This is a genomic window from Streptomyces sp. NPDC059224, assembly GCF_042754285.1.
In the GTDB taxonomy this organism is placed as follows: domain Bacteria; phylum Actinomycetota; class Actinomycetes; order Streptomycetales; family Streptomycetaceae; genus Streptomyces.
Genome location: NZ_JBHZAN010000020.1, coordinates 133,332 through 189,534, shown reverse-complemented (window position 1 = coordinate 189,534; position 56,203 = coordinate 133,332). Strand labels below are relative to the sequence as shown.

Genomic DNA, 56,203 nt, shown 5'->3' with positions numbered 1-56,203 from the left:
TCCTCCAGGCGGCGCGTGTCGGCGAGCACGACGGCGCCCAGCGCGCCCTCGGACAGCTCGTCCCACATGAACCAGAACCGCTCCTGCCCGGGCGTGCCGAACAGGTACAGCACCAGGTCCTCGCGGAGGGTGATACGGCCGAAGTCCATGGCGACGGTGGTGGTGTGTTTGCCCTCGACGCCGTTGGTGTCGTCGACCGGTCGCCCGGCCTCGGTGAGCACCTCCTCGGTGCGCAGCGGTCTGATCTCGCTCACCGCGCCGACCAGCGTCGTCTTGCCCACGCCGAAGCCGCCGGCCACGAGGATCTTGAGCGTGACGGGCTCGACCGGGGGCTTGCCGCGCTCAGATCGCCCGAAGATCATCGATCTCTTCTCCTGCTTGATGGGTGTCGGGTGACGGGCTTCCGTATCCGCCGCCACCTGGGGTTTCGATGACCAGTACGTCGTCGGCGCCGACGTCCGCACTGTCACTGCCGCCGAGTTCGGTGACCGTCCCGTCGGCCCGCTCCACCCGGTTGGCACCGAGCGCGCCGGGTGCGCCGCCGGCCATGCCGTACGGCGGGACACGGCGGTGCTGCGACAGGGTGGAGACGGTCATGGGTTCGAGGAAGCGGATGCGGCGCACCGCGCCGTCCCCGCCGTGCCAGCGGCCGGTGCCGCCGCTGCCCCGCCGAACGGCGAACTCGTCGAGGCGGACCGGCAGCCGCCACTCCAGGACTTCCGGGTCGGTGAGCCGGGAGTTGGTCATGTGGGTCTGTACGACGCTCGCGCCGGGAAAGCCGTCGCCCGCTCCGGATCCGGCGGCGACCGTCTCGTAGTACTGGTGACGGTCGTTGCCGAAGGTGACGTTGTTCATGGTGCCGGAGCCCTCGGCCTGGGCCCCGAGCGCCGCGTAGAGGGCGCCGGTGATGGCCTGGGAGGTCTCGACGTTGCCCGCGACGACCGCGGCCGGCGGCTCGGGGGCGAGCATCGACCCGGGTGGTACGACGATGTCCAGGGGTCGCAGGCAGCCGTCGTTGAGCGGGATGTCGTCGGCGACCAGGGTGCGGAAGACGTACAGCACGGCCGCGTTGACGACGGCGAACGGGGCGTTGAAGTTGGTGTCCAGCTGCGCCGAGGTGCCCGTGAAGTCGACGGTCGCGCTCCGGTTGCCGCGGTCCACGCGCACGCGTACCCGGATGACGGCCCCGGAGTCGGTCTCGTAGGCGTACTCGCCGTCGTCCAGGGCGTCGATGACGCGGCGGACCGCCTCCTCGGCGTTGTCCTGGACGTGCCGCATGTAGGCCTGGACGACGTCGAGGCCGAACTCCTCGATCATGCGGCCGACTTCGTCGACGCCCTTGCGGTTGGCGGCGATCTGGGCGCGCAGGTCGGCGAGGTTGGTGCGGATGTTGCGGGAGGGGTAGCGGGCCCCGGCGAGCAGCCGGCGGGTCTCGCTCTCGCGGAACCGGCCCTTCTCGGAGAGCAGCCAGTTGTCGAAGAGGACGCCCTCCTCCTCGATGGTGCGGCTGTCGGCGGGCATCGAACCGGGGGCGATACCGCCGATCTCGGCGTGGTGGCCGCGGGAGGCGACGTAGAAGAGGATCCGGTCACCCTGCGTGGCGAAGACGGGGGTGATCACGGTGACGTCGGGCAGGTGGGTACCGCCGTGGTACGGGTCGTTGACGGCGTAGGTGTCGCCCGGGCGCATCGAGGTGCCGCGGCGGCGGATGACCTCTTTCACGCTGGTCCCCATGGAGCCCAGGTGGACGGGGATGTGCGGGGCGTTGGCCACCAGGTTCCCGTCCGGGTCGAACAGGGCGCAGGAGAAGTCAAGGCGCTCCTTGATGTTGACGGACTGGGCCGTCGACTCCAGCCGGGCTCCCATCTGTTCGGCGATCGACATGAAGAGGTTGTTGAAGACCTCCAGCAGAACCGGATCGGCTTGCGTGTCGAGATCGGAACTCTGCGTGACCGCCGCGCGTTCCATGACCAGATGCCCGTCGTCGGTCGCCGCGGCCCGCCAGCCGTCGTCGACGACGGTCGTGGCCCCGGCCTCGGTGATGATCGCCGGGCCGGTGACGGACTCGCCGGGAGGAAGGCCCTCACGGCGGTGGAGGGGTACGTCGCGCCAGGCGCCCCCGGTGTGCAGGCGGACGCTTTCCGGGGCGACGCGGTGGCCTTCGTACGGGGCGAGGGCGGAGAGATCGGGGGGTCGGGTGATGCCGGTGGCTTCCACGGAGAGGGCTTCGACGACGACCGGGCGGTCGAGCGTGAAGGAGTACGTGGCGCGATGACGTTCCTCGAAGGCGTGTTTCATCGCGTCGGGTTCGGTGAGTTCGACGGTGAGGGTGGTGTCGGTGCCGTCGTAGCGGAGCTGGGCGCGGCGGGTGACGTCGATGCGGTCCTCGGGGACGTCCTCGGCGAGGAGTTCGGCGCGGGCCGCGGCCTCCAGGTCGTCGGCGGTCTTGCGGACGCCGGGCATGGCGGCGGGCTCCAGGGAGACCTCGACGGACTGTTCGCGCATGGCGGTGGTGTCGGCGAGGCCGATGCCGAGCGCGGACAGGAGACCCGCCATGGGCGGCACCAGGACGGTGCGGATGCCGAGCGAGTCGGCGACCATGCACGCGTGCTGGCCGCCGGCCCCGCCGAAGGTGGTGAGGGCGTAGCGGGTGACGTCGTGGCCCTTCTGGACGGAGATCCGCTTCACGGCGTTGGCGATGTTGGCCACGGCGATGCTCAGGTAGCCCTCGGCGACCTGTTCCGGGGTCCGGTCGTCGCCGGTACGCGCGCGGATCTCCCGTGCGAGGCCGCTGAAGTGGCCGCGCACGAGGCCGGCGTCGAGGGGCTGGTCGCCGTCGGGTCCGAACACATGGGGGAAGTGGGCGGGCTGGATCCGGCCGAGCATGACGTTGGCGTCGGTCACCGTGAGCGGGCCGCCGCCCCGGTAGGCGGCCGGGCCGGGGTCGGCACCCGCCGAGTCGGGGCCGACCCGGTAGCGGGAGCCGTCGAAGTGCAGCACCGAGCCGCCGCCCGCCGCGACGGTGTGGATGTCCAGCATGGGGGCGCGCAGCCGGACGCCCGCGATCCGGGTGGTGAAGACCCGTTCGTACTCGCCCGCGAAGTGGGAGACGTCGGTGGAGGTGCCGCCCATGTCGAAGCCGATGACCCGGTGGAAGCCGGCGAGCTGCGACATCCGGGCCATGCCGACGATCCCGCCGGCCGGCCCGGACAGGACGGCGTCCTTGCCGCGGAACTGACCGGCCTCGGCGAGCCCGCCGTTGGACTGCATGAACATCAGCCGCACGCCTTCGAGCTCGTCGGCGACATGGCGGACGTAGCGGCGCAGGACGGGCGACAGGTAGGCGTCGACGACGGCGGTGTCGCCGCGCGGGACCAGCTTCATCAGCGGGCTGACCTCGCTGGACAGCGAGATCTGCGGGAAGCCGGTGCGGGCGGCCAGCTCGCCGATCACCTGCTCGTGGGCGGGGTGCAGATGACTGTGCAGACAGACGACGGCGACGGCGCGGATCCCCTGGTCGTACGCCTCCTGGAGCGGGCCCGCCAGGGCGTCCAGGTCGGGTGCGCGCAGGACGGTGCCGTCGGCGGCGATGCGCTCGTCGGCCTCGACGACCCGTTCGTAGAGCAGGTCGGGCAGGACGATGCGGCGGGCGAAGATGTGGGGCCGGTTCTGGTAGGCGATGCGCAGGGCGTCGCGGAAGCCGCGGGTGATGACGAGCAGGGTGCGCTCGCCCTTGCGTTCCAGCAGTGCGTTGGTGGCGACCGTGGTGCCCATGCGGACGGCGTCGACCTGTTCGTCGGCGCCCTCGAGCAGCTCGCGTACGCCTGCCACCGCGGCGTCGGCGTACCGCGCGGGGTTGTCGGAGAGCAGTTTGTGGGTGAGCAGCCGGCCGTCCGGGCGCCGCGCGACGACGTCGGTGAACGTACCGCCGCGGTCGACCCAGAACTGCCAGCCTGTCACGTCACTTCTCCGCATCCGCGCCGGTCACAGCGCCCGGAGGCCGTTGATCACGTCGCGCAGGATACTCTCGTCCACCAGCTCGGCCGGGGGAACCGGGCGGTTGACGTGGACGAGTTCCCCGGCGACCAGGTCGCCGACGAGGACCCGGACCACTCCGATGGGCAGATCGAGTCCGGAGGCCAGCTCGGCCACCGACTGCGGGGTGTCACGGCAGAGCTCGACGATGTCCACGTGCTCCGGGGACAGCATCCGGTCGTCCTCCGGGTCGTCCGCGTGCGGCTCCGTGACGACCACCGCGATCAGGTCGAGGCGGTGCTGGGCCGCGCTGGTGGTGCGCCCCCGCGTCATGGCGTACGGACGGACGACCGGTCCGGCCTCGTCGTCGAACCAGTGACTTCTTCCCTGACCGTCTCCGCTCATGTCATCCCACTACCCGCCCGAGGGCAGATCGGTGCGTGGGGCGGACACCAGATGTGCGCCGACCCGCTTGACCAGGAGTGTCATCTCGTACGCGACCTGGCCCACGTCGGAGTCGGCGTCGGACAGGACGGCCAGGCAGCTGCCGTCGCCGGCCGCGGTGACGAACAGGAAGGCGTCGTCGAGCTCGACGACGGTCTGCCGGACGCTGCCCGCCTCGAAGTGGCGGCCCACGCCCTTGGCGAGGCTGTGGAAGCCGGAGGCGACGGCCGCCAGGTGCTCGCCGTCCTCTCTGGTGAGGTCCTTGGAGACACCGGTGGCCAGGCCGTCGCCGGAGAGCACCACGGCCTTGCGGATGCTGGCGACCCGGTCGACCAGGTCGTCCAGGAGCCAGTTCAGCTCGCCCTTGGTCGTCGCCGTGCGGCCGGTCGCCTTCGGATCGGTCATCGACCGTCCCCCTTAGTCGTTCCTTGTGCTGTGCCGTCCCCGGACCTGTCGCCCGCGGTGTTCTCCGCCCGGCCCCGCTGCCAGCCGCGCTGGAGCGAGGCCATGCGGCTGCGGACCTCGTCGGCGTCACGCTCGACGGGTTCCGGCTCGTGCCCGGCGGGTCGGGCCGGGTCCTGTCGCAGCTGTGGGGCCAGGTTGGCCTGTCGTACCCGCCTCGGCAGCGGCCGGGTGCCGGGTGCGGCCTCCGGGGGTGTAGTGCCCAGAGGCGGGACGGAGTCGTCGGTACCGCTGCCGGAGGCGGTCTCGGGGCGGCGGGTGCGCCGCGGCAGGGCGGGGGGCCCGGCAGGTTCGGCCGGGACGGCCGCCTCGGGTGCCGTGCGCCGCTCGTCGTGGCCGGCCGGCCCGCCGGTGCGCTGCGGGGACGGGTCGGTGCGGCGGCGGGAGGGCAGCGGGGCGAGTCCGCGCGGTTCGGGCCGGCCCGTGTCCGCCGGGTCCCGCTCGTCCGGCCCTGCGCGGCGGGAGCGCTGCTCGCTGACGGGCCTGCCGTGCGAGCTGACCAGCTTGGGGGTACCCCGCCGGGACACCGGTACCGGGCCGCCGGGCCGTTCGTCGCGGAAGCCGTCCGCGGGGTCCGGGGTGGACTGCTGCAGCTCGCTCACGACGGGCGCGGTGTCGTCGTCGGCGCGGGCGAGGGAGCGGCCGGGGCGGAACAGGCCGCCGCGCTCGCTGTCCTCCTCGGTGAGGGCGCCCGGGAAGTCGTCGAACGCGTCCAGGTCGACCGGTGCCTCCAGCTCGACCGGTCCGCCCAGGAGAGCGGCCGGCAGCCCGGGGCGCTGCGCCGGCACCTGGGTGAGGGTGGTGGCGCGGCTCTCCTCGGCTTCGGTCTCCGTGGCGGGCCGGGGGCGGTCGAGGCGGAACCCGATCCCGTTGGTGTCGGGGATGTCGTCGGTCAGCAGCAGGTCGGGGATGAAGACGACGGCGGTGGTGCCTCCGTAGGGGGACGGCTGGAGCGAGACGCGGACGTTCTGGCGCTGCGCGAGGCGGCTGACCACGAACAGCCCGAGCCGGTCGGTGTCGGAGAGTTCGAACTCGGGGGTCTCGGCGAGCCGCAGGTTGGCGTCGAGGAGCGCCTCGGCCGCCATGCCGAGACCACGGTCGTGGATCTCCAGGGTGAAGCCGTTGGCGACCCGTTCGCCGAGGACCTGGACGGCGGTGTGCGGCGGCGAGAACACCGTGGAGTTCTCCAGGAGTTCGGCCACGAGGTGGGTGAGGTCGGCGACCGCGGGGCCGGTGACGGCGACGCGGGGCAGCCGGCGGACCTCGATGCGCTCGTAGTCCTCGACCTCGGCCACGGCGGCACGCACCACGTCCATCAGCTGGACGGGGCGGCGCCACTGCCGCGAGGGGGCGGCGCCGGAGAGGATCACCAGGCCTTCGGCGTGCCGGCGCATGCGCGTGGTCAGGTGGTCGAGGCGGAAGAGGTCGGCGAGTTCGTCGGTGTCCTCGGTCCTGCGCTCCATGGTGTCGAGCAGGGTGAGCTGCTTGTGCAGCAGTACCTGGCTGCGGCGGGCGAGATTGACGAAGACCTCGGAGACGCCGGAGCGCAGTTCGGCCTGTTTGACGGCGGCCTCCACGGCGGCGCGCTGCAGGGTGTTGAGCGCCTGGCCGACCTCGCCGATCTCGTTCCTGTCGTACTCCAGGCGCGGGGCCTCGGTCTCCACGTCAACCTGTTCGCCCGCGGACAGCCGGCGCATCACACTCGGCAGCCGGATCCCGGAGGCCTCGTGTGCCTCCTGGCGCAGCAGCCGCAGGTCGCGGATGAGGCTTCGGCCGACCCGGACCGAGACGACCAGCGAGAAGAGCACGGCGACCAGGCCGAGGACACCGACGACGGCCGCCTGGACGATCACGCCGACGGCGACGGGCCGGATGCGGTCCTGGTAGCGGTCGCCGACCTGGTCGTCGAGGGTGCGCAGTTCGTCGAGCACAGTGCCGGCGGTGGTGTCCCAGCTCTTGGCGCTGACGTCGTTCGGCACACCGGATCCGGCGTCGGTCACGGACTGCTCCGCGGTCCGCAGCGGGGCGGTGGTGGCGTTCTTCCAGAAGCGGTCGAACCGGTCGCGTTCCGAGGACGGCAGCAGCGGCAGGCTGATGTCGTACAGGAGGGTGCGCTGGGCGACGAGGTCGGAGATCTCCCGGGTCTCGCCGCGGGTGAGCTTCCCGACCACGAGGGCAGAGCCGAGCAGGGCGTCCTCGCGGGAGAGGAGTTCGCGGGCGCGGGTGATGTTGACGAGGGCGCGGGCCTGCTTGTCCATCTCGACGTCGTCGGTCCCGCCGAGGGAGGCGAGCAGCGTGTAGCAGGGGTCGACCACGCGGTTGTAGAGGTCGAGGGCCTGGGCGCGGCTGACGGTGCCCTGTTCGACGCTGTGGCGCAGGGCCTCGATGCCCTCGAACGCGTCGAGCACGGCGGTGAGCCGTTCGGCGTCGTCGGCGCCCATGTCGTCACGGGTGCTCTGCTTCCCGGCGTTCTTCCGCAGTTCGGCGACGGCGCCGTCGGTGGCGGTGCGGGTGCGGTGCAGGGCGGCGAGTGCGTCGGCGGCGCGCGGGTCGGCGAGATAGACGAGGGTCTGCCGGCGTTCCTGCTGGAGGACCCGGGTGGTGTCCTCCGTGGGGTAGGCGACGTCCTCGACGAGGTTCGACTCGTGGAACATCTGGGTGACCTCGCGCCCCGTGAGCACGGCCGCGAAGCCCCAGACGGCCGTCAGGGACACGAGCGGCACGAGAAGCAGCGCCACGATCTTCCGGCGGATCGACTTCCCGCGAAAGCGCATGGCCTCCCCCAGCTCGACCCCCGCCGGCCGGGGGTACACGTGTACGTCAACAAACGGCGCGAGCCTACTACCGCCGCATGGATAACTCGAAGACGCGTCCCAACAGTGAACCTCCGCCCCGCTGCCGGGACATGCGGCACCGGCAGGGCGAGATGTCCGGGCATTGCGGGAGATTGCCACCGCCATCACGCCGACTTCGCGTGTGTGAGGGCGGGAACGACACGAAGGATCAGTTGGCCGGAAATTTTCACTGCCGGGGAATCTTCGGGCGAGTTCGTTCGTCCTTGTTCATGGGCGATGGGTGCGAAATCGGCCACAGGAGACGTATCTCGCGCCCGTGCGGCGTAAAACAGCGCAAGCCGGGCAGCCACTGGGGAGCCGGGGTCATCGGACACCGGCGCGAGGGGGACTGTCGGCGGTGGGGAGTGACACCTTGATGGGGACGGCTCAACGGCAGTTGGCGTCCGAGGACGGCACGGCGGCACGTACGGCGGTGCGCCCGGGACCCGGGGCTCCGGACGGTGGCCCTTCGCCACGGGGTGGCGACGAGGAACCCTCCGGTGCGCGGGCGCGTACACAACAGCAGGCACAGTACCGGCCGTTGTGGGTCGAAGAGCCGGCCAAGCGGTACCGGATGCCGGATCCGGTGCGTACGTCGGCGGTGCGGGCGCTGATCATCATCGCCGTCACCCTGATCCAGGCCATGGTGGCGTTCTTGTGCACGATGGCGGAGTCCTGGCTGGCGTTCCCGATGGTGATCAGCAGCGTGGCGAGCACGGTGGTGGCCACCTGGGGCGCGGTGGACGTCCTGGTGACCCGCCAGGTGTGGAACCAGCGCAACGGCGTGGTCTCGGAGCCGAGCAGCACGGCGCGCTCGCTCCGCCGCGAGCGGCGCGCGGCCCGGCGGCGGCAGCGGGCCGCCGAGCGCGAGCAGGAGCGGATACGGCGACGGGGCGGCAGCGCCGGGCAGCTGTCCCACCTCTGAGACCGGGGCGCGGCGTCAGGCCGACGGCCTCTTGAACATGCGGGTCGCCGTGATCTCGCTGTGCCCGGCCTCCCCCGCCTGCGGCTGCTGCGGCAGCCCAGGGCGCAGGTGCTCCTCCACGCTGATGTACTTCAGTCCTGCCCTGAGGTCGGCGTCGTTCCGCAAGCGGATGACCAGCGGGAACTCGGCCAGCGCGGTGGTGTCGAACAGCCCGGTCGTGTAGAGCAGCTGTACGCCCAGGGCGTCCGACACGGCCCGCTGGAGCTCCAGCAGATAGGTGGCGTTGGCCCGTCCGATGGGGTTGTCGAGGAACAGCGTCCCCGCGTGCCGGTGCTTGTCGCGCCCGCGGTCGTTGGACCTGAGCGCGGCCATCGTGCAGTACAGGGCGATGGCCGCGGTGAGCAGCTGCCCCCCGGAGAACACGTCCCCCATCTGCCCCACCGGCACCCGCTCCGCGCGCAGCACGGCGTCCGGCTTGAGGATCTCGACGGCGACCCCCTTCGGCTGCAGGGCCGCCGCAACCCCCCTCAGCAGCAGGGACATTCCGTCCCGCCGCAGGTCGGAGTTCTTCTTCACGGCGGCCCGGGTCGCCTCGTCGACGACCTCGCCGAGCCGCTCCGCAAGCGTGGCCTGGTCGGGTTCCTCGAACCGGATCCGCAGGAACTCCTGGCCGGACCACTCGCCGAGCCCCTCGGGCAGCCGGGACAGCCGCTGGGCGGACCGCAGGGTCGCGAGGGCCGATTCGACGAGCCCGCGCAGCCGGTCCACGATCGAATCGCGGTTGCGTTCCAGCTGGGCCAGCTCGTCGGTCAGCACCCGCAGTCGGGGCGCGAAGGCGTCCGCCCACTTCTGGGCGTGCTCGGGCAGGGCGGAGGCGGGCAGTTCACGGATCTGCTGCCGTGCGGGCGTCCGGACGGCCTCGTACCGTGTGGAGTTGGCGTGCCGCACGAGTACGTCGCTCGCCTCGCGCACGGCGGATTCGGCGGCGGAGAGATCACCGGCGCAGCCGCGCAGCGACCGGCGGGCCTCGGCGGCGGACTGCCGGGCCTCCTCCAGGGTGCCGGAGTAGGGCTCGGGCTCCTCCTGCTCCTCCTCGGTGACGTGTTCGCGCAGCAGGTCGCGGAGCATGGCGGCGATCTCGTCGAAGCCGCCGGCCGCGTCCTCGGCCGCGCGATGGGCGGCCAGCAGTTCGGCGTGTGCCTCGCGGGCCTGGGCCAGGGCCTCGGTGCGGGTGGCGAGTTCGGCGGTCGCGGTGCGCAGCAGGGCCTGCGCGTGCTCGGCGTCGCGCGGCTGGAGCTCCTCGGACAGCTCGGTGTGCGCCGCGCCGTCCTCGGGGGCGTGCCGTTCGGCCTCGCCGCGCAGCCGGCCGAGCTGCTCGCTCGCGGTGGACATCCGGGTCTCCAGGAGCTGCACCAGCTCCTCCGCGCGGGCGGCGGCGGCCTGCCGGGACGGCCCGTCGGAGCCGTCGGGCGACTGCAACAGCTGCTCCGCGCGGGTGCGGACCTTGTTGGTCAGCCGTTCCAGCTCCGTGAGCGCGGTGCTCTCGTCGCTCTCCGAACGGGCCTGCTCGGCGCGGAGGTCGGCGCCGACGCCGACCTTCTCGTACACCTGTGAGGCGGCCCGGTAGGCCTCACGGAGTGCGGGCAGCGAGGACTTGGGGCCGTCCTCGTCGGCTTCCGGTACGTCGTCGGGGGCGCCGGCGATCTCCGCTCGCTCGGCGCGCAGCGCGCGGGCGGTGCGGCGGGCGTCGTCGGCGGCGCGCTGGGCGCCGCGCCGGTCCTCGTCGGCGACCCGGGCGCGCTCCAGGCAGGACTGGGCGCGGGCCTCCGACTCGGCGGCCTCGTCGGCGAGTTCACGCAGTCTGACCTGCCAGCCGGCCCGCTCGCGCAGCCGGAACGCGAGGCCGGCGAGGGCGTCGGCGGCGCGGCGGGCCCTCTGCGCGGCCTCCTGCCGTTCGTCGCGCACCTGGGCGGTCTCGGCGGCCGTCTCCTCGGCCTCGGCCCGCGCGGTCCGTGCCTCGGCCAGTTCGGCCTCGGACTCCTCGGCGAAGGCGCGGGCCTCCCGCGCGGCCAGGGCCAGCTCCCCGAGCCGCCCGGCCGGGCAGCCGGTGCGCCAGGAGGCGAGCCGGGCGGCCAGCTCACGGTCCTTGCCGAGCCGGGCGGCGAGGCCGCGGATCTCGTCGTCCCGCTCGGTGGCCCGGGCGCGCAGCGCCTGTCGCTCCTCGTCGGCGGCGTGCTCGTCGTGCATGGCCGGGTTCGGCGGTACGAGGAACACGTCGCCCGGGGTGGCGTCGGCGGCCGGGGCCGGTGCGAGCAGGGCGGCGGCCGTACCGACGGCGACTGCGGAGCGCGGCAGCAGGGCGGCCTCGCCGAGCGCCTCGCGGGCCCGTGCGTGGGTGTCCGGGTCGGTGATGATGACGCCGTCGACCAGTTCGGGACGGGCGGCGAGCACGCGCGCGTGGTCCGTCGGATCGACGGCCTGGGCGAGATAGCGCCAGCCGGGCAGCGCGGGGATGCCGTGCTCGCCGAGGTACTCGACGGTGGCCAGCACGTCGGGGCCGGGCGGCAGCAGCCCGCCGTCGCCGAGGGCGCCGAGGATCCGGGAGTCGTCGGCGGCCGCGGTGCGCAGTTCGAACAGATGCCGTTCGGCGGAGCCGACGGCGTCGTCAAGCAGCTCGCGCAGTTCGTCGGCGAACCGGTCGAGTTCCTCGGCGCCGAGGCCCTCGTCGGTGCCCTCGCCCCGGGGCCGCGGGATGGTCGTGCGGGAACCGGTGAGGCCCAGCAGCTCGGTGAGGCGTTCCTCCGCGGCCAGGGTCTCCGCCAGGCGCTTCTCGGCGTCGTAGGTCCGCTCGGCGGCCGTCGCGGCGTCTGCCGCGCGGGCGGCCGTGAGCTCGGCGCGGGACTCGGCGGAGGCCGCCTCGCGCGCGTGCTCGGATGCCTTGCGGGAGGCCTCACGTGCGGTGTCCCAGGCGGCCACGGCCGTCTTCTCGGCGTCGCTGGCCGCGAGCGCGGCTCGGGCCGGGTCGGCGTCCGGGGCGCTGTCGTCGAGCCAGCCGGCGCGGACCGCCTCGGCGGTCTCCTGCTCGACCTCGCCGAGGCGTTGGCGCAGATGCCCGACCTCGCTGCGGGCGCGCTGCGCCTCGGTGGCCGCGGAGGTCGAGTCCCGGTGCGCGCCGTCGCTGACCTCCTGGAGGGCGGCGGACCGCTCCTCCTCCTCGTTGGCGAGGTGCTCCGCGCTCTGGGCGGCCGCGTGCAGGGCCCGTACGAGGTCGACGGCGGCCCTGGCGCGGGCGGCGAGCGCGGGCGCCGCGTCCCGTTCGGCCTCCTGGATGGCGGCGGCCACGCGTGCGACGCGGTCGGCGGCGGCGCGGTGGCGCAGCACGGCTTCGGCGGCCTGCCAGGCGGAGTGCAGGGTGCGGGCGTCGGCCAGCTCGCGCTTCTGCGCGGCGGCGGACTTCTCACCGGCGGCCAGGGCCAGCGAGGCGTGCCGGTAGGCGAGTTCGGCGGCGATCAGCGCACTGCGCTCGCGGGCGCCCTCGGAGTGCGTGACGGCGTACGCGGCGGCCGTGACGCGCTGGGCGAGGTCGGCGGCGCGTACCCGCTCCTGCACGCCCCGGGCGGACAACCGACGCGCGATCGTGCGGGTACGGCGCTCGGCGCCCGTGTGGATGTCACGCGCGCGGCCCCGCGCCTCGGCCGCCTCGACGATCCGCCCCAGCAGGTCCACCGACCCGGCGGTGAAGTCCCGCTCGGCGATCAGCTCGGCGCGGCGCCCCAGCTTGTTGCCGAAGCCGCCGACCAGGTCGGCGAGTCCGTCGGTGTCCCGGGTGTCGGTCACGGCCCGCAGCAGCAGGTCGGTGAAGTCGGAGTCCTTCTTGACCGCGAAGAGTCCGGCGGCCTCGCCCTCGTCCGCGTTCATCTCCCGCTGGTAGCGGAAGAGTTCGGGGTCGAGACCGAGGTCGCCGAGATGCTCGATCCAGCGGTCGTGGATCTCCTCCCAGTGCACCTCCAGATGCGGGTACGCCTTGCCCGCCTCGGTGAGGGCGTCCCGGAAGCCCTTCATGGTGCGCCGCCGGCCCTGCGCTCCGGAGGAACCCTCCACGGGCGGGCGTACGGCGGTGGACTCGGCGACCGGCAGATTGTCCAGGGCGAGCCCGGGTCCGGGCCGGAACGAGTACCAGGCCTCGGCGAACTTCCGCGGGTCGTTGGAGACCTGCCGTCCCCGCCACTCGCTCACCTTGCCCACCACCACGCACTCACCGGTCAGCGTGTGCTGCCACTCCAGGGCGACGTGCCCGCAGTCGTCGGCGAGCAGGAACTTGCGCAGCACGCCGGAGCTGGCGCCGCCGAGGGTGTTGCGGTGCCCCGGCAGCATCACCGAGAAGATCAGCTTGAGCAGGACGGACTTGCCGCCGCCGTTCTCCAGGAAGAGCACGCCGGCCGGCGCGGGCCTGCGCGGCGGGCCGGCCGGCTCCTCCTCGAAGAACTCCGCCTGGGTGGGGGCCGGGTCGGGTACGGGCCGGCCGACGCCCCGCAGGTCCAGAACGGTGTCGGCGTAGCGCGCACCGGCGGGCCCGATGGAGTAGAGGCGGACCCGGGACAGCTCGTACATGGCGGACTCTCGTAAGTCTGGGGAAAGGTGCGGTGGTTCTGGACGGTCAGGGGCTTCAGGAGTGGAACGGCAGCCCGGCGTCGGCGACCAGGTCGTCGCCGTCGTCGGCGGGCAGCAGGCTGGCAGTGCCGTCGGTGACCGGGACGACGCCGAGCTCCAGCAGTTCGGCCATGGCGGCGCTGCCGGCCATGTCCCGCACCTGGAGCTGGTAGCGGGCCGTGGTGCGGTAGGTGCCGCCCTGGTCGTCGCCGGTGCGCTGGAGGAACCCCGAGTCGGTGAGGAAGACGACGGCCTTGCCGATGATGCCGGTGGTGGATCCGGCCAGCCTGCGGGCGTCCTTGGTGGCGCCGGTCGCGCTGCGTCTGGCCCAGATCCGCCAGGCGGCCTCCAGGCCGGGCGCGTCGGTGGCCGGGTCGGTGTTCTCCCCCAGTTCGTCGGCCCGCTCCTCCAGGCGGCGGCAGGCCTGCCGGACGAAGGTGTCGACGCCGTTGACCGTGATCCGTCCGATGTAGCCGTCGTCGGCCAGGTCCTCGGGGCGCGGGAACGCCAGCGCGGCGACGGCGAGGTGCGCGAGCCCGTGCAGGAACCGGTCGCCGCCGTCGGCGGAGGTCCGGCGCGCGTAGTCGCCCATGCGTACGGCGAACACCGAGTCCTCGGCGGCGGTCACGGCCATCCCGGCGCGGGGCGACACCTCCAGCACCACGAGTCCGAGCCCGGCGGCCACGGCGTCCGCGAGCCGCGCGAACGCCGGGTCCTCCCGGTAGCGCCGCAGCAGCTCGGTGTACTCCTGATCACGCGCGGGCTGCAGCTTGGGCTGCAGCCCGAAGGCGACGAGTCGCGCGGCATCGGCGGCATCGGCCGGGGTGACGGCGGCATGCGCCGACCCGGCGGGCGCCTCGGCCTCGACGTACTCGCTCACGACGACCACTCCTCATTCTCTGCGACACGGTGGCGGGCGAGCGCCCCGAAAGGGGCGCGGGGAACTGCGCGACCAGCCACCACGGCGCCGCATCCGGCACACGACATCAAGCCGCCTCGGTCCGGTCCGCGGCCATCCCCACCGCGTCCAGCAGCGCGGTCCCCACGATCAGATCCGCCCCGCCGAACTCGGGATCGTCCAGCTCCGTCCCGTCGTCCACGGCGAACAGCAGCTTCTCCTCACCCTGCCGATACGCCGTACCGACCGCGGGACTGGCCGCGTGCACGGCCAGCAGGGCGACCAGGTAGGGCAGCTCGGGGTCCCGCGTGCGCGCCTCGGCGAGCAACCCCGACAACCGCCGCGGCGCGTCCGCCGGAAGGTCCAGCAGCTCCATGGCGGCGGCGAGCTGCTCCTCGCTGAACCGGCTGTCGTCCGGCGTGGCGATCAGGTCCGGCTCCGGCATCTCCGCACCCAGGTGCTCCCGCTCCACGGGCGGCGTCAGCAGTATGTCGACGAGGTCGCCCACCCGCACCGACACCGGTGTCCGCAGCCCGGTCCCGCGGGCGAAGAACGCCCCGGTGACCCGCCCGGCCTGTTCCAGCGGCAACGGCAGCAGCGGCGCGAGCAGGTGTCCGTACAGGTCGGTTCCGGACGTCGTCATCGGCGTCGCGAACGCCTGCCTGTCCTGCTCCGCGCGGAACAGCGGCCCGGCCTCCAGGAGACGGGACTGCAACTGCGTGTGGCGTCGGATGCAGTCCTTGACGATGTCGACCAGTTCGGCGGCGCGCCGCTTGTTCTCCGGTTCCTCGGTCTCGTCACGGGCCTTGCGGATGTTGGTGAGGATCGCGTTCTCGTGCCGGTAGCGGTCGGCGACGTGGTCCAGCGCCTCGGCGATCATGTCGGGGACGGCGTCGAGCCAGTCGACCGCGCGGACATTGCGGCGGGTGGCGTCAAGGGCGCGGCGCAGGGTCTCCGAGTACTGCACGGTCCGGTAGCGGGCCTGTTCGGCGGCGAGCTGGGCGTCGGCGAGGCGACCTCGGCTGATCAGCACCTCCAGCTTGACCTCGGCGGCGATCTGGGCACTGGTGACGTCCGTGTCCAGGGCCCCGACCAGGACGTTGACCGCCTCGTCGGTCGTCCGCAGGTACACCGTGCCGCCGGGGCCCGGCACCTCCTCGATCAGCTTGAAGTCGTAGTCCCGGCGGACGTACGACCCGTCGGGCGCGAAGGTGCCGTACACCGCGCGGAAGCCGCGGTCGACGCTGCCGACGTTGATCAGGTTCTCCAGGACCCAGCGGGCCACGCGCTCGTGCTCGGCGACGGGGCGGTGCGGGGTCTGGGCGGAGATACGGGGGATCAGCCGGGCGACGATCTGCTCGTGGTCGGCGCCGGTGTCGAAGTCCATGTTCAGCGTGACCAGGTCGATGGCGGAGAGGGCCACCTCGGCCATGCCGTACACCGAGTACTCGCCCGCGAGGTTCGCCTTGCGCGTGTCCAGGTCGTGCAGCGGCGCGGTGCAGGCGAGCGCGCGCAGCCGCCGCGCCAGCCCCTCGTCGGCGGCCGGCCCCGGTGCGGGGCGCGGCCCCGCGCTGAGCTGGGGCGGAACGCTGTCCGTCGTCGCAGGCGAAGTCACGGTGCACAGACTAGGTCCTGGGTCTGACATCGGCCCAAACGACGCGGGACGCTCCCCGGTGGCACCGGGGTGACGTCAGGCCGGTTCTTCGGGCGGGGCCGGTGGGGGCCGACCGCGCAGTTCCCCGCACCCCTGGCGGGACGCCGCTGCCTAAGGAGTCAGATCCTCGCCGACCCGGCGGCGGTAGACCTCGACCACTCGTTCCAGGGAGTCCGTGAGGTAGGTCTCAAGGAGTTGTTCCGCGCCGCGCCTGTCGCCGCCCTCCAGACACTGGAGGATGTCCCGGTTGCGGGCCAGGTACGGCTCGTGCAGGGCGTGCGGGTCGTCGACCACGTGGAACGCGAGGCGGAGTTCGGCGAAGACGCTGCGCATGAGTTCGTCGGTGCGTTCGCTGCCGGCCAGGGCGACCAGTTCCCGGTGGAAGTGGATATTGGCCGTACCCACTGCTTTCCAGTCATCTCCGGCCGCCGCCTGCCGGCCTTCGCTCACCGCCGCCGAGAGTCCGTCAAGGGCGTAGGGGGGCTCACCGAGACCGCGTACGACGGCGCACTCGACCAGGGAGCGGGTGCGGTAGATGTCCTCGACGTCCTCGACGGTCAGGACCCGGACGAAGACGCCCCGGTTGAGTTCGTGGACCAGCAGGCGCTCGTGGGTGAGCAGCCGGAACGCCTCGCGCAGCGTGTTTCGCGAGACGCCCAGCGCGCCGCCGATGCCGTCCTCCGACAGGCGGGTGCCTGGCGGGAAGTAACCGTCGGCGATGCGGCTCCTGAGGATGTCGGAGACCCGCTCCGCGGTGCTGGTGCGCCCGAGGAGGGCACGGTCGTCGGTCAGTCCCGACAGCTGCTCTGCCATGCCCGGAATTCAACCGCAGACACCGGGACGAAACAACGTGGGTATTGAAGGATCGTTGAACGATCCCCTACGGTGCTCAACACGCTCATCTCCGCACGGCACCGCATCGCTCAGCCCCGCACCCTTCGTCCCCCCTTTCTTCTGCGAGGTGCTCATGAGCACGACCCCTCCACCGCAGTCCCTGGCCTCCGACACACAGCCCGGCGCGGGCGAACGCGCTCCCGATGACGGCGCGTTCGGCTGGCTGCGCGCCCTCGGCCCGCGCGGCCGGCACGCGTTCGCCGGAGCTTTCGGCGGCTATGCCCTGGACTCGTACGACTACTTCACCCTGCCACTGAGCATGGTCGCGCTCGCGGCGTACTTCGGCCTGGACAGCGGCCAGACCGGCCTGTTCACCACCGTCACCCTGGTGGTCTCCGCGGTCGGCGGCGCCGCGGCGGGCGTGGTCGCGGACCGGGTCGGCCGGGTCCGCGCCCTGATGATCACGGTCATCACCTACGCCGTCTTCACGGTGGCCTGCGGCTTCGCCCCCAACTACGAGACCCTGCTGGTGTTCCGGGCCCTCCAGGGCCTCGGCTTCGGCGGCGAGTGGGCGGTCGGCGCGATCCTGGTCGCCGAGTACGCGAGCGCCCGGCACCGCGGCCGCACCCTGGGCGCGATCCAGAGTTCGTGGGCCGTCGGCTGGGCCCTCGCCGTGTTCGTCTACACCCTGGTCTTCTCGTTCGCCGGCGACGACTTCGCCTGGCGGGTCATGTTCTGGACCGGCGCGCTGCCCGCGCTGCTGGTGGTGTGGCTGCGCCGCCGTGTGCACGACGCCCCGCAGGCGGTCGCGGTACGTGAACAAAGCCCACGGCGCGGCTCGTTCGCCGCGATCTTCCGTCCGGGCACGGCCGAGGCGCCGGGCCTGCTGCGCACCACGGTCTTCGCGGGCCTGCTGTCCACGGGTGTCCAGGGCGGCTACTACACGCTGGCGACCTGGGTCCCCACGTACCTGAAATCCGAGCGCGGTCTGTCGGTCGTCGGCACCGGCGGCTATCTGACCTTCCTGATCTCGGGGGCCTTCCTCGGCTATCTGACCGGCGGGTACCTCACCGACCGGCTGGGCCGGCGCCGCAACATCTGGCTGTTCGCGCTGCTGTCGGCGGTCTGTGTGCTCGCGTACGCGAACATCCCGGACGGCGCCAACACCACGCTCCTGGTGCTCGGTTTCCCGCTCGGCTTCTGCATGTCGGCGATCTTCAGCGGGTTCGGTTCCTACCTCAGCGAGCTGTACCCGACGGCGGTGCGTGGCACCGGGCAGGGCTTCACGTACAACGCGGGCCGCGCGGTGGGCGCGGTCTTCCCGACCCTGGTGGGCTTCCTGGCCGACAGCTGGGGCGTGGGAGGTGCGCTGGTCTTCGGCGCGGCCGGGTACGGGCTCGCCGCCCTGGCCCTGTTCGGACTGCCGGAGACGCGCGGGAAGGAACTGGCGTGAACCGTACGGAAGACCGCCCCGTCACCCTCGTCGACGGGCACGCGCACGCGTGGAGTCCGAAATCCGCCCGGGCCCGGTTCCGGCAGGGCCTCACGGGCGCCACGGCCGGGGTCGCGGCCGGTCACACTCAGGCCAACCTGATCTCGGTGCCCGCCGACTGGGCCTACGAGATGCTGCTGTTCTGCCAGCGCAACCCCAAGCCCTGCCCGGTGCTCGACGTCACCGACGCCGGCGGCACGGCCACCGTGCTGGCGGACGGCGCGGACCTGCGCACCGACCTGCCGCGCTATCGGGTGTGGCGGCACGGGGAGTTGGTGGACGAGCCGACGGACGCGACCCCCTACTGGCGGGACGACCTGGTGACGTTCCTGCTCGGGTGCAGCTTCACCTTCGAGTGGGCGCTGGCCGAGTCGGGGGTCCCGATCCGCCATGTCGAGCAGGGCCGGAACGTGCCCATGTACGTGACCAGCCGCCCGTGCCGCCCGGCCGGCCGGCTGAGCGGCCCGGTGGTGGTGTCGATGCGCCCGGTCCCGCCGCAGCATCTGTCGGCCGCGATCCGCGAGAGCAGCCGGCTCCCGGCGGTGCACGGCGGCCCCGTGCACTGCGGCGATCCCTCGGCACTCGGCATCCACGATCTCGGCCGGCCCGACTTCGGCGACCCGGTGGACGCCGGCCCCGACGACATCCCGGTGTTCTGGGCGTGCGGGGTGACCCCGCAGGCCGCGGTGATGGCCTCCCGGCCGCCGTTCGCCCTCACCCACGCGCCGGGCCAGATGTTCATCAGCGACGCCCGCGACGAGCAGTACCGCGTCGCCTGACACGAGAGACAGCTGATCCATGATCTCGATCGACCTGAACGCCGACCTGGGCGAGGGCTTCGGCCGCTGGCGGCTCACCGACGACGAGCAGTTGCTGTCCGTCGTCACCAGCGCCAACGTGGCCTGCGGCTTCCACGCGGGGGACGCGGCCACCATGCGGCGGGTCTGCGAGCTGGCGGCCGCGCGCGGGGTGACGATCGGCGCCCAGGTGTCCTACCGGGACCTGGCGGGGTTCGGGCGGCGCGCGATGGACGTGCCGCCCGCCGAGCTGGCGGCCGAGGTGGCCTATCAGATCGGTGCGCTCGAGGTCTTCGCGCGCGCCGCCGGCGCCCGGGTGGCGTATGTGAAGCCGCACGGCGCGCTGTACAACCGGGTGGTGCACGACGAGGAGCAGGCCGCGGCGGTGGTCGACGGCGTGCTCCTCGCGAGCGCTTCGCTGCCCGTTCTCGGGCTGCCCGGTTCACGGCTGCTGGCGCTGGCCCGGACGGCGGGACTGCCCACCGTCGCCGAGGCGTTCGCGGACCGCGCCTACACCGACGAAGGCAGGCTCGTCCCGCGCGGGCGCGAGGGTGCGGTGGTGAGTGACCCGGAGACGGTCATGCAGCGCTCGGTGGAGCTGGCGCGCTCCGGCGCGGTCACCGCGCACTCCGGCACGCGCATCGCCGTACGCGCCCGCTCCCTCTGCCTGCACGGTGACACCCCGGGCGCCGTGGAGCTGGCACGCAGGGTCCGCACGCGGCTCACCGAGGCGGGCGTGACCGTGACGGCCTTCGCATGAGCACGGACACGAATTCTCAGACCTCCTCGCCCATGACCACACACCTCGTCGGAGACGACGCCCTCCTGATCGAGGTCGGCTCCGGCGCGGCGGCCCAGGCCCTGCACGCGGAGCTCTCGCGCCGCCGCGCGGAGGGCTCGCTGCGGGTCGCCGAGATCGTGCCGGCCGCCCGCACGGTCCTGCTCGACGGGCTCGACGACCCGGCCCGCCGGGCCGCCGAACTGGCCGCCGCAGAGATCCCCTTCACTCCCCCACGCACGCGTGCGGCCGTCGAGCTGCCGGTGCGCTACGACGGCCCGGACCTGGCCGACGTCGCCGCGCACTGGCGGGTGCCCGAGCGGGAGGTGGCCCGCATCCACGCGGCGACCGAGTTCACCGTCGCCTTCTGCGGTTTCGCGCCCGGCTTCGGCTACCTCACCGGACTCCCCGGCCGGTACGCCGTGCCGCGCCGTGCCACGCCGCGCACGGCGGTGCCCGCGGGCGCCGTGGCGCTGGCCGGGCCGTACACGGGCGTGTACCCGCGTTCCTCGCCGGGTGGCTGGCAGTTGATCGGGACGACGGAGGCGGTGCTGTGGGACCACGCGCGCGTGCCGGCCGCGCTGCTGACCCCGGGTACGCGGGTGCGGTTCGTGCCGGTGGGGGACGCATGACCGACCGAGCGCTCGTCGTCGTACGGGCCGGGGCGCTGACCACCGTGCAGGACCGCGGACGTCCGGGGTACGCGCATCTCGGCGTACCCCGCTCGGGGGCGCTGGACGCGCCCGCCGCGGCGCTCGTCAACCGGCTGGTGGGCAACTCCCCCGACGCGGCCGTCCTGGAGACGACCCTCACCGGGTGTGCCGTCCGGCCACGCTCACCGGTGGTGGTCGCGGTCGGGGGTGCGCCGGGTCCGGTCACGGTGGGCGGCCGCCCGGCCGCGTGGGGCGCGCCCGTGGTGGTCGCGGCCGGGGAGCTGCTGGAGGTGGGAGCGGCCCGGTCCGGCGTACGCAGTTATGTGGCCGTCTCGGGCGGGATCGCCGTGGAGCCGGTGCTGGGCAGCCGGGCCACTGATCTGCTGTCCGGGCTGGGACCGGCCCCGCTGGCGGACGGCGCGGTGCTGCCGCTGGGCGCTCCGGCGGGCCCGCACGCGCGCGTGGACGTCGTACCGCAGCCGTCCCCGCCCAGCGAGCTCGTGCTGCGGGTGACGCTCGGACCGCGCGCCGGCTGGTTCACGCCCGCGGCCGTCCGGGCCTTCACCTCGCGCGCGTACCGCGTGTCGTCGGCGAGCAACCGCATCGGGCTGCGCACGGAGGGGCCCGCCCTGGAGCGAGCCCGTACCGGTGAACTCCCCAGCGAGGGCATGGTCCTGGGCGCCGTCCAGGTGCCGCCGGACGGCCGTCCGGTGGTGTTCCTGGCCGACCATCCGACCACCGGCGGCTATCCGGTGATCGCGGTGGTCCGCGCCGCCGACCTGCCGGCGGCCGCCCAGGCGGTCCCGGGCGTCCCGGTCCGCTTCACGGCCGTGAGCCGTCGCTGAGCCGCCGGGCGGCCGCGTCCGGCACCGTCGCCCGCGCGTGCCGTCATCGCCCTCACGCGGCGTCGGCGGGCCGCTCCGGCGCCTGGAGGGCAGCCAGCGCGGCGGACACGGCGGCGGACGCGCTCAGGTCCAGTCGGGCGCTGGTGCCCCTGCGACGGTGCCGCATCTCGTCGACGGCCAGCCGCAGCAGCTGGGGCAGCAGGTCCCGGCAGCGCCTGATCACCCAGGCGGTGCCGGCCGTGGCCAGCCAGAGGAGACTCGCCCTCTTCGTCGGCGCCGGGAACTCGGGCTCGGCGGACGGTGCCGTCCCCGTCGCCATGCCCAGCGGGGCGAGCAGGGCGTGGAAGCGGACGGCGAGCTGCCGGTGCCCCCGCTCGCACGGGTGCAGCCGGTCCGCGCTCCACATCGCCCGGTCGGTGAGCCAGGCGCCCTCCGCCGCGTGCAGATGGACCGCTCCGTACCGCTCGGACAGGGCGTGCACCACCGCGTTGACCGCACGCCCCCGGCGGGCCAGCGGCCGGGCCAGTGCGCCCGGCAGTCCCCACATCGAACCGGGGTCGGGCAGGCACGCCGTGAGCAGGGTCGCACCCTGCGCCGTCAGGGCCGCGTAGACCTTGTCGAGCCGTTCGGCCACCGCGTGGATGTCGAAGGTGCAGCGCAGGGTGTCGTTGACGCCGATGACGACGGCGACGATGTCGGGGCGCAGGTCCAGTGCGGCCTGGGTCTGACGTTCCAGGACGTCCCGGGTCTGCGCCCCGCTGACCGCGAGATTGGTGAAATCCACGTCCCTCGCGGCGAGTCCGCCGGCGAGCAGCGCGGCCCAGCCGCGCCACCCGTCGCCGGCGGGGTCGCCCACGCCCGCGGTCAGCGAGTCGCCCAGTGCCACGAACCGAACCGCTCTCATGCCACGCCCTCCGGCACGACACGACGGACCGGCTCCGGCGTCGCGTTCTCGTCGTGACGGCACGGCACCGGCGCGTCGTGCGCGGCGAGGAAGGCCTCCACCGCCGTCCCCCAGCCGAAGCACTCCGCACGCGCGCGTGCCACCTCCCGGCGCTCGGGACCGGGCCGCTCCAGGAGCAGCTCCACCGCGTCGGCGAAGGCGTCGCCGCGGTCGGCGGCGGTGGCCCCCGCGGACCCGATCACCTCGGGCAGCGCGGAGGAGGCGCTGGCGACCACGGGCGTCCCGCAGGCCATGGCCTCCAGGGCGGCAAGCCCGAAGGTCTCGGCGGGTCCGGGCGCCATGGCCACGTCGGCGGACGCCTGCAGCGCGCCCAGGGTGTCCCGGTCGGAGACGTGCCCGAGGAAGGTCACCGGCAGCCTGCGCTCCCGCGCGCGCTGTTCCAGCCGCGCCCGCAGCGGCCCGTCGCCGGCCACCACCAGGACCACCCGGCGACCGCGTCTGACCAGCGCCTCCACGGCGTCGAGGGCGGTGCCGGGCCGCTTCTCCACGGACAGCCGCGAGCACATCACGAGCAGTGCCTCGTCCTCGGTCGCGTACCGGGCCCGCAGGTCGAGGTCGCGCATCGAGGGGTGGCGGCCCGTGAGGTCGACGCCCAGGGGGGCGCGTACGACGTTGCGCGCGCCGATGCGGATGAACTCGCGCTCGGCGAACTCGGTGGTGCACACCACGCGCGCGTAGGTGTGCGCCGTACGGATGTTGAGCGCGTCGGCGGTGCGCCGGGACATGTTCTCCGACATGCCCCAGGTGCGCAGGACACCGTCGGCGGTCTCGTGGGAGACCATCACGGCGGGGATCCGGGCGCGCCGGGCCCAGCGGCCGGTCCAGCGCAGGGTGGTGCGGTCGGACACCTCCAGGCGGTCCGGGGCGAGGTGCTCCAGGAGGGTCTGCACGCGGGTCTTGTCGACCAGGACGCGGTAGCCGCCGGTGCCGGGCAGCACCGGGCCGGGCAGGGTGATGACCCGGCCCTGCTCCTCGACCCGGTCCGAGTAACGCTCGCCGGGCACGATCAGGACCGAGTCGTGACCGGCGGCCACGAAGCCCTTCCCGAGTTCGCGCAGGGCGGTGCGCAGGCCGCCGGAGGAGGGCGCGACGAAGTTGGCGAGCCGGACGATGCGCAGGGGCGCGGACGAGGAGACGCTCATGCCGCCACCACCGGCCGGCGTGCCGCGAGCACGTCCTCGTAGTGCTGGATCAGCTGGTCGCCGACGGCGGCCCAGGTGCGGCCCTCGACGGTCGCGCGGGCGGCGGCGCCGAAGGCGGCCCGCATCGCGGGGTCGGCCACCAGGGAGGCCACGGCCTCACGGACGGCACCCGCGTCGCGCGGCGGGACCAGGAAGCCGGTGCGGCCGTGGTCGACCAGGTCGATCGGGCCGCCGGCCGCGGGCGCGACGACCGGGACGCCGCTGGCCATGGCCTCCTGGACGGTCTGGCAGAACGTCTCGAAGGGGCCGGTGTGCGCGAAGACGTCGAACGAGGCGAAGATCCGGGCCAGGTCGTGGCCGGTGCGGCGGCCGAGGAAGACGGCGCCGGGCAGCGCCTCGGTGAGATGGGGCTGGCTGGGACCGTCGCCCACGATCACGACCTTGACGCCTTCCAGGCCGCAGACCCCGCCGAGGAGTTCGATCTGCTTCTCGGGGGCGAGGCGGCCGACGTAGCCGACGACGACCTCGCCGTTCGGGGCGATCTCGCGGCGCAGCCCCTCGTCGCGGAAGTCGGGGCGGAAGCGGACGGTGTCCACACCGCGCTGCCACAGCTGGATCCGGGGCACCCCGTGCGACTCCAGGTCGCTGATCGAGGCGGTGGACGGAGCCAGGGTGCGGTCGGCGGCGCCGTGGACGGACCGTATCCGCCGCCAGGCGGCCGCCTCGCCGGCGCCCACGTAGGTACGGGCGTATCCGGCCAGGTCCGTCTGGTAGACGGCGACGGCGGGGACGCCGAGCCGGGCGGCGGCGGCCATGCCGCGGACACCGAGGATGAAGGGGCTGGCCAGGTGGACGACGTCCGCGCGGTGCTCGATCAGTGCGGCGGCGAGTTTGCGGCTGGGGAGAGCCACGCGGACCTGGGGATAGCCCGGGAGCGGGAGGGAGGGGACGTGGACGACAGGGCACGGCGCGGCGGCCGCCGCGAGCCTGTTTCCGGGGGCGGGAGCCGGAGCGACGACGAGGGGCGCGTGACCGCGATCGACGAGGTGTCGGGCGGTCTGGAGCGCGCAGTGGGCCACGCCGTTCACATCGGGGGGAAAGGATTCGGTCACGATGACGACACGCATACCGGTGTTGTCGCCGCGCTGGACGTGGCCGCGTCAAAGTGGATCTTTCCGAATGTTAAACGTCCCATGAGCGTTGCCCTGCACACCGGAGCGGGCCAGCCGGTGTCCATGCCCGGCTGGTCTGTCGGTCACCGCTGGTTCACTTGGCGGGCGGACTTCCGCGAAGGGAACGTGTGCGGGACCCTCCGTGGTTCCCGGGACGAAGCCGTAGTTCCGGGATGAAGCCGTGGTCCCGGGATGAAGCCGTGATCCCCCGTGGCGATGCCTCACACGGCGGGTGTGTCCGGTCCGATACGGCTGCGGACGGCCGTCTGGACCTCGTCCTCCTCGGCGGGGTCCGCGGCGAGCCGGCGGAGTTGTTCGACGACCCGGGCGTCAGCGGTCTCGGCGTGCCGGGCGGCGATCTCGCGGGTGGTCTCCTCACAGTCCCAGAGGCATTCGACGGCGAATCCGGTGGCGAAGGAGGGGTCGGTGGCGGCCAGGGCGCGGGCGGCGCGGCCGCGCAGATGTGACGAGGCGGTCTCGCGGTAGACGTGCCGCAGGACGGGCGCGGCGCAGGCGATGCCGAGGCGTCCGGTGCCGTCGACGAGGGTCCACAGGGTCGGTGCGTCCGGGCCTTCGCCGCGTACGGCCTCCCGGAGCGCCGCGAGGACCAGTTCGCCGTCCTGGGCGCCGCCCCGGCAGGCGAGCATCCGTCCGGCGGCGGCGCCGAGGGCGTCGGGCCGGCGGGCCCAGCCCCGGGCGCGGTCGACGGCGGCGATGCTGCGCATGCGTTCGAAGGCGTCGACGGCCGCCTCCACGACGGCGGCGGTGCCGTCGGCCACGGCGGCCTCGATCAGGCTCAGGGCGTCGGGGTCGTTGCTGTCGGCGAGGTAGCGCAACGCGGTGCAGCGGGCCCCGTCGGTGCCGTCCTTGGCCGCCTGCAGGATCTCCGGCCGGTCCTCGGGACCGGCCACGGCGACCAGGCAGCGGGCGGCCGGCACGTGCAGGGCCGCGCCCCGCTCTACACCCTGCTGGGCCCACTCGAAGACCGCGCGCACGCTCCACCCCGGACGGGGCCCGGTAGGTCGCATCTGGCGCTGCCAGCGGTCGAAACAGCCGGTCTCCTGGGCGGCACGCACGCGCGTGGCGATCGATTCCCGGGGATCCTCGGCCCACAGCCGCCAGGGCCGTGGTTCGAAGGCGTCCCGTACGGCGGTGGCCAGCTCGGCCTCGCCCTCGGCGTCCGTGGTGAACCGCGCGAGCACCGGGGCGGCCAGCGCGCACAGGCCCGCGTCGTCGTCGCGCAGCGCCAGCTCGTCCAGGGCCCAGGCCCAGTTGGTGCCGGTGGCGGCGTACCTGCGCAGCAGCACGAGGGCGTCCCGCCTGCCGTAGGAGGCCAGGTGCCCGAGCACGGCCAGCGCCAGGCCGGTACGGGACTCCTCGGTGTCGAGGACGTCGTCGGGGTCGAAGAGATGCGCCTCGATGGCGTCCAGCTCGCCGTTCAGGTCGAGGTACAGGCGGGCGTAGTAAAGGGAGCGGTTCTCCACCTGCCAGTCGTGGCGGGGATCGCGGAGCACGCAGTGGTTCAGTGCCGCGAGCGCTTCGGCGCGCGGGGCGGTGAGCGCGTGCAGCGTGCCGTCGCCGCGGCCCCGCTGGAGCAGGCCGAGCAGCGTACCGCTGGGCGCTATGACCGGATCGAACATGGGAAACAGCCTCACATCAAGCGTCGACGCAACCGGAGAACACGTACTACCTGGCCGCGTGACACAACGTCGGAGCGCCCGCCGTCTCTTGCTTGCTGTAGACCATTTCTCTCTGCCTCTCGTCAGTGGCCCATGCGGGCCGCGTCACGGCCCGCGCGGTGCGGCATCACCTGCCCAGCCATCGCGTCCATGAATCACGACGTCATGATGACTCGGCACTTCGACCTGCCGCGACCGAAATTTCGGCGGCCCTGTACCGCCTCCCCCGTTTTGTGTGTTTTCGCTGGTCGGAAGGGATGGTTCAGCTGATACCGAACAACTCGAGAAGTTCTGCCTTGCCGAACATCCGAGCGGTGTCGACGGCCGACGGAGTACCCGCGGCGGGGTCCGCGCCGAACGCCATGAGCGCCTCGACGACCTCGGTCTCACCCTTGAAGGCCGCACCCGCGAGCGGGGTCTGGCCTCTGTCGTTGATCCGGTCCGCGTCGGCACCACGGGCGAGCAGCTCGCGCACCGCGTCGGCATGCCCGTGGTAGGCGGCGAGCATCACGAGGGAGTCACCGCGGTCGTTGGTGAGGTTGGCCGGAACGCCCGCGTCGAGATACGCCACGAGCGCCTCGGTCCGTCCCTGCCGGGCCAGATCGAAGATCTTGGTCGCCAGCTCCACGACCTCGGGGTCGGGGGCTTCGCTCATCGAACGGACCGCCTCTCCTGTGTGCTGCGGGGACTTCCGCGGACAGGGGGAGCGTACGGCAACGGGCGGGCCGCGCGGCCGTACGAGTGAATCGCCAGCGTACTGGCTTCAGGGTGCGCACGACCGGAACCGCCCGAGGGAAGATCACCGCGGCCGCGCCGTCCGGTCCGGTCGGCAGAGGCCGGAACGATCCACCGGTCGAGTGAAATCGACTTGATTTCACCCATTCGCACCTTTAATCGTATAGATACCTTCTGTGATGCTGGAAGAACTCATGGTGACTGTCCCCCCTCGACACCAGGAGATCGCAAATGATCCTCTCCATCTCAGGCGTCATCGTGCTCGGCATCATCGTCTTCCTCTTCTTCCGCAAGGACGGACTGAAGCCGTCGCACGCCACGGTCTCGGCGCTCTTCGGCTTCTATCTCGCCAGCACGGCGATCGCACCGAGCATCAAGGCCGGCGGCGAGAGCCTGGCGAGCCTGCTCGGCGGCATCAAGTTCTGACCTCCCTCCCGTCCCTACGCACCTTCAGGAGGCAGCAGTGGTCCGGCGCCCTCTCCCCCGCATTCTGAGCAACGGCACCGCGCAGCTCGCCCGGAGCAGGGAGCTGGCCCGGACGGCTGCCGACAACGCCACCGACGTCCTCCATCCGCTCATCACCGTCACGCGCGGGCTGCGCCGGCTGGCCTCGGCCGGCCGGCGCAAGTGGGCGGAGACCCCCAAGGACAAGCGTGGCCCGCTGCTGTTCCTGGTGGCCTCGGTCGTCCTGGTCGTGGCCCTGGTGCCGTACGGACCGCTGCTCGCCGTCATCACCCTGATGGCGGCGAGTGCCTGGCACGGCCGCGACCGCACCCCGCCCACGCCGGAGGGCCCCGACGAGTCGCAGACCCAGCGGCTCCAGTCCCTGTACGAGGCCCTGGTGCCGTACTTCTCGGCCGCCGAGGACCCGGCGCCGCTGTACGCACACGGCGGGGAGTGGGAGAAGGCCTTCCTCTCCCACGAGTTCGACGAGGCCGGCCGCGTCCGGCAGCTGCTGATCCGCTACCCCGCGTACTTCCCGGACGGCGAGCCCGGGGCCCGCGCACGGATCGAGTACCTGCTCACCGCGAAGTCCGGGCGCGGCCGCGAGTACCACTTCGCGTGGGACGAGGAGGGCAACCGGCTCACGGTGACCGCCCTCGCCCCGCTGCCCACCGACATCGCCGCCCAGCGGTTCGTCACGTCGCCGGGCGAGACGGTCCTGGGCTTCACCGACCCCAGCGAGGTCCAGCGCACGCTCCCGCTCACCTACGGCGAGGAGCAACGCGACGTCCCGCCGGTCGTCTGGCGTACCGGCGCCCGCTCCACCGAACCTCATCTGCTGGTCATGGGCCGCCCCGGCAGCGGCACCTCGACCCTGCTGCGCTCGGTCGCCCTCCAGGCCCTCCAGTACGGCGACGTGCTGATCATCGAGGGCGGCGGCACCGGCGAGTACGCGTGCCTCTCCGGCCGGGACGGTGTCCTCGCCGTGGAGTGCGGCCTCGCGGGGGCTCTCGCCAGCCTCGAATGGGCCGCGCACGAGACGGAACGGCGGCTCATCGCCGTCAACCGCGCGCGGCAGGCCGGCCATCCGCCGCCGGACGACTGCCGGCGTCCGCTGTGGATCCTGCTGGACCGTCCCGGTCCCTTCGTCCACCTGGCCTCGGCGAACGGCCACAAGGACCCGCAGACCCTGCTCCAGACCCCGCTGCGGCACGGCCGCGCGGCGAACGTCACCGTGGTGGTCGCCGAGCACCTCGACAGCACGGACGCGGTGAGCGAGGCGTTGCGGCAGCACACCCGCGCGCGTGTCGTGCTCGGGCCGGCGCTGCCGGACGAACTGGAGGCGGCGCTGGGAGCGCCGCCGCACACGACACCGCTGGCCCACATGCCGCCGGGCCGGGGCTACGCCCGGCTGGGCCACGGCCCGGTGCTGCGGCTCCAGGTGCCCTCCACACCGGACCCGTACGACGACGCGACCAGCGACACGGACCGGCAGGCGGTACTGGACCTGCTGCCGCCGCGGAGCGGCCCCTCCGAGCCGGCGGAGCAGCCGGACCCGGTGGAGGCGGCGCCGATGGAAGTGGCCGTCTCCGAAGCCTGAGGCAGGAGGCGGTCGTCCGGCTGCGGGCCGCGGAGGGGGGGCTGATCGCGCGGTTCCCGCGCCCCTGAAGGCGCGACGCGGTCGCCGAGAGCCCCGCAAGGCGCGCGGGGAACCAGCGGCGCCCGGCCCTCACCGGCCCGTCCGACCACCGCCCGACCGCTCCTACGCCACGAACGTCCTCGGCGCCTCGCCGCCGCCGGAGGCGCCCGCCTCCACCAGCCGAGCCGCCGCGGCCAGTCGGCTCGCCGCCTCCTCCGCCACCGCTCCCCCCACGGTGAACGGAAGCCGCACATAACCCTCGAACGCGCCGTCCACCCCGAACCGTGGCCCGGACGGGACGCGCACCCCCACCCGCTCCCCCGCCTCCGCCAGCCGCGACCCGGACAGCCCGCCCGCCCGGACCCACAACGTCAGCCCGCCCCGCGGCACCTCGAACTCCCAGCTCGGCAGCGCCCGCCGTACCGCGGCCAGCAGGTCGTCCCGGTTCTGGCGGGCCTGTGCGCGGCGCACCTCGACCGCCTGCTCCCAGCCCCCCGTGCCGAACAGCCAGTTCACCGCCAGCTGCTCCAGCACCGGCGTCCCCAGGTCCGCGTAGGCGCGCGCGGCGACCAGGCTCCGGATGACGTCCGGGGCCGCGCGCACCCACCCGATGCGCATGCCCGCCCAGAACGCCTTGCTGGCGGAGCCGACGGTGACCACGGTCGAGCCCGCCGGGTCGAAGCCGCAGACCGGGCGCGGCATCTCCACGCCCTCGTCCAGCCACAGCTCGCTCATCGTCTCGTCGACGACCAGCACCGTGCCCGCCGAGCGGGCCGCGTCGACCAGCCGGCGGCGCTGGTCCTCGTCGGCCAGGGCTCCGGTGGGGTTGTGGAAGTCGGCGACGACGTAGGCGATCCGGGGCGCCGCCTCCCGCAGTACCTGACGCCAGCGGTCCAGGTCCCAGCCCGTGAGGCCCTCCGCCATCGCCACGGGAACCAGCCGGGCGCCCGCCTCCCGCATCAGCTGGAGGATGTTGGCGTACGAGGGTGACTCGACGGCGATCCGCTCACCGCGCCCGCCGAAGAGATGACAGATCGCGTCGATCGCGCCCATCGCACCGGTGGTGACCATGATCTGCTCGGGCATCGTGGGGATCCCGCGCGCGGTGTAGCGCTCCGCGATCATCGCGCGCAGCACCGGGAGTCCGGCCGGGTAGTCGCCGTGCGTGCGGGCGTACGGCGGGAGTTCTTCCAGGGCGCCCTGGACCGCGCGGGTCAGCCACGGCTCGGGGGCGGGCAGGGCGGCGGTGCCCAGATCGATCAGCGAACCGAGCGCCTCGGGCGGCAGCGGTTCGAGGCCGCGGGCGGGCAGCGGGTTGCCCGCCGGGACGGCGGTCCAGCTGCCCGCGCCCCGCCGGGACTCCAGGAATCCCTCCGCGCGCAACGCCTCGTACGCCGCCGCGACGGTCGTACGGCTGACGGACAGCGCGAGGGCCAGTTCGCGTTCGGCGGGCAGCCGGGCGGCGACCGGGACGCGTCCTTCGAGGACCAGCAGGCGGACACCGTCGGCGAGCGCGCGGTAGGCGGGCGGGCGCCGGGTGCCGGGGCCGGCCGGACGGTCCTGCTGCGAGTGGAGCAGCCGGGCGAGCTGTGCGGCACCCACTGCCGAGGTCCACTGCGCCATGAGAATCAGTCCACCTTCCCCGAATTGGCCATGGATGCCTTTTCTTCCCAAGCCACAGAGTGACACGGGCCAGTCCACCATCACCAGCAGGGGGTACCTCTTGTCCATACGAGGCCGGTTCGGGCGGCGGCTGTTCCAGCTCTACGCGGGGCTCACCTTGTACGGCGTGAGTTCCGGGCTTCTCGTCGAGGCGGGCCTGGGTCTGGAGCCCTGGGGCGTGCTCCACCAGGGGCTCGCCGAGCACGTCGGGCTGAGCATCGGCACGGTGTCGATCATCGTGGGCGCGGCCGTGCTGCTCCTGTGGATACCGCTGCGCCAGCGCCCGGGCCTCGGCACGGTCTCCAACGTGTTCGTCATCGGCCTCGCCATGAACGCCACGCTCGCCGTCGTCCCCGGCGCACACACGTTCGCCGTGCGGATACCGCTGATGGCGGCGGGGATCGTACTCAACGGCGCGGCGACCGGGCTGTACATCGCGGCGGACTTCGGGCCCGGCCCCCGGGACGGTCTGATGACGGGTCTGCACCGGCGCACCGGACGGTCGATCCGGCTGATCCGGACCGCGATCGAGGTCGCGGTGGTCGTCACGGGTTTCGCGCTGGGCGGGACCATCGGTGCCGGGACCCTGCTGTACGCCCTGTCCATCGGGCCGCTGGCCCAGCTGTTCCTGAAGGTGTTCGCCGTTCCGCCGGCATCCTCAGGCAGCACGGTCGTTGCCAGGGGGTCATCGGAGCAGGCCATACTTCGCCCGTGAGCACGCTGATACGCCACCCGTACCTGGACCACCCGGGCCCCATCGCCTTCGCCCACCGCGGCGGGGCCGCCGACGGCCTGGAGAACACCGTGGCGCAGTTCCGGCGCGCCGTCGAGCTGGGCTACCGGTACATCGAGACCGATGTGCACGCCACGGCCGACGGCAGGCTCGTCGCCCTCCACGACGACACCCTGGACCGGGTCACCGACGGGGCGGGCCGGATCGGCGACCTGCCGTGGCAGGACGTACGGCACGCGCGCGTGGGGGGCCGCGAGCCGCTCCCCCTCTTCGAGGAACTCCTGGAGGAGTTCCCGGACGTCCGCTGGAACGTGGACGCCAAGGCGGAGCCCGCGCTGCGGCCGCTGCTGGACCTGATCGACCGCACGGACTCCTACGACCGGGTCTGCGTCGGCTCGTTCTCCGAGGCGCGGGTGCTGCGGGCGCAGCGCATCGCCGGGCCGCGGCTGGCCACCTCGTTCGGCACCCGCGGTGTGGTCGGACTGCGGCTGCGCTCCTGGGGGCTGCCCGCCTCGGTGCGCCGGTCGGCGGTCGCCGCGCAGGTACCCGAGTCGCAGTCGGGCGTCCCGGTCGTCGACCGGCGCTTCGTCCGCGCCGCCCACGCGCGCGGGCTGCACGTCCACGTGTGGACCGTCAACGAACCCGAGCGGATGCACCGGCTCCTGGACCTGGGAGTCGATGGCATCATGACCGATCACATCGACACGTTGCGTGAGGTCATGCAGGACCGCGGCGTCTGGGTCTGAGACGCGCGACGAGACTGCTGCGGGAAAGGCGAGGGCACGGGTGGGCACCGAAACCGTGCGGACGGAGGCCTCGGACGAGGTCACCGAGCTGCGGCGCGAACAGCGTGGCTGGTACGTCTACGACTGGGCGTGCTCGGTCTACTCGACGAGCGTGCTCACCGTGTTCCTCGGCCCGTACCTCACGTCGGTCGCCGACCACGCGGCCGACGCGGACGGCTATGTGCACCCGCTCGGCATCCCGGTCCGCTCGGGCTCCTTCTTCGCCTACTCGGTCTCCCTGTCGGTGATCGTGGCGGTCGTGCTGATGCCCCTGGTGGGCAGCCTGGCCGACCGTACGGGCCGCAAGAAGCAGCTGCTCGGCGCGGCCGCGTACACCGGGGCCGTCGCGACCACGGGCATGTTCTTCCTCGACGGCGACCGCTACCTGCTCGGCGGGCTGCTGCTGGTCGTGGCGAACGCGGCCCAGTCGGTCGCCCTGATGCTCTACAACTCCTACCTCCCCCAGATCGCCCCGCCCGAGGAACGCGACACGATCTCCTCCCGGGGCTGGGCCTTCGGCTACGCGGCCGGTTCCCTGGTGCTGATAGCCGACCTGGTCCTGTACTCCGCCCACGACTCCTTCGGTCTCTCCGAGACGGAGGCGGTCCGCGTCTGCCTGGCCGCGGCGGGTCTGTGGTGGGGCGCCTTCACCCTCGTACCGCTGCGGCGGCTGCGCGACCGGGGCGGCAGGGGGCGCGGCGCGGCCGGGGCGACGGCGCCCGGGCTGCGTCAACTCGCGGCGACCGCCCGGGACATGCGCCGCCATCCGCTGACGCTGTCCTTCCTGCTGGCGTACCTCGTCTACAACGACGGCATCCAGACCGTGATCTCCCAGGCGTCCGTCTACGGCTCCGAGGAGCTCGGGCTCGGCCAGTCGACGCTCATCGGGGCCGTTCTGCTGGTCCAGGTGCTGGCGGTGGCCGGCGCCCTGACGATGGGGCGGCTGGCCAGGACGTACGGCGCGAAGCGCACGATCCTCGGGTCGCTGGTGGCGTGGACGGTGACGCTGGCGGCCGGCTACTTCCTGCCGGCCGGGGCCCCGGTGTGGTTCTTCGTCCTCGCGGCCGGCATCGGTCTCGTCCTCGGCGGCAGCCAGGCGCTGTCCCGCTCGCTGTTCTCGCATCTGGTACCGCCCGGCAAGGAAGCCGAGTACTTCGCGGCTTACGAGATGAGCGATCGGGGGATGAGCTGGCTGGGGCCCCTGTTGTTCGGGATCACCTTCCAGCTGACCGGAAGCTACCGCTCGGCGATCATCTCGCTGGTGGTCTTCTTCGTCATCGGGTTCGCGCTGCTCGCGCGGGTGCCGGTGCGGCAGGCGATCGGCGAGGCCGGCAATCCGGTTCCGCAGAAGGTCTAGCAGAAGGTCTAGCGGAGGATCCGGCACGAGGGTCCCGCGGGAAGATTTAGCGTTCAACGCCGAAGAGCGGTAGTGTACGCGTTTGGCCTGCCAGGCGGACCGTTACTGCGCGTCAAAGATGCAGAAACGCTGGGTGACATCTGCTAGCAGATGTGACAAACCGGGCGCTGGTGGGTACAACAAGGGGCGGCTACGACGGCGACGCATGGCCCGGAACGGGAATCTTTACCGCCGACCGGACGTTGACCGGATGACGACGACAGCGACACCTGTCCTGTGGGCGACAAGCCCGGGAGGCACGATTCATGAGTGAGCGAGCTCTTCGCGGTACACGCCTCGTAGTGACCAGCTACGAGACGGACCGCGGTATCGACCTGGCTCCGCGCCAGGCCGTGGAGTACGCATGCGAGAAGGGGCACCGGTTCGAGATGCCCTTCTCGGTCGAGGCGGAGATCCCGCCGGAGTGGGAGTGCAAGGTCTGCGGGGCCCAGGCACTCCTCGTGGACGGCGACGGCCCTGAAGAGAAGAAGGCCAAGCCCGCGCGTACCCACTGGGACATGCTGATGGAGCGGCGCACCCGTGAGGAGCTCGAAGAGGTCCTCGAGGAGCGTCTGGCGGTTCTGCGCTCCGGCGCGATGAACATCGCGATTCATCCGCGGGACAGCCGTAAGTCCGCATAGTCCCGTGTAACGGGAATCCGACATAACAAAAACCGAGGGCGCCCTACGTTCGGTGAACGTAGGGCGCCCTCGGTTTTCCGGTGCTGTGTCCGCGGGCTCAGCGCGTCAGCGGCGGCCGCTCCCCCGTCGGCTCGTCGCCCCGCTGCTGACCGTCGTTCCGGATGATCACCTCGCCCTGGACCACCTTGCCGTCGGGGCGGTGCATACGGGCCTGCTGGAAGGCGTCGCCCAGGGTGCCGGGGGCGGACGCGCGGAGTCTGCGGTCGAGGGTGCGTTCGGTCAGGCGGGAGACCGCCTTCTGCACCGGCGGCAGCAGGAGCAGCAGGCCGAGTGCGTCGGAGACCAGGCCGGGGATCATGAGGAGCAGGCCGCCCAGCATCATCAGGCCGTTGCCGCCGCCCCGCTCCGGTGAGCCGCCGCGCTGGATCGCCTCGTTCAGACTCCGGAAGGCGCGGCGTCCGGCCCGCTTGATGACCACGGCCCCGGCGACGAAGCCCGCCACCAGCAGCAGGAGCACGGCCATGCCGCCCGCCGCGCCCGCGACGACCGTCAGCAGCCAGATCTCCAGCACCAGCCACGCGGCGAGCCCCAGCGGCAGATATCTGCCGAGCCGGGAACGCCGGGGCCGGGTGGTGGTCTGCGGAGGGGGCTGCGCGCCAGTCGTCATGCTCCCAGTGTGCCTGGGCCCGGCTCAGTGCGGGATAAGGGGGATGATCAGCGGGAATCGTCCGTCCGGGAAGCCGGCCCGCCCCTGCCGGTGATCTTGCCCATCCGCTCGGTGAGACCCCACGACGTGACCCGCCACAGGGCCTCCACCATGATGTCGCGGCTCATCTTGGAGTCGCCCAGCTCCCGCTCGACGAAGGTGATGGGCACCTCGACCACGTGGAAGCCGGCCTTGATCGCCCGGCGCGCCAGGTCGACCTGGAAGCAGTAGCCCTGTGACGCCACCTCGTCGAGTCCCAGGCCCTCGAGGGTCTCGCGCCGGAAGGCGCGGTAGCCGCCGGTGATGTCACGCAGCGGGAGGTCGAGCGCGAGACGGGAGTAGAGGGAACCGCCCCGGGAGATGAACTCGCGGGACTTGGGCCAGTTCACCACCCGGCCGCCGGGCACCCAGCGGGAGCCGAGCACCAGGTCGGCGCCCTTCAGGGCGGTCAGCAGCCGGGGCAGCTCCTCCGGCTGGTGGGAGCCGTCGGCGTCCATCTCGACGAGTACGCCGTAGCCGTTGTCCATGCCCCAGCGGAAGCCCGCGAGATAGGCGGCCCCGAGGCCCTCCTTGCCCTTGCGGTGCAGTACCTGGACGTGGTCGTCCTCGGCGGCCAGTTCGTCGGCGAGCTTTCCGGTGCCGTCGGGGCTGTTGTCGTCCGCCACCAGCACGTGCGCCTCGGGGACGGCCCGGCGTACCCGGCCGACGATGGACTTGATGTTCTCCGCCTCGTTGTACGTGGGGATGATCACCAAGGCCGTGCCGAGCGGGCCGAACCGCCTCTCCTGGGCCTGTGCCGCGAGGGTCCCGTCGCCGTCGTTCACTGCTGCCCCTTCATGTCGTACGCAGGGGACCACCATAGTGGCCACCGCCTGCACTGACGTGACAGCTCGAGCGTGTGGTGGTGTCGATTCCGCAAGAACGGGGTAAGGATGCCCGTTTCGGGTGCCGTTCATCCATGATTCCGCCGGCCCGTTCGGCTGCGGATGGGGGCCCGGCGCCCTTCGGGCCGACCTGGGACCCGCTGGCTGCGGGTCGACCGAAAGCCGTTGTCTACTGAGCGTCCGGGCCCCACCCGGGTCACACCTCCCGACCGGCCGGAACGTTCCCTCGTCGGCGCGGGCGCTGAGCCTGGCTCCCAGTGGCGGCACCCCGGTGCGGGGCCCCGTCCCTGACCCAGCGGCGCTGCGACGAGTGCGCGAACTGCTCCCCGGTCGGGCGTCCGGTGGTGGACTCGGCCGAACCTACCGGCCCGCTGCCGCTGGCTGTCAACAGCCGTCTGACCTGCGTAAACGGCATCAAACCCCTGGTCAGAGCGGAGGATGCGCAGGTCGCGCGACGCAGCGGCGACCGTCGATGACGACCACGCCACCCCGGGAGATCACTCGCCCGGCCGTACGAACACGGTCCGGCCGCCCACCACGGTGCGCAGACAGACCGGAAGCTCCTGGCCGGGGGTCAGATCGGGCAGGCCGGGGGTGCCGGAGCGCGGGTCGGTGGACCAGCGGGCGACCCGGTCGTCCGGGGCCTGCACCACCAGTTCCTCGGTGCGCCAGACCGCGTAGTCGGCGGGCGCGCCCGGCACCAGGACGCCCGCGTCGTCCCGGCCGGTCGCCCGCCAGCCGCCCCTCGTGTGCGCGGTGAACGCGGCGCGCACCGAGACCCGGTGCCCGGGCGTGCGGTGGAAGGCGGCGGCGCGCACGGTCCCCCAGGGGTCGAGCGGGGTGACCGGGCTGTCGGAACCGAAGGCGAGGGGGACCCCGGCCTTGAGGAGGGCCGCGTAGGGGTTGAGGGTGCGGGCCCGCTCGGCCCCGAGCCGCTGGGCGTACATGCCGTCGGCGCCGCCCCACAGCGCGTCGAAGGCGGGCTGCACGGAGGCGATCAGCCCGAACTCGGCGAAGGCGGCGATGTGCTCGGGGGTGAGCATCTCGGCGTGCTCGACACGGTGCCGGGCGGCACGGACGCGGGCCGGGCCGACCTTCTCGGCGGCGGCTCGCACGCCCTCCACCACCGCGCTCACGGCAGCGTCCCCGATGGCGTGGAAGCCCGCCTGGAGTCCGGCTTCGGTGCACGCGGTGACGTGGGCGGCGACCGCGGCCGCGTCCAGGTAGGCGGAGCCGGTGGTGTGGCCGGCGTCGGCGTAGGGCTCGTGCAGGCAGGCGGTGTGCGAGCCGAGCGCCCCGTCGACGAAGAGGTCTCCGGCGGCGCCGAGGGCGCCCAGCTCGCGCGCCTTGTCGGCGTCCTCCTCCGCCCAGTAGCCGACCACCCGCGGGCCGGGAGTCCGCGCGGCCAGCCGCAGGAGGCCGGTGAAGTCGTCCTCGGAGGAGATCTTCGGTCCGCCGCACTCGTGGACGGTGCCGATCCCGAGGGAGACGGCGTGCGCGAGGGCGGCGCGCTGGGCCTCGGCGCGCTGGGCGGGCGTCACGGCCGCGAACGCGGCGGCGCGCACGGCGTGGTGGGCGTCGCCGGCGAGCGGAGCGTCCTCCCGGGGGACCGCACCGGGGACCAGGTCCAGCAGGGCCGTGCTCACGGCGGCCGAGTGGACGTCGATGCGGGAGAGATAGAGCGGGCGCCCCCCGGTGGCCGCGTCCAGCTCGGCGCGGGCCGGCGGACGGCCGTCCGGCCAGCGGGAGGCGTCCCAGCCGTGCCCGAGCAGCACCCGGTCGTCCGGGCGTGCGGCGGCGAAGTCCCGTACCAGCGCGAGCGCCGCGTCCAGCGAGCCGGCCCCGGACAGGTCGAGCCCGGTCAGCGCCAGTCCGGTGGACGTGGTGTGGACGTGGGCGTCCGTGAAGGCGGGGGTGACCAGGGCCCCGTCCAGGTCCACGACCTCGTCGACCCCGTCCGCGAAGGCGTCGGCGGCCCCCTCGGACCCGACCCAGGCGACCTGTCCGCGCTCCACGACCATCGCGGTCGCGAACGGATCGGCGGGACTGTGCACCTCGCCGCGGCGCAGCAGGACGGTCTGGGGCTTGGAGGCTCGATCACTCATGAGGAACAGTCTCACCCCTGCCACCGGCACCCCTGGACAGAGGGTGCCCCGGAGGCCCGTCAGGGGCGCGCCGGGGTGCACAGTCCCACCCACCGCGACGGCACCACCGACCGCGCGACGGTGCTCAGATCCGGGGCGGCCGTGCCTCGTACGGCGTCGACAGCACCACCGTCGTCCGGGTGGACACCCCCGCGAGCCCGCGCAGCCGGGCCAGCAGCTCCTCCAGCTCGTGCGGGGTCGCCACCCGCACCTTGAGGATGTAGTTCTCGTCGCCGGCCACGCTGTGGCAGGCCTCGATCTCGGGGACGCCGGCCAGCCGGTCCGCGATGTCGTCGGGGGCGCTGGGGTCGAAGGGTTTCACGGAGATGAACGCCGTCATGGGCAGCCCGACGGCCTCCGGGTCGACGACCGCGGCGTAGCCGCGGATGACGCCGCGCTGCTCCAGCCGGCGCACCCGCTGGTGCACGGCCGACGTGGAAAGGCCCGTGGCCTTGCCCAGGTCGGTGTAGCTCATCCGCCCGTCCTTGACGAGCAGCTGCACGATTTGACGGTCCAGCTCCTCCATGGCGCAAAAGCTACCGTGCACCTGATCTCCTGGGATACCTCGGCCACCCGGCTCACGGCCGGTTCGTGATGTCCCGGAGGGCAGGTTGCGGGCCCGCCGAGGGACAAAACCACCGCACCGGGCACCTGCGGGCGGCATGTGACGAACGCCACAGCTCTTCGGCGGCCTCCGTGATGGTCTCGTGATTACCGCCAGGACCGGACGGGAAGTGCTTGCTGTGGTCGAGGCCGCAGCGCCGATACGGCCCAGCCCGAGGGGGAGTTACCCATGCAGAGTCTTAAGCGCCCTGGTCGTCCCACGTCCAAGCGCCCGCAGCTGGTCGTCGAGCCCGAGCCGGAGGGCGTCGAACCCGACCTCTACGAGGCCGATGAACTGGACGCGTACGACACCTTCGAGATGTACCGGGTGATCTGCCCGGACTGCGCGCAGCCGATCGCGCTGCTGGCGGACGAGGAGTTCCTGCCGGAGCACGCGCTGTGCGCCTCCCCGTGGAACCCGTTCGGCCTGACCGTCTGTGCCGGGACGGGCCGTGCCTCGGCCGAGGCCTCGTCCGCCGACGAGTCGGTCGAGCCGCAGGAGCAGGACACCGCCCTCCTGCTCACCCTTCCGCAGGGTCTGGACTGGCGGACGCAGCCCTTCTCGCACGTCGGCGGCCCGGGCTCGCGCCCGATGCGCGTACCGACGATGCGCCGCCTCGGCGGCAGTGACCTCGGTCGTCAGGCCGCCTGAGTCACCGCACCGCGTCCCAGTAGCTGCCCTGCACCATGGCGCGCAGACTGCCGTGGTGCAGGATCAGTGTGTCCGGATCCGCCGGGACGGCGACCTCACCGAAGTACACCTGGCGGTAGGCGATGCGCAGCATGACGATCGCGTGCCGCAGGGCGGCGTACAGGGTGTAGAAGTCCATGTCCCGCGGGACATGGCCGGTCAGCCGGGCGTAGCGGGCCTCGACCCGCTCACGGCGCAGGAACCCCGGCAGTCCCCGCTGTCCGGAGCCGGCCGTGAGGTCCTGGAAGAAGCGGTGCAGGTAGACGGTCCAGCCGAGGTCCACCTCGCGCGGGGCCGGCGCGGCCATCTCCCAGTCGAGTACGGCGACGGGGTCGAAGCCGTCGTAGACCACGTTCCCGATGCGGGCGTCGCCCCAGTTGAGGACCGGGGTGCCGGGCTCGGCCGGCCACAGCTCGGCCAGCCGGTCGAACGCGGCCTCGATCAGGGGTGAGCGGGCGAGTCCGTCCACCACCCAGTCGTAGTAGGCGCGTTGGGACTCGACGTGCCGGCTCAGGGTGTCGCCGTCCCCGGGCAGCGCCAGGAACTCCGCCTCTTCGAGGGGGACTTGGTCGTGCAGCCGGGCCAGCAGGCCGACGGACGCCGCTTCGAGGCGCTCGCGCTCGGCATCGCTCGCCGCGTGCAGCCAATTCCCCTCGTACGTATAGGGCATGACGTCGGGTGGGACACGGCCCTCGGCCCGTTCCATGACGAGGAAGGGCGCGCCGAGCGGCCCTGGATCCTCCTCCAGCCACCGGACCCTGGGCACCGGCACGTCCGTGTGTTCGGCGACCAGCCGCATGGTGCGGTACTGGCGGGTGAGGTCGTACGTGGGAAAGACCGTGTACGCCGAGGGGTCGGCCGCCAGCCTCAACGCGCAGGCCCGCAGCGGCGGGTGGGGGTGCTCGATGTCGAACAGCAGGGTCTCGCTGGACATGCCGTTGGAGGCGGGGACCGTGATGCCGACGGCCCGGGCGCCGGGGAGCCGGGCGTCCAGCCAGGCGGTCAGCCGACGGCCGAGCTCCTCCGGGTCGCGCGTGGTGGTGCGTGGGCGTGGTGCCGTCGTCATCCCGGCCTCTTCCCTCAGGGCGCCACCGAGTCGAAGCCGGTGAAGCCGCTCGGATCGTGCCTGCCGAACGAGCCGTGCTCGAAGATGCCGTGGCCGGTCCGGCCGTCCAGCCGGAAGCGTGCGGAGTGGTCGGTGACTCCGTAGGCCGCGCGCGGGTGCGGTGCGGTCATGTCGTAGGTACGGCGGTCCGTCCAGGCGCGGCCCTGCCAGGTGCCGTGCTGCCAGTCGTCCGCCGGCGGGTAGCCGGCACCGATCGCCAGCGGCGAGGAGGCGAGGAACTCCACCTGGAGTTCCAGGGGCTTGCGCGGGTCGCCGAGGTGGACGACGGCGCGCTCCGGGTGCCGGGTGCCGGAGCGGTAGCTGATCTCCGACCGCGGCCAGCCGAGTTGGCGGTCGCGATGGCCGGGCCGGACCAGGGTGGCGTCGTTCAGGGTGCGGTAGCCGTCGGCGTCCTCCTGGGTGATGACCATCAGGAAGCGGTCCTCGAAGCGGACCGGGCACCAGATCCAGTGGAACCCCTCGGCCGGGTTCTCCTGGGCGAGCCGTCCGCCGTCCTCCCCCGGTATCGGGCGGACGCCCCAGCTGCGGTCCCGGGTGCCGCTCCAGCCGGCGGGGTCGACGCGGAACTCCTCGCCGCCGGCCCGGATCACCCCGGACACTCCCCCGGCCTGCACGAACCTGCGCCCCTCCAACGTCAGCCGGTCACCCCGGCGTTGCAGGTGGTGCGGCTCCCACAGGGCCGGGAAGCCGGCGGTCCAGGTCAGGTCGCAGGAGATCGAGTCGTCGCAGGTCAGACGGAAGCGCCGGAGCGGCTCCTCGACCTCGATGCGCAGGGGTCCGACCACGAGCCGCATCCGGTCGTCGCCGAGCGCGTCCGAGGCGCGTACCGCGTGCAGGATGTCCCCGGTGCGCAGGGTGGCGTAGGCGTCGATCACTCCGACGTTCGGGTAGACGCCGAGGCCGAGGATGAGCAGGGCGCGGCCGTCGTGGTCGAAGACGTGGAAGATGCAACGGTCGTAGGCGTTCCGGTCCCCGCTGGCGACGTGCTTCATGGAGAGCGGGACCTGGTGCACCGGGTACTCGTCGAGCGGTACGGGACGGTCGTCGGCCATGGCGGGCCTCCCCGGAGGGCTGGAGACGGTCCGGCTGACGGTATGTCAGAAATTCGGGAGTGGCCAGATGCGGGACCGGACGTCCACGAACTCACGCACGATTCGGGCGATCGGTGACCAGGGCGGCCACCCCCGCGTTGGCCGGGCATGACGACCACCTACACCGCCCTCGGCCGTCAGCGCCGTATCTTCGTACCCCCGCCCGCGGCACCGGCCCCGGCTCCGCCGCCCGCACCGCAGGATCCGCCGATCTACCGTGATCTGATGCGGACCTGGGCCGACCGGGGCCGCACCCTGCCGGGCCGCCACGACCCCGAGTGGGTCAGGCTGGCGGCTCCGACGGTCTCACGCGGGCAGTTCAGCGGCTTTCCGGCCCCGCCACATGACGGGCGATGACCATCCGCTGGATCTGGTTGGTGCCCTCGACGATCTGCAGGACCTTGGCCTCGCGCATGTAGCGCTCGGCCGGGAAGTCGGCGGTGTAGCCGTAGCCGCCCAGGATCTGGACCGCGTCGGTGGTCACCTTCATCGCGGTGTCGGTGCAGTGCAGCTTGGCCATGGCGGCCTGTTTGGCGAACGGCCGGCCGGCGTCGCGCAGCCGGGCCGCCGCGAGGTAGAGGGCCCGGCCGGCCTCGATCTGGGTGGCCATGTCGGCGATCATGAAACGCAGGCCCTGGAAGTCGGAGATCGGGTGGCCGAACTGCCGCCGTCCGGTGGCATAGGCGACCGCCTCGTCCAGGGCCGCCTGGGCGAGGCCGATGGCGCAGGCGGCGATGCCGAGCCGGCCGGAGTCCAGTGCGGACAGGGCGATGGCGAAGCCCTGGCCCTCCTCGCCGAGCCGCCGCTCGTCCGGGACCCGGACGTCGCCGAAGTGCACCTGGGCGGTGGGCGAGCCCTTCATGCCCATCTTCTTCTCGGGCGCCGCGGCGCTCAGGCCCTCGGCGTCGCCGGGGACCAGGAAGGCGGTGATCCCGTGCGAGCCCTCTCCGCCCGTGCGGGCCATGACCGTGTAGAAGTCGGCGATGCCACCGTGCGTGATCCACGACTTGGTGCCGTTGATCACCCAGTCGTCACCGTCCCTGACCGCCTTCGTGCGCAGCGAGGCCGCGTCGGAGCCGGAGGCCGGCTCCGACAGACAGTAGGCGCCGAGCAGGCCGCCACCGAGTATCGCGGACAGGCGTTCGACCTGCTGCTGCTTGGTGCCGTAGGCGGCGAGCGCATAGCTCGCGAGCGTGTGCACGCTGACGCCGAGGCCGACGGTGAGGCGGGCCGCGGCCAGTTCCTCCAGGACCTGGAGGTAGACCTCGTAGGGCTGGTCTCCGCCGCCGTACTCGGCGTCGTACGGCAGGCCGAGCAGTCCTGACGCGGAGAGCAGGGTGAAGACCTCGCGCGGGAAGCGTCCGGCGTCCTCCTCCTCGGCCGCCCGGGGCGCGATCTCGCGCTGGGCGATCTCACGGACGAGCGAGATCAGGTCCCTTGCCTCTTCCGTGGGCAGTTGACGCTCCACCGGCTGCGGGTCGCGGTCGGACATGGCGTCGGTCTCCTCCCTGTCGGGCACCGGCGGTCACAGCCCGTCGGGTAGGGGCGGCTCCGCCTGTCGTTCGAGTGCGGCCGAGGTGGGCGTTCCGGGTCACGGAAGCTGCTGACCAGCGGCTGCGCAGTGAGTATGCCCGATCAGGGACCTTCCGTCACCAGTTAACGACCGCTTACTTCGCCAATTCCAGGACAACATCCGGCCGGCCCGATATTGGTACGAACCATTGACCCGACTGGTCTAGTCCTCCTAAGGTTCATGACCAACGCTTTACCGCGTTCATGCCAATCGGCGCGCGTTCCCCTCTCCCCCAGGAGGAGACACCCGATGCACACCTCTCACCGCTCCCGGTTCCGGGCGCTGCTCTCCGCGGCCTGTTGCGCCGTCCTCGGCGCCGGGCTGCTGGCCGGCGCGGGCACCGCGTCGGCGGCCGCCCCGGCCGCTCCCCAGGTGCAGGCCGGCTCGAAGGTCGTCGGCTACTTCACGGAATGGGGCGTCTACGACCGCAAGTACCTGGTCAAGAACGTCGAGACCTCGGGCTCGGCCGCCAAGCTCACCCACATCAACTACGCCTTCGGCAATGTCACCGGCGGCAAGTGCGCGATGGGCGACTCGTACGCCGCGACCGACCGCGCCCACACCGCCGCCGAGTCGGTGGACGGGGTCGCGGACACCTGGGACCAGCCACTGCGCGGCAACTTCAACCAGCTGCTCAAGCTGAAGAAGAAGCACCCGAACCTCAAGATCCTCTGGTCCTTCGGCGGCTGGACCTGGTCGAGCGGGTTCGGCGAGGCCGCCAGGAACCCGGCGGCCTTCGCCCAGTCCTGCTACGACCTGGTCAAGAACTCCAAGTGGGCCGGTGTCTTCGACGGCATCGACATCGACTGGGAGTACCCGAACGCCTGCGGCAGCACCTGCGACACCAGCGGCCGGGACGCGTTCAAGAACCTGATGGCGGCGCTGCGCTCGAAGTTCGGGAGCAGTGCGCTGGTCACGGCCGCGATCACCGCCGACGCGACCAGCGGCGGCAAGATCGACGCGGCGGACTACGCGGGCGCCGCGCAGTACGTCGACTGGTACAACCCGATGACGTACGACTACTTCGGCGCCTGGGACGCGACCGGGCCGACGGCCCCGCACTCGCCGCTGAACTCCTACTCGGGCATCCCCAAGGCGAACTTCTCCACGTCGGCGACCATCGCCAAGCTCAAGGGCCTCGGCATCCCGGCCTCCAAGCTGTTGCTCGGCATCGGCTTCTACGGCCGCGGCTGGACCGGCGTGACCCAGGCGGCGCCCGGCGGCTCGGCCACCGGCCCGGCGGCGGGGACCTACGAGGCGGGCATCGAGGACTACAAGGTGCTCAGGACCAAGTGCCCGGCGACCGGCACGGTGGGCGGCACGGCGTACGCCAAGTGCGGCAGCGACTGGTGGAGTTATGACACCCCGGCGACTATCGCGACCAAGATGACGTACAAGAACCAGCAGGGCCTGGGCGGCACCTTCCTGTGGGAGCTGAGCGGCGACACAGCGGGCGGTGAGCTGGTCAAGGCCGTCAACTGACCCCGGTCACGGGGGCTCGGGGCGGGGGTTCCACGAGACCTCCGCCCCTTGTACGTGTCAGGCGTCCCGGCGGGCCGGGGCCGGGGCACGGTAGGCGGGGTCCAGTTCCTCGATGGCACGCATGGTGCCGCCGAGCGTCTTGACCAGCAGCTCGCACATGGTCTCGCGGGAGAGTTCGGGGTGGTCGATCCAGTTGAGGGTCGCGCCCTCCACGCTGCACAGCCAGGAGAGCAGCCCCATCCTGGCGAGCGGACCGATGTCGGTGCGCCCGTAGGCGCCCTCGGCGATGGTCCCGACCATCGCCTCGCGCACCCCGTCCCGGATGGAGTGCACCTCGGTGTCGAAGCCGACGCCACCGCTGACGATCGTGCGGTACGCGGCCTGGTGGTACTCGGCGTAGCGCAGGTAACTGTCGATGGTGCGGTGGACGCGGTCCACCTGGGGCAGTTCCAGGCCGCTCGCGGCATAGGTGACCAGGTCGGCGACCGAGTCCTGGATGATCGCCAGGTAGTAACCGCGCTTGGACTGGAAGTAGTAGTAGATCAGCCCTTTGGCGACATGCGCCTGCCTGGCGATGTCGTCCATGGAGAGCGCGTCGTACGAGGTGTCGGCGAACAACTTCCGGCCGATGGCGATGAGTTCGGCACGACGGGCCACGGACCGCTCGGTGCCGCGCGCCCGGGGACGGGCGGCGGCACGTTGTTGACTAATATTCAATTTAGACCCTGGTCTCAGCAGGCTGCGGGACATCCGCAGTATGCCAGGTCGGACAGTGGGTCAGGTCACAGCAGCCCGAGTTGGGTCACCAGCATGGCGACGACCACGACAAGGGTCCAGCCCATGACGTGTTCCAGAACCTTCGGGCCGTCGTCCCTGGGACCGCCGGTACGGGCACGGGCGGCGGTGGTGGAGTGCGCGGTCATACCGTCCACCCTGCCACCGATTGCGGCATTTGCGGCGGAGAGCTTGGTCACAGGAAAGCGGCCCCCGGTCCGTCCGAGGGCCGCCGTGGCGCCCGGTCAGCGCACGCCCACCGCCGCGAGCGCCCTGAGCTGGCCCGGGCTCGGGCAGGCCGGGAAGTACAGGTAGCAGACCCCACCGGTGCCGGAGCTGATGTTGCCGCTCGCGTTGTACCGCTTGGTTCTCAACCAGATGTTCTCGAACTCCCGCCGCGGGTAGACCCGGCGGACCGCGTCGTCGTCGGCCGAGCAGGGGTCGTTGGCGATCACGTCACCCTCCGCGGTGAAGCCGATCACCGTCATGAGGTGCCCGGAGGTGCCGTACCCGGCGCCGGTCAGCTCGCTCTCCAGGAACGACTGGGACGTTATGGCCGGAATGCCGGCCGCGATCAGCGTCTCCAGGTCGGTGAGCGAGCCGAGTCGCGTTATCACGCCCTGAAGGTCCTTGTAGGTCGACGCGTAGGCGGCGTTGAACGGCCAGTTGCCGCAGCCCGCGTACTGGTAGTCGTAGGTGTAGCGGGCCGCGTGGCAGACCTGGGGATCGGCGTACGACGGGTCGACCCAGGCCAGTTGCGCGGGGGTGAGCCGGCCGCCCCAGTACTCGACGATCATCTGCGAGGAGGTGGGGCTGCACCAGGCCTCGCCGCCGTTGTCGTACTCGGGGTACTGGCCCTTGTGGATCTCCTGCGAGTAGCGCGGCACCTTCAGTTCCTGGGCCAGCCCCGGGGTGGAGGCCGGGACGGTGAAGCGGTCCGGGATGTCGGAGCCCATGGCGCCGAGCCGCCAGACGGTCGGGGTGAGCTTGGTGCCGGGCTTGCGGTAGAGGGTCAGCCGCAGCTGGTAGGAGGTGAGACGCAGGCCGGTGGCGGCGTCGTCGATGGCGAAGGTGTCCGTCCAGACGGTGCTCCTGCCGTCCGTCTGGCCGTCCACCGAGGTCCGCTTGATGTCCTGGTCGCCGGCCGCCCAGCGGCCCATCACGTACCAGGGGGTCGGGGTGCCGTCGGAGTAGGTGCCGAGCAGTTCGACCTGGATCCAGGTGCCGGCCGGGGTGTCCGCGTTCCAGGAGGCGATGGTCTCGGTGGCGGGCACGGTGAGCCGGCGTACCGGCCCGGTCCAGGTGCCGTACTCCCACTGGCCGGTGGTGCCGGTGTGCGGGTCGGTGTAGGAGGTGATGCCGGCGGGGGTGCGGATCACCACGCCGGGGCGGCGGCCCGCGACCGCCCCCACGCCCTTGGCGGAGCCGGTCCGCCAGTCGCTGTAGGTCGTCCACGCGTGGTAGTCGACCGGACGGGTCTGGGCCCGGCCGGCGTCCTCCGTCTCGGTCTGCGACGCCGCGGCCGCGGGGACCGCCGGGATCACTCCCTGCGCGACGGCGGCCGCCGCGACCGAGGCCGCGGCGGCCAGAACTGTTCTGCGGGACGGCTGTTCGGCTCTGCTCATGGGTGGGAGACCCCCAGGTGTACGCGACGCTGCTGGTCCGGTGCGCCAACTATGGAGCAGCGGGCATGCCCCTGCCAGCACTTCCGGCGATGCCACGCCCACCAATATTGGTCTCGTCCGCTGAAAAGGCCCCGGCGCCCCGCGCCGGGGCCTTCTTCACCGGTGTCAGATGAGGTCCATCGCGGCGACCTCGTCGGGGCGGCCGTAGCTGACCGGGCCCTGGAAGCGGCGGCGGGCGGTGGCGAACCACCAGGCCGTGGCCACGATCAGTACGACGGCCAGGGCGATCGGCGCGTAGTTGAAGGTGTCGACGGTGATCGGCGAGGCCTGCGGCAGCATGAACAGGATGCTGCTCAGCAGGATCCAGATCACCGCCAGCCAGCCGACCGGCCTGCTCCAGCGGCCCAGGTTCCACGGTCCCGGCCGGAACTCGTCGCCGAGGCGCAGCCGCAGGAACACCGGCACGGCATAGGCGAGGAACAGCCCGACGACGTTGACGCTGACGATCGCGGTGAACGCGGTGTGCGACCACCATCCCGGCACGATCAGGGCGAGGGAACAGGCCACCGCGAGCCATACGGCCTTGACGGGGGTGCGGGTGCGGGGCGAGACCGAGTGCCACAGCCGGGAGCCGGGCATGGCGCCGTCCCGGGAGAAGGCGAAGATCTGCCGGGTGTTGCTGGTGAGGTTGGCGAGTCCGCAGAAGAGCATGGCGCCGATGACCACGAGCAGCATCGCCTTGGCCCAGCCCATGCCGAGTCCGTCGATGAGAATCTGGACGGGCGGCGCGGAAGAGCTCGCCACCTTGTCGTAGTCGCCGATGCTGTACACCAGCGCGAGCATCAGGACGAGGCCCGTGATCGCCGAATAGCCGATCGAGCGGATGATCCCCCTCGGGGCGTTCACGGTCGCCCGGACCGTTTCCTCGGACATGTGGAAGCTGCCGTCGAAGCCGGTGAAGGTCCAGCTGGTGACGAGCAGGCCGAGCATGCCGCCGTAAAGGCCGTTGGTGAAGCCGGTGTTGTTCACGAAATGCGTCACGAAGGACGCCGACTGGTGATCGGCCGGCATCACGATCAGTGTGCTCACGATCACCACGAGTCCGATCAGCAGCCACCACACGGAAATCCGGTTCAGCACGGCGACGAGCTGGACGGTGTAGGTGTTGGCGAGCCCCTGGACCACGATGATCAGGGCCGTGATCAGGACCGTCTGGTGGGCGGTCGGGGCGTAGGAGGACCACTGCAGGGCGATGAAGGCCTGGATGAAGGTGGCGGCCGCGTATCCGGTGGCCGCGGTCCCACCGATCTGGCCCACGAAGTTCAGCCAGCCCGTGTACCAGGACCACGCGCCCTTGTGCCGTTTGGCGAGTTTGCCGGCCGAGAAATACAGCGCGCCGCTCGTGGGATAGGCGGACGCCACTTCCGCCATGGCGGCGCCGATGCACAGCACCATCACGCAGACGCCGATCCAGCCGAACACGAGAATGCGGGGACCGCCCGCGTTCATTCCGAATCCGAAGGACGAGAAGATTCCGGAGAGAATATTGATGATGGTGAAGGAGATGGCGAAATTGTCGAACGCCTGGAATCGGCGGGTGAGTTTCCGCGGATAACCCATCGCGTGCAGGGTCGCGTCGTCGTCGAGGGTGACGGGGTCGTCCGCTGTGCGTTCTGACACGTGCCGGCCTTTCTCTCTGTGGGGGGCTCTCTAGGAGGGGATGGGCAGGCCGCAGGCGCGGCGGGCCCGGGAGAGCTGTTCGGCGGGATCACCGAAGACGCTCCAGGGCATCCGTGAGGCGTACCGCCCCATGGCCGTGAAGACCGCCCGGGCCTCGAACTCGCGCTGGGCCATGACCAGCGCGTGCGCGAGGTAGGCCTGGTCGAGCACCGGGGTGAAGCGGTATCCGGCCATGGTGGGCAGCCAGTTGTGGTAGATCGACAGCGCGGTGGCACGCCACTGCGGCTGCTCCCACACCCGCTCGGCGAGGAGTTGGCCGGGGTTGTGGCTCTCGACCAGTGCGACCAGGGGCAGCAGCCGGATCGCCGAGTCGGCGGGGGCCCGCTGGGCGAGGAAGGCGGCGACGTCCCAGGCCGCGTTCACCGAGCCGCCGTAGCGGGTGAAGAAGAAGGAGAGGAAGCGGTGGTGGGCCTCGCGGTGCCAGGGGTCCAGGGCGAGCGTGCGCGCGAACAGCCGCCACGGGCCGGGCGGTGAGGTCAGCAGGCCGCTGGGGGCGCGGTCGTGCGGGCGGTGCAGCCGGGCCATGGCCAGCTTGGCGGCCCAGGGGGTGGGGTCGGCGGGGTTCATCGCGGAGGCCCGGTCACAGGCGGCGAGGGCGATCCGCTCCAGCGCCTCGGCGCGCTCGTCGCGGGCGTCGGCCGCCCGGATCGCCCGCTGCACCGCCACCCGGGCCCACATCAGCGCGGACTCGGGGCCCGGCTCCTCGGCCAGCCAGCGCTCGACCAGATCGGTGCCGGCCGCCTCGGAGGCCAGGACCAGGGAACGATGGGCGCGCAGGGCGAAGTCGGTGCGCGTCTCGGCCAGGGCCTCGCGGGCACTGCGATATCTCCCGGCGCGCACATCCACGCACACGCTCGCGAGCACGCGGTCATCGGCCGCCGGATGCCATACGTACTGCCCCTCGAATAACTCCGCGGCCATCTTCCCCTGTCCGTCCCCGTTCGACGCGTCGCCGTCGCACAGAAAGCACCCTACTCAGCGGCGGCCACACCGGGAACGCCTGAATTCGACATATCGGTCAGCGGGTCGGAAATATCGACGGGGCCGCCACAGAACGGCTCGAAATTAGTTCAAGCCACTACTTTCCATGGGGCCGCGAACGTCCGCTATGCGCCGCACTACTAGAATGTTTCCGGAAAACACCCCACAGCACGCGACACCCCCCACCACACCTCGGCACACCTCGGGAATCGTCATTCACCGTCTCGCCTCCTCGCTCCAGGGCCTGCCGCCCTCCTGCGGCCCGGTCCGCCTCGTCGGCGTCGACGGGCACGCCGGTTCCGGGAAGACCACCTTCGCCGGGCGGCTGGCGGCCGCGCTGGGCGGGGCGCCGGTGCTCCACCTCGACGACATCGCCAGCCACGAGGAGCTGTTCGCCTGGACCGGCCGGCTGCTGACCCAGGTGATCGAGCCGCTCGGCCGCGGCGAGACCGCCCGCTACACCCCCTACGACTGGCACGCTCGCGCCTTCGGCCCGCCCCGCCCGCTGCCGCCGGCCCCCGTGATCCTCGTCGAGGGCGTCGGCGCCGGCCGGCGCGCACTGCGCCCGTTCCTGGCGCGCCTGCTGTGGATGGAGGTGCCGCGGGAGGAGTCCTGGACCCGGGGCAGGCTGCGGGACGGGACGGAACAGCGGGAGTTCTGGGCCGAGTGGGTCAGGGCGGAACACGCACATTTCATCGAAGACCCCTCGAGGCCGTACTCCGATCTCCTGGTGACACAGTCACAGAAGGGGTACGAGGTACTTCCGGGGCCTGTGACCACTGTTGGACCGGACCAGACGGTCACCCACCGTGAGGGGCCGTCGGCGATGTGCTGAACTTGTGAAGACGCGTCCGGAACAAGTTGCCTCAGTACCTCAACTCGGCTTGACCCAAGGGCCGTACAGGACTTACGTTCTCAATGAGCGGCCCTTGGGAGCCGCCGCACAGACGCGAAGCCCCCGGTTGTTCCCCCGTGATCGGGGGCTTCGTTCTGCCCTTTACCCCTTTTGTGCGTGCCGTGCGCACTTCGCCGCTCACCCTCGGTCACCGAGCCGCGTGCGCCCCATCTGCTCCCACCTCGTCAAACGGCCTGTGCGGCACCCTTCGGCAGGCGGTGGAACCGCAGGTACGATGCCCTCGGTGCGACCTTCGAACGGCTGCTTCGCGCACCTGCAACTCCGGTCCGCGGCACAGCGGTTCGACCAACGGCGGCCATCGGGGGGAGCCCGGGGGCCAACCACGGGCACGGTTTGTGGGGGACGTGATGGATTTCGGCACGCAGGGCCCCGAGGCCCCGGCCGACCTCGCCTGGCTGCGAGGCGTGGACGCCTACACGATGGGCGCCTATCCGCAGGCGGAGGAGGAGTTCCGCGCCGCGGTACGGATGGATCCCGGGATGGCCGACGCCTGGCTCGGGCTGCACGCGCTGCGCGTGGACACGACGACCGCGCTGCTCAGGATGTTCCGCCACCGGGACCGCTTCGGCGATCAGCGTGCCCGGCACCGCCGCGCGCTCAACTCCTGGTACTGGCTCGGCTGGTGGGTACAGCCGGTCCTGGAGAGTCCGCGCGATCTGCTGCTCGCGCACGCCTCGCACTGGCTGGACGGCCGGCACGTCCCGGAGCTCGACCGGGCCCTCGCCGGGCTGCCGCCCGTGGACGCCGACCCCCAGGTCCGCTTCCTGCACGCCTGCCGGGCCTATCTGGTCAAGGACTGGGAGCAGCTGGTACGGCACACCGATCCGCTCCTCGACGATTCCATGCTGGGCATCGAGGCCGGGCTCTTCGGTGGCATGGCCCGGGTCCGCCTCGAAATGTACGGCCAGGCCGAACCGCTGCTCTCGGCGGCGCTGATGCGCTGCCGCAGCGAGCAGCCGCAGCGCAAGGAGCTGCGCTACTGGCTGGCCCGCGCGCACGAGGGCACCGGGCGCAGCGCCGCCGCGCTCCCCCTCTACCGGGCCGTGCACCGCGTCGACCCGGCGTTCATGGACACCTCCGCACGGCTGGCCGCGATCGCCGAGGGGGACGGGTACGACGACAGCGCCGACCTCGCGGCGATCACGCTGACCGGCGCCGGGCAGGACGTCGTGGACGGGCCGGACATGCTCGACCCGCTCTTCGGCACGGAGGGCCGCGACCTGCGGTTCGGGGAGGCGGAGCCGCCGGCCGGGGCGATGCCGTCGGTGGTCGATCCGGCGGTCCGCGAGAAGGTCGTGTCCTCGCCTCCGCTGCCGGCCGGGCCGACCGACCCCGCGTTACTCGAGGAGGCGCTCACCGAGCTGGAGCGGATGGTCGGCCTCGAACCGGTGAAACGGCAGGTCAAGGCGCTGTCCGCGCAGTTGAACATGGCCCGGTTGCGGGCCGGGCAGGGGCTGCCGGTGCAGCCGCCGAAACGCCACTTCGTCTTCTCCGGCCCGTCGGGCACCGGGAAGACCACGGTCGCCCGGATCCTCGGGCGGGTGTTCTACGCGCTGGGGCTGCTGGGCGGCGACCACCTGGTGGAGGCGCAGCGGGCGGATCTGGTGGGCGAGTACCTCGGCCAGACCGCGGTGAAGGCGAACGAACTGATCGACTCCGCGATCGGCGGGGTGCTCTTCGTGGACGAGGCGTACTCGCTGTCCAACTCCGGCTACGGCAAGGGCGACGCGTACGGCGACGAGGCCCTGCAGGTGCTGTTGAAGCGGGCCGAGGACAACCGCGACCACCTGGTGGTGATCCTGGCCGGCTATCCGGAGGGCATGGACCGCCTGCTGGCCGCCAACCCCGGGCTCTCCTCCCGCTTCACGACCCGCGTCGACTTCCCCTCCTACCGGCCCCTTGAGCTGACCGCGATCGGCGAGGTGCTCGCCGGGGAGAACGGCGACGCGTGGGACGAGGAGGCGCTGGAGGAGCTGCGGTCGATCGCCGGGCACGTGGTCGACCAGGGGTGGATCGACGAACTGGGCAACGGGCGGTTCCTGCGGACCCTGTACGAGAAGAGCTGCGCGTACCGCGACCTGCGGTTGTCGGTGTATCCCGGAGCGCTGACGCGGGACGACCTGGCGACCTTACGGCTGCCGGACCTGATGCAGGCGTACGGGGAGGTCCTGTCGGGGCGGGGGCCGCAGGATCCGGCCGCGATGTAGGGGCCCGGTCCGGCGGTCGGTCGGCTCGGTCGGGGGGATGCCGTGGCGGGGGACGAAGGACCGGCGGGAGAGCACGGTCTGTTCGAGTCGGAGACCGTCCTGGTCGGTCAGCCTAAGCGGTCGTGGTGGCGCAGGTACACGGGGCCCGCCCTGGTCGTGTCCACCCCTGCGGGGACCCCGCTTGGTCAGGTCGTCTACACCGACGACGCGTACGGCGTCCTCGCGACGACGTCCGGCCGGTTCGTCGTCCGTATCGAGCAGTCCGGTCCGGCGCGGTTCCGCCTCACCGACGCCGCGGACCGGGAGGTCGGCACCGTAGACGCCCGTGGCCCGGCCGGGACACGGCGGCTGGCTCTCGGGACGCAGGGGGGACGCCGGTTCCTCCTCACGCGGCCGGGTCTGCTGTCCACCGAGTGGGATCTCACACAGAGCGGTCCGGACGGGGGTCCGGCGCCGGAGCTCCTCGGCAGGGTCACCGCGAGCACCGTCGACGCGTGGCTCGGGCTGCAGCGGTACCTGGTCGAGGTGGACCCCCGCCTGGACGCCTCGGATCGGCGCACCGTCCTCGCCTCGGTCGTCTGCCTGCACCGGCTCCGCCGGCCTCCGGGTGGCACCGGCTCGCCGGGGTGAGGCCCGGCAGGAGCGTGCGCGTCCGCGAGCGGCCGGGATCGCCGTGACCCCGGCCGCTCGCGGCGGCTGTCGCCGGTCCCCCGGTCAGACGGCGAGCCTCTCCGCCAGGGCGTCCAGGCCGTCCCGGTAGATGCCCTGGAAGAGTGCGTTCGCCTCGGCGTCGGTGACGCCGTCCGCGGTGAAGGTGCCCGACCACTCCACCCGGCACCCGTCGTCGCCGCGGTCGAGGACCTGGAGCGTGGAGCGGTACCCCGTGACGGGGAAGGGCGCCCGCACGATGGAGTAGGTGTAGCTGCGGGCCCTCTCGTCGAAGGCTTCGAGCCGCTCGACGATGACGCCGCCCTCGGCGTTCGTCAGCGTGCGCAGCCGTCCGCCCTCGCCCGGCACGCTCTGCGTGATGTACGGCAGCCAGTCGGGCAGGGAGCCGAAGCCGCCGATGAGCTGCCACACTCGGTCGGCGGACTGCCGGACGTCGAGGGTGGCGCGGGCGGCGCTCACGAGGCCTCCGTCAGCGGGACCGGCGCGTCGTGCGCGATGATCTTCTGCTCGCGCAGGGCCTTCCAGAAGCCGTACGGGATGTGTTCGACGAGCGCGGAGAGGTCCTCGGCGATCCGGCTGGGCCGGGTCGCGCCGGGGATGGCCGCGGCGACGGCCGGGTGGGCCAGCACAAACTGGAGGGCGGCGGCCTTGATGCCGATGCCGTGCTGTTCCGCGAGGGTCTTGATCCGGCCGACCTTGTCCACGATGTGCGCGGGCGCCTCGGCGTACTCGAAGTGGCTGCCGCCGGCCAGGATTCCGGAGCTGTAGGGGCCGCCGACCACGATGTCGACGGCGCTCTCGGCCGCGGCGGGCAGCAGGCGCTGGAGGGCACGGGTGTGGTCGAGCAGCGTGTACCGGCCGGCCAGCAGGAACGCGTCGGGGCGCGGTTCCTCCAGGTCCAGTGTGATCTCCAGCGGCTCGACCTTGTTGACGCCGAGGCCCCAGGCCTTGATGACGCCTTCCTCGCGCAGCCGGGTCAGCGCGCGGAACGCACCGGTGCGGGCGCTCTCGTACACGCCGACCCAGTCGTCGCCGTAGAAGTCCTGGGCGACGTCGTGCACCCAGACGATGTCCAGGCGGTCCGTCCTGAGGCGCTTCAGGCTGTCCTCGACGGAGCGCAGCGTCGCGTCGGCGCTGTAGTCGTTGACCATCTTGTTGGGGCGGCCGTGCTCGAACAGGGCGCCCTTCTGACCGAGTTGGCGGCTCGCAGGATCCTCGACCTCGTCGAGGATGACCCGGCCGACCTTGGTCGACAGGACGTACTCGTCGCGCGGCTTGCCGGCCAGGACGTCGCCGAGCCGGATCTCCGCCAGGCCCGCGCCGTACAGCGGCGCGGTGTCGAAGTAGCGGATGCCCTGGTCCCAGGCGGCCTGCACGGTGGCGGCGGCCTCGTCGTCGGGGATGGCGCGGAACATGTTGCCGAGCGGTGCGGTGCCGAAGCCGATACGGCCCGGCAGAAGGGAGCGGATGCTCATGGTGGTGCCTCAATCTGCTGTGCGGCGTGGGGGGTACGAAGTGGGGGTGTCCGTTGCCGGTGGGGCGTCGGCCCTGGTCGGCGGCTAGTTGAGGGTGTCGGGGTCCGGGCCCGTGCGCATGCCGCGGTCGAGCGCGGTGAGCGCGTCGGTCTCCTCGGCGGTGAGCTCGAAGTCGAAGACGTCGAGGTTCTCGCGGATCCGGGTCTGCGTGACCGACTTGGGGATGACCACGTTGCCGATCTGCAGATGCCAGCGCAGGACGACCTGGGCCGGGCTCTTGCCGTGCGCGGCGGCGATGGTGGTGACCGCGTCGTCCTTGAGGACGGCGCCCTGGGCGAGCGGGCTCCACGCCTCGGTGGCGATGCCGTGCCGGGCGTGGAAGTCGCGCAGTTCCGCCTGCTGAAGGCCCGGGTGGAGCTCGACCTGGTTCACGGCCGGGACGACGGAGGAGGCGTCGAGCAGACGCTCCAGGTGTGCGGGCTGGAAGTTGGAGACGCCGATGGCGCGGGTGCGCCCGTCGGCGTACAGCTTCTCCAGGGCACGCCACGTGTCGAGGTACAGGTCGCGGGCCGGGGTCGGCCAGTGGATGAGGTAGAGGTCGACGTGGTCCAGGCCGAGCCGGTCCAGGGAGGCGTCGAAGGCGGCGAGCGTGGTGTCGTGGCCCTGGTCGGTGTTCCACAGCTTCGTGGTGACGAACAGCTCGTCGCGGGCGATGCCGGAGTCGGCGAGCGCCCGGCCCACGCCGCGTTCGTTGCCGTAGATCGCGGCGGTGTCGATGCTGCGGTAGCCGGCCCGCAGGGCGTCGGCGACGGCGCCCGTGGTCTCCTCGTCGGGTACCTGGAAGACACCGAAGCCCAGCTGCGGCATGGTGACGCCGTTGTTGAGGGTGACGGCGGGGATGGAGGTCACGAAGTTCTCCCTGTCCTAGTCGATCCCGCCGGCCGCCGGGGGCGAGGGGGGATCGTCCGTGGGTACGTAGTCGATGGTCCGTGTTGTGCGGCGTCGGCGCGCGGTCAGCGGTGCGCGGCGACGGGCGTCCGGTGGTCCGAAGACTCGGCCACAATAGTTGCAGACGCCGGTTAATTGCAAACGCGGCATATCGGCGTACGCGCCACGGGGCGGGCGGGAGGTCGTCCGTGCGGGCTCGCGCATGCGCGGAAGCCGGGGGTGGCGGCCGGGGCCCGGCCCCCGCCGTCCGGGGGGGGGCGCCCCCCCCGCCCAAAAACCCGCGCCCCCCCGGCCCCGGCGGGGGGGGGGGGGGGGGGCGCGCCCCACCCGGGGGC

General features: G+C 72.5%; 48 protein-coding genes (1 of these 48 running past the window's edge). 18 read left to right on the top strand and 30 right to left on the bottom strand.

Translation table 11 applies throughout. The annotated features are described in order from the left end of the window. The 5 genes in view from ACFXI4_RS23555 to ACFXI4_RS23535 are tightly spaced (at most 24 nt apart) and all read right to left on the bottom strand, a layout consistent with a single transcriptional unit that may run on beyond the window. A protein-coding gene (locus tag ACFXI4_RS23555; RefSeq protein WP_384994040.1) for an ATP/GTP-binding protein crosses the window boundary here: on the bottom strand, positions 1 to 362 show its 5' portion. The gene continues 244 nt to the left of window position 1, outside the view; only the first 362 of its 606 coding nucleotides appear in the window; it begins with the start codon at positions 360 to 362; the stop codon falls past the left edge of the window. After that, positions 343 to 3,960 (bottom strand): hydantoinase B/oxoprolinase family protein, encoded by a 3,618-nt coding sequence (locus ACFXI4_RS23550; RefSeq protein WP_384994037.1) that lies wholly within the window; start codon positions 3,958 to 3,960, stop codon positions 343 to 345. The genes ACFXI4_RS23555 and ACFXI4_RS23550 overlap by 20 nt, the downstream gene beginning before the upstream one ends. Positions 3,961 to 3,984: 24 nt before the next feature. Then, positions 3,985 to 4,380, bottom strand: a complete 396-nt coding sequence (locus ACFXI4_RS23545; RefSeq protein ID WP_362726792.1) for a DUF742 domain-containing protein — start codon at positions 4,378 to 4,380, stop codon at positions 3,985 to 3,987. A gap of 9 nt (positions 4,381 to 4,389) precedes the next feature. Then, on the bottom strand, positions 4,390 to 4,824 hold the full coding sequence (locus ACFXI4_RS23540) for a roadblock/LC7 domain-containing protein (protein WP_362726795.1): 435 nt from the start codon (positions 4,822 to 4,824) through the stop codon (positions 4,390 to 4,392). Next, positions 4,821 to 7,655, bottom strand: coding sequence for a nitrate- and nitrite sensing domain-containing protein (locus ACFXI4_RS23535; protein WP_384994034.1), 2,835 nt, complete (start codon positions 7,653 to 7,655; stop codon positions 4,821 to 4,823). Before ACFXI4_RS23535 ends, ACFXI4_RS23540 begins: the two co-directional genes overlap by 4 nt. Positions 7,656 to 8,091: 436 nt before the next feature. Between ACFXI4_RS23535 and ACFXI4_RS23530 the strand changes: the two genes are divergently transcribed. Beyond that, a complete protein-coding gene (locus tag ACFXI4_RS23530) occupies positions 8,092 to 8,640 on the top strand; it encodes a hypothetical protein (protein WP_362728072.1) in 549 nt (182 codons plus the stop codon). 15 nt (positions 8,641 to 8,655) lie between these two features. On the opposite strand, the gene ACFXI4_RS23525 is transcribed toward ACFXI4_RS23530, so the two are convergent. From ACFXI4_RS23525 to ACFXI4_RS23510, 4 genes are all read right to left on the bottom strand, one after another. Beyond that, the gene (locus ACFXI4_RS23525) at positions 8,656 to 13,251 is read right to left on the bottom strand and encodes a hypothetical protein (RefSeq protein ID WP_384994031.1); all 4,596 of its coding nucleotides are present in this window, start codon (positions 13,249 to 13,251) and stop codon (positions 8,656 to 8,658) included. Between the two features lie 55 nt (positions 13,252 to 13,306). After that, positions 13,307 to 14,170 (bottom strand): hypothetical protein, encoded by an 864-nt coding sequence (locus ACFXI4_RS23520; protein ID WP_384994029.1) that lies wholly within the window; start codon positions 14,168 to 14,170, stop codon positions 13,307 to 13,309. 106 nt (positions 14,171 to 14,276) lie between these two features. Beyond that, the gene (locus ACFXI4_RS23515) at positions 14,277 to 15,803 is read right to left on the bottom strand and encodes a hypothetical protein (protein WP_384994027.1); all 1,527 of its coding nucleotides are present in this window, start codon (positions 15,801 to 15,803) and stop codon (positions 14,277 to 14,279) included. Between the two features lie 150 nt (positions 15,804 to 15,953). Continuing rightward, positions 15,954 to 16,655 (bottom strand): GntR family transcriptional regulator, encoded by a 702-nt coding sequence (locus ACFXI4_RS23510; RefSeq protein WP_384994025.1) that lies wholly within the window; start codon positions 16,653 to 16,655, stop codon positions 15,954 to 15,956. A gap of 154 nt (positions 16,656 to 16,809) precedes the next feature. On the opposite strand from ACFXI4_RS23510, the gene ACFXI4_RS23505 reads away from it, so the two are divergent. From ACFXI4_RS23505 to ACFXI4_RS23485, 5 genes are read left to right on the top strand one after another with little or no spacing between them, the layout of a single operon-like run. Then, entirely contained in the window at positions 16,810 to 18,129 is a 1,320-nt protein-coding gene (locus tag ACFXI4_RS23505; RefSeq protein ID WP_384994022.1) for an MFS transporter, read from the top strand. Then, entirely contained in the window at positions 18,126 to 18,947 is an 822-nt protein-coding gene (locus tag ACFXI4_RS23500) for a putative hydro-lyase (RefSeq protein WP_384994020.1), read from the top strand. The genes ACFXI4_RS23505 and ACFXI4_RS23500 overlap by 4 nt, the downstream gene beginning before the upstream one ends. A gap of 19 nt (positions 18,948 to 18,966) precedes the next feature. Next, positions 18,967 to 19,725: a LamB/YcsF family protein gene (locus ACFXI4_RS23495; protein WP_384994018.1), complete on the top strand. Its 759-nt coding sequence runs from the start codon at positions 18,967 to 18,969 to the stop codon at positions 19,723 to 19,725. Positions 19,726 to 19,757: 32 nt separating this feature from the next. Next, the gene (locus ACFXI4_RS23490; RefSeq protein WP_384994016.1) at positions 19,758 to 20,375 is read left to right on the top strand and encodes an allophanate hydrolase subunit 1; all 618 of its coding nucleotides are present in this window, start codon (positions 19,758 to 19,760) and stop codon (positions 20,373 to 20,375) included. Then, positions 20,372 to 21,241, top strand: a complete 870-nt coding sequence (locus ACFXI4_RS23485; protein ID WP_384994013.1) for a biotin-dependent carboxyltransferase family protein — start codon at positions 20,372 to 20,374, stop codon at positions 21,239 to 21,241. The genes ACFXI4_RS23490 and ACFXI4_RS23485 overlap by 4 nt, the downstream gene beginning before the upstream one ends. A 52-nt stretch (positions 21,242 to 21,293) precedes the next feature. Here ACFXI4_RS23485 and ACFXI4_RS23480 read toward each other — a convergent pair whose 3' ends face one another. From ACFXI4_RS23480 to ACFXI4_RS23470, 3 genes are read right to left on the bottom strand one after another with little or no spacing between them, the layout of a single operon-like run. Beyond that, complete coding sequence (locus ACFXI4_RS23480; protein ID WP_384994011.1) at positions 21,294 to 22,145, bottom strand: SGNH/GDSL hydrolase family protein; 852 nt, start codon at positions 22,143 to 22,145, stop codon at positions 21,294 to 21,296. Then, complete coding sequence (locus ACFXI4_RS23475) at positions 22,142 to 23,347, bottom strand: glycosyltransferase (RefSeq protein WP_384994008.1); 1,206 nt, start codon at positions 23,345 to 23,347, stop codon at positions 22,142 to 22,144. Before ACFXI4_RS23475 ends, ACFXI4_RS23480 begins: the two co-directional genes overlap by 4 nt. Continuing rightward, complete coding sequence (locus ACFXI4_RS23470) at positions 23,344 to 24,474, bottom strand: glycosyltransferase family 4 protein (RefSeq protein WP_384994005.1); 1,131 nt, start codon at positions 24,472 to 24,474, stop codon at positions 23,344 to 23,346. Before ACFXI4_RS23470 ends, ACFXI4_RS23475 begins: the two co-directional genes overlap by 4 nt. On the opposite strand from ACFXI4_RS23470, the gene ACFXI4_RS23465 reads away from it, so the two are divergent. Further along, positions 24,376 to 24,696 carry a hypothetical protein gene (locus ACFXI4_RS23465; protein WP_384994076.1) on the top strand — a complete coding sequence of 107 codons (321 nt, stop codon included), beginning with the start codon at positions 24,376 to 24,378 and terminating at the stop codon, positions 24,694 to 24,696. The genes ACFXI4_RS23470 and ACFXI4_RS23465 overlap by 99 nt on opposite strands. A gap of 44 nt (positions 24,697 to 24,740) precedes the next feature. On the opposite strand, the gene ACFXI4_RS23460 is transcribed toward ACFXI4_RS23465, so the two are convergent. After that, positions 24,741 to 26,159, bottom strand: coding sequence for a HEAT repeat domain-containing protein (locus ACFXI4_RS23460; RefSeq protein ID WP_384994002.1), 1,419 nt, complete (start codon positions 26,157 to 26,159; stop codon positions 24,741 to 24,743). A gap of 301 nt (positions 26,160 to 26,460) precedes the next feature. Continuing rightward, positions 26,461 to 26,853: an ankyrin repeat domain-containing protein gene (locus ACFXI4_RS23455; protein WP_384994000.1), complete on the bottom strand. Its 393-nt coding sequence runs from the start codon at positions 26,851 to 26,853 to the stop codon at positions 26,461 to 26,463. Positions 26,854 to 27,164: 311 nt separating this feature from the next. Between ACFXI4_RS23455 and ACFXI4_RS23450 the strand changes: the two genes are divergently transcribed. Both ACFXI4_RS23450 and ACFXI4_RS23445 read left to right on the top strand, forming a co-directional pair. Next, positions 27,165 to 27,359 carry a hypothetical protein gene (locus ACFXI4_RS23450; RefSeq protein ID WP_046731976.1) on the top strand — a complete coding sequence of 65 codons (195 nt, stop codon included), beginning with the start codon at positions 27,165 to 27,167 and terminating at the stop codon, positions 27,357 to 27,359. A gap of 37 nt (positions 27,360 to 27,396) precedes the next feature. Then, positions 27,397 to 28,977, top strand: coding sequence for an ABC transporter ATP-binding protein (locus ACFXI4_RS23445; RefSeq protein ID WP_384993998.1), 1,581 nt, complete (start codon positions 27,397 to 27,399; stop codon positions 28,975 to 28,977). Positions 28,978 to 29,139: 162 nt separating this feature from the next. On the opposite strand, the gene ACFXI4_RS23440 is transcribed toward ACFXI4_RS23445, so the two are convergent. Beyond that, positions 29,140 to 30,639 (bottom strand): PLP-dependent aminotransferase family protein, encoded by a 1,500-nt coding sequence (locus ACFXI4_RS23440; protein WP_384993996.1) that lies wholly within the window; start codon positions 30,637 to 30,639, stop codon positions 29,140 to 29,142. A gap of 34 nt (positions 30,640 to 30,673) precedes the next feature. Between ACFXI4_RS23440 and ACFXI4_RS23435 the strand changes: the two genes are divergently transcribed. The 4 genes from ACFXI4_RS23435 to ACFXI4_RS23420 all read left to right on the top strand — a co-directional run bounded on the left by ACFXI4_RS23435 (position 30,674) and on the right by ACFXI4_RS23420 (position 34,233). Next, positions 30,674 to 31,393, top strand: a complete 720-nt coding sequence (locus ACFXI4_RS23435; RefSeq protein WP_384993993.1) for a YitT family protein — start codon at positions 30,674 to 30,676, stop codon at positions 31,391 to 31,393. Beyond that, positions 31,390 to 32,157, top strand: coding sequence for a glycerophosphodiester phosphodiesterase (locus ACFXI4_RS23430; protein WP_384993991.1), 768 nt, complete (start codon positions 31,390 to 31,392; stop codon positions 32,155 to 32,157). Before ACFXI4_RS23435 ends, ACFXI4_RS23430 begins: the two co-directional genes overlap by 4 nt. A gap of 40 nt (positions 32,158 to 32,197) precedes the next feature. Continuing rightward, on the top strand, positions 32,198 to 33,553 hold the full coding sequence (locus ACFXI4_RS23425) for an MFS transporter (RefSeq protein ID WP_384993989.1): 1,356 nt from the start codon (positions 32,198 to 32,200) through the stop codon (positions 33,551 to 33,553). 305 nt (positions 33,554 to 33,858) lie between these two features. After that, positions 33,859 to 34,233, top strand: coding sequence for an RNA polymerase-binding protein RbpA (locus ACFXI4_RS23420; RefSeq protein ID WP_010046329.1), 375 nt, complete (start codon positions 33,859 to 33,861; stop codon positions 34,231 to 34,233). A 97-nt stretch (positions 34,234 to 34,330) separates the two neighbouring features. On the opposite strand, the gene fxsA is transcribed toward ACFXI4_RS23420, so the two are convergent. The 4 genes from fxsA to ACFXI4_RS23400 form a co-directional block, all read right to left on the bottom strand. Beyond that, a complete protein-coding gene (fxsA, locus tag ACFXI4_RS23415; RefSeq protein ID WP_384993986.1) occupies positions 34,331 to 34,900 on the bottom strand; it encodes an FxsA family membrane protein in 570 nt (189 codons plus the stop codon). A gap of 47 nt (positions 34,901 to 34,947) precedes the next feature. Beyond that, positions 34,948 to 35,763: a polyprenol monophosphomannose synthase gene (locus tag ACFXI4_RS23410; protein WP_384993983.1), complete on the bottom strand. Its 816-nt coding sequence runs from the start codon at positions 35,761 to 35,763 to the stop codon at positions 34,948 to 34,950. Positions 35,764 to 36,320: 557 nt separating this feature from the next. Then, positions 36,321 to 37,928, bottom strand: coding sequence for an amidohydrolase (locus ACFXI4_RS23405; protein ID WP_384993981.1), 1,608 nt, complete (start codon positions 37,926 to 37,928; stop codon positions 36,321 to 36,323). A 124-nt stretch (positions 37,929 to 38,052) separates the two neighbouring features. Beyond that, positions 38,053 to 38,493 carry an Lrp/AsnC family transcriptional regulator gene (locus ACFXI4_RS23400; RefSeq protein WP_053759891.1) on the bottom strand — a complete coding sequence of 147 codons (441 nt, stop codon included), beginning with the start codon at positions 38,491 to 38,493 and terminating at the stop codon, positions 38,053 to 38,055. A gap of 267 nt (positions 38,494 to 38,760) precedes the next feature. On the opposite strand from ACFXI4_RS23400, the gene ACFXI4_RS23395 reads away from it, so the two are divergent. Continuing rightward, positions 38,761 to 39,222, top strand: a complete 462-nt coding sequence (locus ACFXI4_RS23395; RefSeq protein WP_362722006.1) for a hypothetical protein — start codon at positions 38,761 to 38,763, stop codon at positions 39,220 to 39,222. 1 nt (position 39,223) lies between these two features. On the opposite strand, the gene ACFXI4_RS23390 is transcribed toward ACFXI4_RS23395, so the two are convergent. The 3 genes from ACFXI4_RS23390 to ACFXI4_RS23380 form a co-directional block, all read right to left on the bottom strand. Next, positions 39,224 to 40,327, bottom strand: coding sequence for a phosphotransferase family protein (locus ACFXI4_RS23390; RefSeq protein ID WP_384993979.1), 1,104 nt, complete (start codon positions 40,325 to 40,327; stop codon positions 39,224 to 39,226). A 14-nt stretch (positions 40,328 to 40,341) separates the two neighbouring features. Continuing rightward, positions 40,342 to 41,439 (bottom strand): hypothetical protein, encoded by a 1,098-nt coding sequence (locus tag ACFXI4_RS23385; protein WP_384993976.1) that lies wholly within the window; start codon positions 41,437 to 41,439, stop codon positions 40,342 to 40,344. 358 nt (positions 41,440 to 41,797) lie between these two features. Beyond that, complete coding sequence (locus tag ACFXI4_RS23380; protein WP_384993973.1) at positions 41,798 to 42,970, bottom strand: acyl-CoA dehydrogenase family protein; 1,173 nt, start codon at positions 42,968 to 42,970, stop codon at positions 41,798 to 41,800. 330 nt (positions 42,971 to 43,300) lie between these two features. Between ACFXI4_RS23380 and ACFXI4_RS23375 the strand changes: the two genes are divergently transcribed. Further along, positions 43,301 to 44,533: a glycoside hydrolase family 18 protein gene (locus tag ACFXI4_RS23375; RefSeq protein WP_384993971.1), complete on the top strand. Its 1,233-nt coding sequence runs from the start codon at positions 43,301 to 43,303 to the stop codon at positions 44,531 to 44,533. 57 nt (positions 44,534 to 44,590) lie between these two features. On the opposite strand, the gene ACFXI4_RS23370 is transcribed toward ACFXI4_RS23375, so the two are convergent. The 5 genes from ACFXI4_RS23370 to ACFXI4_RS23350 form a co-directional block, all read right to left on the bottom strand. Then, a complete protein-coding gene (locus tag ACFXI4_RS23370) occupies positions 44,591 to 45,250 on the bottom strand; it encodes a TetR/AcrR family transcriptional regulator (protein ID WP_362722013.1) in 660 nt (219 codons plus the stop codon). A gap of 65 nt (positions 45,251 to 45,315) precedes the next feature. Further along, positions 45,316 to 45,456: an SCO1431 family membrane protein gene (locus tag ACFXI4_RS23365; protein ID WP_362721993.1), complete on the bottom strand. Its 141-nt coding sequence runs from the start codon at positions 45,454 to 45,456 to the stop codon at positions 45,316 to 45,318. 96 nt (positions 45,457 to 45,552) lie between these two features. After that, on the bottom strand, positions 45,553 to 46,932 hold the full coding sequence (locus ACFXI4_RS23360; protein WP_384993968.1) for a peptidase C39 family protein: 1,380 nt from the start codon (positions 46,930 to 46,932) through the stop codon (positions 45,553 to 45,555). 165 nt (positions 46,933 to 47,097) lie between these two features. Then, positions 47,098 to 48,552, bottom strand: a complete 1,455-nt coding sequence (locus tag ACFXI4_RS23355) for an amino acid permease (RefSeq protein ID WP_384994072.1) — start codon at positions 48,550 to 48,552, stop codon at positions 47,098 to 47,100. A 90-nt stretch (positions 48,553 to 48,642) separates the two neighbouring features. Then, entirely contained in the window at positions 48,643 to 49,593 is a 951-nt protein-coding gene (locus ACFXI4_RS23350) for a hypothetical protein (RefSeq protein WP_384993965.1), read from the bottom strand. Positions 49,594 to 49,798: 205 nt separating this feature from the next. Here ACFXI4_RS23350 and ACFXI4_RS23345 point away from each other — a divergent pair, with 205 nt between their 5' ends. The 3 genes from ACFXI4_RS23345 to ACFXI4_RS23335 all read left to right on the top strand — a co-directional run bounded on the left by ACFXI4_RS23345 (position 49,799) and on the right by ACFXI4_RS23335 (position 53,406). Beyond that, positions 49,799 to 50,488 (top strand): uridine kinase, encoded by a 690-nt coding sequence (locus ACFXI4_RS23345; protein ID WP_384993963.1) that lies wholly within the window; start codon positions 49,799 to 49,801, stop codon positions 50,486 to 50,488. A gap of 428 nt (positions 50,489 to 50,916) precedes the next feature. Further along, positions 50,917 to 52,776 (top strand): AAA family ATPase, encoded by a 1,860-nt coding sequence (locus ACFXI4_RS23340; protein ID WP_384993961.1) that lies wholly within the window; start codon positions 50,917 to 50,919, stop codon positions 52,774 to 52,776. Between the two features lie 42 nt (positions 52,777 to 52,818). Continuing rightward, positions 52,819 to 53,406, top strand: coding sequence for a hypothetical protein (locus tag ACFXI4_RS23335; RefSeq protein WP_384993958.1), 588 nt, complete (start codon positions 52,819 to 52,821; stop codon positions 53,404 to 53,406). An 84-nt stretch (positions 53,407 to 53,490) separates the two neighbouring features. Here ACFXI4_RS23335 and ACFXI4_RS23330 read toward each other — a convergent pair whose 3' ends face one another. From ACFXI4_RS23330 to ACFXI4_RS23320, 3 genes are all read right to left on the bottom strand, one after another. Next, on the bottom strand, positions 53,491 to 53,904 hold the full coding sequence (locus tag ACFXI4_RS23330; protein ID WP_362731251.1) for an SRPBCC family protein: 414 nt from the start codon (positions 53,902 to 53,904) through the stop codon (positions 53,491 to 53,493). After that, positions 53,901 to 54,920, bottom strand: coding sequence for an aldo/keto reductase (locus ACFXI4_RS23325; protein ID WP_362731249.1), 1,020 nt, complete (start codon positions 54,918 to 54,920; stop codon positions 53,901 to 53,903). Before ACFXI4_RS23325 ends, ACFXI4_RS23330 begins: the two co-directional genes overlap by 4 nt. Positions 54,921 to 55,004: 84 nt before the next feature. Beyond that, positions 55,005 to 55,787, bottom strand: coding sequence for an aldo/keto reductase (locus ACFXI4_RS23320; RefSeq protein WP_384994070.1), 783 nt, complete (start codon positions 55,785 to 55,787; stop codon positions 55,005 to 55,007). Between the last annotated feature and the right edge of the window lie 416 nt (positions 55,788 to 56,203).

What these genes read in the sequence shown, in the direction of transcription:
- ACFXI4_RS23525 (WP_384994031.1), bottom strand. Translation starts at nt 13,251, where the DNA reads ATGTACGAGCTGTCCCGGGTCCGCCTCTACTCCATCGGGCCCGCCGGT.
- ACFXI4_RS23535 (WP_384994034.1), bottom strand. Translation starts at nt 7,655, where the DNA reads ATGCGCTTTCGCGGGAAGTCGATCCGCCGGAAGATCGTGGCGCTGCTT.
- ACFXI4_RS23495 (WP_384994018.1), top strand. Translation starts at nt 18,967, where the DNA reads ATGATCTCGATCGACCTGAACGCCGACCTGGGCGAGGGCTTCGGCCGC.
- ACFXI4_RS23320 (WP_384994070.1), bottom strand. Translation starts at nt 55,787, where the DNA reads ATGCCGCAGCTGGGCTTCGGTGTCTTCCAGGTACCCGACGAGGAGACC.
- ACFXI4_RS23480 (WP_384994011.1), bottom strand. Translation starts at nt 22,145, where the DNA reads ATGAGAGCGGTTCGGTTCGTGGCACTGGGCGACTCGCTGACCGCGGGC.
- ACFXI4_RS23355 (WP_384994072.1), bottom strand. Translation starts at nt 48,552, where the DNA reads ATGGGTTATCCGCGGAAACTCACCCGCCGATTCCAGGCGTTCGACAAT.
- fxsA (WP_384993986.1), bottom strand. Translation starts at nt 34,900, where the DNA reads ATGACGACTGGCGCGCAGCCCCCTCCGCAGACCACCACCCGGCCCCGG.
- ACFXI4_RS23450 (WP_046731976.1), top strand. Translation starts at nt 27,165, where the DNA reads ATGATCCTCTCCATCTCAGGCGTCATCGTGCTCGGCATCATCGTCTTC.
- ACFXI4_RS23325 (WP_362731249.1), bottom strand. Translation starts at nt 54,920, where the DNA reads ATGAGCATCCGCTCCCTTCTGCCGGGCCGTATCGGCTTCGGCACCGCA.
- ACFXI4_RS23405 (WP_384993981.1), bottom strand. Translation starts at nt 37,928, where the DNA reads ATGAGTGATCGAGCCTCCAAGCCCCAGACCGTCCTGCTGCGCCGCGGC.
- ACFXI4_RS23375 (WP_384993971.1), top strand. Translation starts at nt 43,301, where the DNA reads ATGCACACCTCTCACCGCTCCCGGTTCCGGGCGCTGCTCTCCGCGGCC.
- ACFXI4_RS23455 (WP_384994000.1), bottom strand. Translation starts at nt 26,853, where the DNA reads ATGAGCGAAGCCCCCGACCCCGAGGTCGTGGAGCTGGCGACCAAGATC.
- ACFXI4_RS23385 (WP_384993976.1), bottom strand. Translation starts at nt 41,439, where the DNA reads ATGGCCGACGACCGTCCCGTACCGCTCGACGAGTACCCGGTGCACCAG.
- ACFXI4_RS23420 (WP_010046329.1), top strand. Translation starts at nt 33,859, where the DNA reads ATGAGTGAGCGAGCTCTTCGCGGTACACGCCTCGTAGTGACCAGCTAC.
- ACFXI4_RS23440 (WP_384993996.1), bottom strand. Translation starts at nt 30,639, where the DNA reads ATGGCGCAGTGGACCTCGGCAGTGGGTGCCGCACAGCTCGCCCGGCTG.
- ACFXI4_RS23505 (WP_384994022.1), top strand. Translation starts at nt 16,810, where the DNA reads ATGAGCACGACCCCTCCACCGCAGTCCCTGGCCTCCGACACACAGCCC.
- ACFXI4_RS23485 (WP_384994013.1), top strand. Translation starts at nt 20,372, where the DNA reads ATGACCGACCGAGCGCTCGTCGTCGTACGGGCCGGGGCGCTGACCACC.
- ACFXI4_RS23400 (WP_053759891.1), bottom strand. Translation starts at nt 38,493, where the DNA reads ATGGAGGAGCTGGACCGTCAAATCGTGCAGCTGCTCGTCAAGGACGGG.
- ACFXI4_RS23540 (WP_362726795.1), bottom strand. Translation starts at nt 4,824, where the DNA reads ATGACCGATCCGAAGGCGACCGGCCGCACGGCGACGACCAAGGGCGAG.
- ACFXI4_RS23530 (WP_362728072.1), top strand. Translation starts at nt 8,092, where the DNA reads ATGGGGACGGCTCAACGGCAGTTGGCGTCCGAGGACGGCACGGCGGCA.
- ACFXI4_RS23510 (WP_384994025.1), bottom strand. Translation starts at nt 16,655, where the DNA reads ATGGCAGAGCAGCTGTCGGGACTGACCGACGACCGTGCCCTCCTCGGG.
- ACFXI4_RS23380 (WP_384993973.1), bottom strand. Translation starts at nt 42,970, where the DNA reads ATGTCCGACCGCGACCCGCAGCCGGTGGAGCGTCAACTGCCCACGGAA.
- ACFXI4_RS23460 (WP_384994002.1), bottom strand. Translation starts at nt 26,159, where the DNA reads ATGTTCGATCCGGTCATAGCGCCCAGCGGTACGCTGCTCGGCCTGCTC.
- ACFXI4_RS23395 (WP_362722006.1), top strand. Translation starts at nt 38,761, where the DNA reads ATGCAGAGTCTTAAGCGCCCTGGTCGTCCCACGTCCAAGCGCCCGCAG.
- ACFXI4_RS23360 (WP_384993968.1), bottom strand. Translation starts at nt 46,932, where the DNA reads ATGAGCAGAGCCGAACAGCCGTCCCGCAGAACAGTTCTGGCCGCCGCG.
- ACFXI4_RS23345 (WP_384993963.1), top strand. Translation starts at nt 49,799, where the DNA reads ATGTTTCCGGAAAACACCCCACAGCACGCGACACCCCCCACCACACCT.
- ACFXI4_RS23340 (WP_384993961.1), top strand. Translation starts at nt 50,917, where the DNA reads ATGGATTTCGGCACGCAGGGCCCCGAGGCCCCGGCCGACCTCGCCTGG.
- ACFXI4_RS23490 (WP_384994016.1), top strand. Translation starts at nt 19,758, where the DNA reads ATGACCACACACCTCGTCGGAGACGACGCCCTCCTGATCGAGGTCGGC.
- ACFXI4_RS23475 (WP_384994008.1), bottom strand. Translation starts at nt 23,347, where the DNA reads ATGAGCGTCTCCTCGTCCGCGCCCCTGCGCATCGTCCGGCTCGCCAAC.
- ACFXI4_RS23435 (WP_384993993.1), top strand. Translation starts at nt 30,674, where the DNA reads ATGCCTTTTCTTCCCAAGCCACAGAGTGACACGGGCCAGTCCACCATC.
- ACFXI4_RS23390 (WP_384993979.1), bottom strand. Translation starts at nt 40,327, where the DNA reads ATGACGACGGCACCACGCCCACGCACCACCACGCGCGACCCGGAGGAG.
- ACFXI4_RS23545 (WP_362726792.1), bottom strand. Translation starts at nt 4,380, where the DNA reads ATGAGCGGAGACGGTCAGGGAAGAAGTCACTGGTTCGACGACGAGGCC.
- ACFXI4_RS23350 (WP_384993965.1), bottom strand. Translation starts at nt 49,593, where the DNA reads ATGGCCGCGGAGTTATTCGAGGGGCAGTACGTATGGCATCCGGCGGCC.
- ACFXI4_RS23470 (WP_384994005.1), bottom strand. Translation starts at nt 24,474, where the DNA reads ATGCGTGTCGTCATCGTGACCGAATCCTTTCCCCCCGATGTGAACGGC.
- ACFXI4_RS23365 (WP_362721993.1), bottom strand. Translation starts at nt 45,456, where the DNA reads ATGACCGCGCACTCCACCACCGCCGCCCGTGCCCGTACCGGCGGTCCC.